The sequence below is a fragment of the Providencia sp. PROV122 genome, assembly GCF_028482365.1.
Taxonomy (GTDB): Bacteria; Pseudomonadota; Gammaproteobacteria; order Enterobacterales; family Enterobacteriaceae; genus Providencia; species Providencia stuartii.
The window spans coordinates 115,343-173,013 of record NZ_JAMPQI010000010.1 but is presented as its reverse complement, the minus strand read 5'-3'; the positions used below and the strand labels follow the sequence as shown (position 1 = coordinate 173,013).

Here is a 57,671-nt window from a genome sequence, read left to right as displayed (position 1 = left end):
AAAAAGGACTAGACAGGGAGTGATTAAATCCGTACTATCCACACCCGCAACGGCGTTAAGCGCCCGTAGCTCAGCTGGATAGAGCGCTGCCCTCCGGAGGCAGAGGTCTCAGGTTCGAATCCTGTCGGGCGCGCCATTAAATTAGCGTGCGGCTACGGTTGGCAAGACAATGTTGTATGTAGTATAATAGCAACACTTTGAATAAAGTGAAGTTATGGTGGCTATAGCTCAGTTGGTAGAGCCCTGGATTGTGATTCCAGTTGTCGTGGGTTCGAGTCCCATTAGCCACCCCATTCTTTTGTGACATTGCGAGGGTGGCGGAATTGGTAGACGCGCTAGCTTCAGGTGTTAGTGTCCTCAGGACGTGGGGGTTCAAGTCCCCCCTTTCGCACCACGAAAAGAGTGAAGAAAATTCAAATAGTATCGGCGAGTAGCGCAGCTTGGTAGCGCAACTGGTTTGGGACCAGTGGGTCGGAGGTTCGAATCCTCTCTCGCCGACCAAATTTAGAAAACCCCGCTTTGAATAAGCGGGGTTTTTGCTTTTTAGCGCATACCCATTATCGGCGGAATCAATCCTTTTCCTCTCCTAGCTTATCTAATCTTTCGCACTTGATTGTTGTGTGGTCATTATCCCTCGACCTGAAATGTTGTTTACTTCCCTATGTTTTTCACTGTTTTTAAATGCAGACTGGACGTGCTATTTGGGGGGAATAAACTATCTCTAATTAATTGCTTTTATTGGTTATTTTTCATTGATAATAGTTGATGTCGTAAAATAGATACAAAGCTATATTTTGCTGTCTCCAAATGGAGACATATAACATCATGATTTATATTAATAAATAACTAATAGTTATTTGGTGTCTCTGAATTGAGACAGCGAAGTCGGGCTGTCGTCATGATGGATAGCGAGTATCGCTGGCTAAAATAGTGGATATTTGAAAAAAACGATGTCATCTCGCAGGCTTGCTAAAAAAACGGGATAAAAAATAGCCATATTTCTGTTTTGGAAAAGTTGGCACGCATCCTGCATTACTTATTATGTAGATGCTCATTCCACTCATTATGATAGCAATGCTTCATAAATCTAGGAATGATGCAAAGCCGATTATCGGTGCCTATTGTCCAATATAGATGAACAAGAGCTCATCCTCTTCTCATCAACCCATGGACGAAACGTTGAGTGAGGCACCATCCGTCTGTAGACCTGATTGTATATTTACACCTGTCATTGTTGGCAGGTGTTTTTTTTTTGCATGCGAACTCATCAGCCAAAACTGATCCCCTCTTGAACCGTATTTTGTTGCTTGAGGAAATCAGTTCACATCATACATTAGATTAATTTTTTCTGTTACAGAACCATTTGCTAAACCAACGAGTAATGTAGGTATAGCAAAGAATAATGAATGTAATGATGAAGATGTCTTTGTTTAAATCAACGGTATTGAAACCGATAATCGTGATAAAAACAAAGGGTGACAAAATGAGAAGTAAAAGATCAAAAAATATTTGCAGTCGATTTGGGGTTGCAATAATCCAGCACCAAATAGTTTTAATTACATTCATGTAGATATCCTGAGTCCGGTTAAATCAAAGGCAATGTATTATTTATACACTATGTAAATGATATATTACAGAACAACAGTTGCTTTGTTTGATGTTATGCGAAAATCAATTATTTTTCAGCTTTATTTGTGCGCTTTTAATTTCATAATGCACAGTTAAGTTCTTTTTTAGATGGGTTTAATAAGTAGGTTGGCTATTAATCATAAGATGGTTAATAAAAAATATTCAATTAACTATGATTCTTTTTAGAAGGAATAATAACAAATAAAAAGCTCCGCATATGAACGGAGCTTTTTTATTATAAATATTTATTGCTACGGTTATTAACTTCGATCTTTCTTCAGTGAATGTAGCAACGCTTCTTGGCGAATTTTTGCAGCTTCTTCGGCTTTATGTAGCTTATCTAGCGCATCGGCTAGCCAAGCGGCGTCGTGTGCATCGAAACGCTGTGCTAATGCTGCTTTGAAATAAGACTCCGCGTGTTCCCATTGCGCATGCTGCAAGGCGATTTGCCCCATTGTGCTATTGAGTAATGGCGTTGCTCCAGATTGTTTAACCAACTGTTTTAACACTTTTTCCAGTTGCTCTGGTTTATCACTACGTAGCCTTGGGGCTAACAGTAATAAGCGCTCATCATATTGTTGCTTTAAGCCATCAATAATAATTTTCTCAGCGCTTTCCATGTCATTACATTCAATTAAATGTTCAGCTAAGAAAGATTGTAATGCGATTTCATGGCGAATTTTACGCGGCTGTGCTTTCCACCAATCTTTAAGACCTTCGCTACCGTTTTCTGCCATACACTGGTTCATTAACCCCTTATAAGCTTTGAGCTTTAAGGCTTCTAACTCATCTTCACTGTGCAGCTGGACTTTTGCCATGACAGGCAGTAGCTCAATCAGTGCTTGATAAGCGCCAGAACGTAGATAGGCTTGCTCGGCAAGGCGTAAAATCTCAGGGTGTCTTGGGGCTTGATCAAGAAGTTTGTCGATGCCAGTTCGAGCCGCATAGACCTCATCTTCCGCTAATTGAATACGAACACGGCTGATATCTACAGGCAGTTGATCACTGCCAGCCACTTCTGCGGCTCTATTGAGATATTGGTGAGTTCGGTATTCATCACCACGCTGTTGCGCGGCTTCAGCAGCCAGTAAGTAGTTGATAACAGGCTGTTGAGAGAAGTCAGCATGCTTACTCATCAACTTTTCGACTTGATCGAAATCCCCTTCAGCTAGCTTTAAGAGGGCTTTTTGGGTTTGCGAGTGCGCTTTATGGTACTTACGACCACTCACCCAGCCTTTAGTCCGAGAGGTTGTGCTGATAAAACGACGATAGCACCAACCTAAAAAGAGCAATACGAATTGTAGTAATATAAAAGACAGAACTAAACTGGTGATACTGGTCGTAATGTCATAATTATCTGTACGGATGAAGACATAGCCTTGGTGACCGGCTAATAGCGGCCCTAAGATAATGCCTGCGATCAGAACAATAAAGAGGATGAATACTTTAATCATAATTACCCCTTCTGCTCATTAGTTGGTGCTGTAACGACCGAACTTTCTGATTTTTCGGGTTTAGCCTCAGTTTCAGAAGGTTGTTTTTCCTCCTTTACTGCGGGGGTTGCTGACGCTTTTGCACTTTCCTCTGATTGGGCAAGTAGGTTACGAACACGTGCCTGCATAACTTTTTCAAGTTTTGGCTGACTTTCTAATGTATCAGGCATTTCAGTGTCGATTGATTGATTAAGTAACTCATCAACTTCAGCAAGGAAAGCTTTGGTTGCCGGTGCATTCACATCAAAATAGGCACGTACCCAAGTAGAGACTTGCTCTAAAGATTGCTTATAGGTCTCTTCTTGATAGCGAGGAACCGCTTGTGCAGCAATGAGTAATTGAGAACGAATGTTTTCACGTAAATAGATGTCCTGATTTGGCGCAAGCAGTGGCGCTTCAGAGCCATCACGAGCACGTACAGTAATAAAATCACTGGTAAAGCTTTTCCAACTGCGTGATAAGTTCTGTTTCCAGTCGGCAATATCACCGGAGACCTGTTCGTCATCATCAACTTTGGCATCACCGCTATTGATATCGTTTAGGCGCAAGTTGTCAACTTCATTACTTAACTGGTTCAAACGTAGAATAATACCGTCGTAATCGACTTGGTTGATAGCCGCTAAGCTAGCAATATCATTTTTAATCGCTTTACGAATATCCAAAAGGCTAGGATCATTCATCTCTGCAAGGCTGGAATCGGCGCTTTTCAAAAGTACGGCGGCAGTAACTGGGTCGTGATCATTCCACAATTTTCTGCCTGCCATTTTGACCATAAAGTCAGCTTGCGCCAGTAACCAGCTTTTTACGTCTGAACTGGATAATGCATTGACGTGCGCTTGTAGCTCTTGCATACGGCGGTTTAGTTGATCTTCATACTCGCGAGCTTGTGAGCTTAGTGCTGACTGTGAAGCGACCAGAGAATCTAAACGTTGCCTATCCGCTTTTTGTTGTTCAATTAATTCACTCAACTGTTTTTTTAACTCACTATTTTCATTAGCGAGTTGTGTATTACTTTGTTGAGTAAAATAATAAATACCACCGCCGATAGCGATGATAATAGCGATAGCGATGGCACTACCGATGAGACCAGAACGTTTTTGCTCCGAAGACGGCTTAGTTTGGCGGTTGTTTGGGGTATCCGCGACAGTATCGTTGTTGACCGTTTCGGTAGATTTATTGTGTTCCGTCATAAATTAGCATCCCATGTCGGTTGAGAGTAATGCTTCTAATAAAGCATTATTATCTGCGCTATTTGCCACACAGACCTGTTGCCAGCCAATTTGGCGAGCTTGGTCTGCAATCCGTTCGCTGACAACCAATAAACGGCGATTAAACCACCATGCTTTTGTATTTTCAGCGATCAATTCATTTAATAAGGCTAACATTTGACCACTACTGATAACAATATCTGTAATGCCCTTATTAACCCATTGTTGATTAAACTCTGCTTTATCATACAAAACAGGGTGTCTTGTATAACATTCGCAATATTCCACCTGCGCTCCCCTAGACCGTAACGTAGAGGCGAGGAGTTCCCTACCACCATTGCCCCGTAAGAGCAGCGCACGTTTCCCTTCAAGAAACTGTAATTCAGGAAGGCTTAGCAATGCTTCGCTGGTTTCGCCATGCTCAGGCCAGCGGATCATTTTGCTTGTTAGCGCCTCAAAATACTGACCAGTTGAACGACCGATCCCATAATAGGATAACTTATCTGACCAGTTGCGTCCCGCTTGTTTAAGGGTTAAATCTGCATACCAGACCGCATTTTTAGATAAAAGAAAAACTAAATCATTTTGAGTGAGCTGTTGAAGACGTGATCCGAGTAAGTCTAATTCAGCCCCCGGCCCCACCTGAATAAGTGGCAAAGCGAATGCTTCTGCCCCTTTTGCTTTGATGGCAGCAACAAGCTCAGAGCCAGCAGGCTCCGGCCGAGTGACTAATACCTTCATGCTGGCGGATTTCCTTGGTAAACTTCCGCCAGTATTTCACGAGCACCTTTATCAAGCAGCTCCTCAGCGAGGGAGATACCTGCTTGAGTGGCTTGCTCTGGTGTGGTTAAACGTTCCCCACGGATAACTTGACTGCCATCAGGCGCGCCAACTAGTGCACGTAGCCAAATTTGTCCATCTTGCCAAATTGCATAGCTACCGATAGGCACTTGGCAGCCGCCTTCAAGGCGCATGTTCATTGCACGTTCAGCAAGCACACAGACAGAAGTATTATCATCATTAAGCTTTTCAAGTAGTTGGCGAGTGCGTTCATCATCTAGGCGGCATTCGATGCCCACCGCACCTTGCCCAACTGCGGGCAGAGATTGCTCTGGTGCTAATGCTGTACGAATTCGCGCTTCTAGACCTAACCGTTTCAGCCCAGCGACAGCCAAAATGATGGCATCATATTCCCCGTTATCCAGCTTTGAGAGACGCGTACCAACATTACCTCGTAGGTCACGGATAACAAGGTCAGGGCGTAGTTCCCTTAATTGGCATTGGCGGCGTAGGCTGGATGTACCAACGACACTGCCCGCAGGTAGTGCATCAAGACTATCATATTGATTAGACACGAAAGCATCGCGGGGATCTTCACGTTCACAAATTGTCACCAGCCCTAGGCCCTCAGGGAATTCAACGGGAACATCTTTCATTGAGTGAACGGCAATATCGGCCCGTTTTTCCAGCAGGGCAAGCTCCAGCTCTTTAACAAAGAGGCCTTTACCGCCGACTTTGGCGAGTGGCGTATCTAGAATGATATCGCCTTTAGTGACCATGGGAACTAGCTCAACTTGTAAGCCTGGATGAAATTGCTCTAGCTTCTCTTTAACAAAGTAAGCTTGCCACAGAGCTAAAGGGCTTTTACGTGTTGCAATACGGACAATATTCGTTGATGTCATTTCGCTGCTTTCTCAGGCATAAACTGCCATAGATTAACCATACAATTATCCCTAGTTTTAACATTTTAGCGATGGGTTTTCCAGTTAGGGCCTCCTAAACCCTCCGTTTATAGAGCGCATTATTCATAAAAATCTTCTCTTTATGATTGAGATAAATAAGAGGGAGCCATCGTAAACAGAGAGTGCCATCCCTATTTTTTTAGCTATTTGTGCTGTGCAGGGAGTAAAAAAGTTTCAATTTACGTCAATCTAGTGGTGAAGCGTTCAAGCATAGGCGCAATGCGAATTAGATTTGAAATAGGCGCTGGATGTATGTTTTTTGAACGAACGAACAATTTGTTATTATTCCATTGATAAACAAGGGATATTCGGGGGTTATAAAAAATAAAAAGCCTTTTTATACAATATGTTGAAAATTAATTTGTATCAAAAATACACAGATAAAATTATGTGATCTACTTTACCCTTTTGCTGCAAGGTGTTAAATTGATCACGTTTCCGACAATTCATTTGAAAAAAATTTTAAATATATTTCTATCTGTTGGGTGCTGGGTTTTACCCAGATTTGTTGTTAAGTTCATTCAGCCAGGCGTATCCCTTGTATCTCTATATTGAAACTTTAAAGCAGAGACTTGATGCGATAAACCAACTTCGGTTAGATCGCGCGACAGCGTCAATGGATGAAACCTTTTGTAAGGTTTACAGCCTGCTGCCTGTCTTGTTTCATTATCATCACCCTATGATACCGGGTTATATCGAAGGGAATGTCCCTTATGGCGTTTGCTTCTTCACCCCCGACAATGACCAAAAACTTTGGTTATCCCAATTTGGCAAGTATCTTCCCAACGCAGAAAAAGCGAATGGTGAATTACCGATAACGGGAATTTACTCGATGGGTAGCACCTCCTCAGTTGGCCAAAGCCAATGCTCCGATATTGATATCTGGGTCTGCCATCCCTCATGGTTAGATAACGAAGAGAAACGCCTGCTACAAAAAAAATGTACCTTAATCGAGCAGTGGGCAGCTTCTTTAGGCATTGATGTGACAGTCTTCTTAATTGATGAAAACCGTTTTCGCCATCATGCTAGCGGGCATATCGGTGGGGAAGATTGTGGTTCAACACAACATATTTTATTGCTGGATGAATTTTACCGCACCGCAGTACGTATGGCAGGTAAAAGATTGTTATGGACTATGGTGCCAGTTGAAGAAGAGCATCATTACGATGAATATGTTATGGCGCTTTATGCACAAGGTGTATTGACGCCAAATGAATGGCTCGATCTCGGTGGGTTAGGGGAGTTGTCAGCGGCCGAATATTTCGGGGCTAGCTTATGGCAATTATATAAGAGTGTCGATTCCCCTTATAAAGCCGTCTTAAAAAGTTTACTTCTCGAGTCTTATTCGTGGGATTACCCAAAAGGTAAGTTATTGGCATTAGAATTTAAACGTCATCTTCATGCGGGTGAGATAGTTTGTTACGGTCTAGACTCGTATTGTTTGATGTTAGAACGTGTCACCCGTTATTTAATTGAAATAAATGATACCACCCGTCTTGATTTAATCCGCCGCTGTTTCTACCTCAAAGTCTGTGAAAAATTATCTAAAGATACAGAAAATGAATGCTCTGGCTGGCGACGCGATGTGCTATCTCAGTTAGTTGAATCATGGGGATGGGGTGCTGAACGCTTAGCGATGTTAGATTCGCGTAGTCAATGGAAAATTGAACGAGTTCGTGAAGCACACAATGAATTGCTCGATACGATGATGCAAAGCTATCGTAATTTAATCCGTTTTGCGCGTCGTAATAATTTAAGCGTCAGTGCTAGCCCACAAGATATTGGCGTATTGACGCGTAAGTTATACGCAGCGTTTGAAGCGCTACCGGGTAAAGTGACGTTAGTGAACCCACAAATATCACCGGATCTTAGTGAGCAACACCTCACATTTATTTATGTTCCGCCGGGTCGTGCGAATCGTAGTGGTTGGTACTTATATAACCAAGCTCCGTATATTGAAACCATTATTGGTCATCAGCCGCTCGAATATAACCGTTATTTAAATAAACTCGTCGCATGGGCTTATTTTAATGGGTTATTGACCGAAAATACTCAGGTGTATATGCATCATGGGCAATCTCAGTGTGATGAGAAGAAATTATTGGAATTGATGCATGACGTATCAGGGCACTTCCCGATACGCCTACCAGCACCGACGCCCAAAGCATTATATAGCCCCTGTGAGATTCGCCATTTGGCTATCATTGTCAATTTAGAGCAAGACCCCACCCAAGTTTATTCGAATCAAGTTGTGCATTTTGATTTTAGAAAATTAGATGTCTTTAGCTTTGGTCAAGAGCAGCGTTGTCTTATCGGCAGTATTGATTTGCTGTATCGTAACTCATGGAATGAGGTGAGAACGCTTCACTTTAGTGGCGAGCAGTGCATGTTAGAAGCACTTAAAACCATTTTAGGTAAGATGCACCAAGATGCCGCGCCACCAGACGCTGTAGAGGTGTTCTGCTACAGTGAGCATTTGCGTGGGCTAGTCAGAACGCGTGTGCAGCAATTGGTGTCAGAGTGTATTGATTTGCGTTTATCAAGTAACCGTAATGATCCGGGGCGTTTCAAAGCCCTGCGCATTGCCGGACAGACATGGGGCTTGTTCTTTGAACGCTTAAACGTCTCTGTTCAGAAGCTCGAAAATGCGGTGGAGTTTTATGGTGCTATTTCGCATAACAAACTCCATGGTTGGCCAGTAAAACTCAATGCGAAAGAGAACAACTATTTACCAGCGGTTGTCGATGGTTATGCAAGTGAAGGGATCGTACAGTTTTTCTTTGAGAATACAGCGGATAACACAGGGTTTAATATTTATGTGTTGGATGAAGTCAACCGTGTTGAGATCTACTCACATTGTGAAGGCTCTAAAGAAGAGTTGGTGCGTGATGTGAGCCGCTTCTACTCCTCATCTCATGATCGCTTCACATACGGTGCAAGCTTTATTAATTTTAACCTGCCACAGTTTTATCAAATCGTAAACCATCAAGGCAAAAGCCAAGTTATCCCCTTTTCGGGAGGCTCTTGGCCCTTCGATATCGAAAAAGATGAGATGACACACTCAGAGCATTTTGAGTCATCACCTCATCATCGCGCACACTACTATTAATGAGCCTTTAAAATGCGAAAGGTTCACCACTTTGTGTAGCAATCGCCTGTGCAAGCATATCTGTAAAACGTTGGCCTGAACGGTCGCATACCCAGTCGTTATCTTTATAATCGTAGTGATAGCCCCCCTGTTTCGTGGCGAGCCAAATTTGGTGGAAAGGTTCTTGTCGGTTGATGATGATTTTGCTGCCATCTTCAAAACTGAGCGTCATTACGCCACCATTCGTTTCACAATCGATATCCGCATCGCCGTCATAATTATCCAAATGCTCTTCGATTGAAGCCATCATTTGGTCGGCAAGTTGGTGAAATTCACTATCATTCACGGTTAGTTCCCTATTTGTTTAAATCATTCGCTAGTGGAAATTATAGGTGTGAACATCAATGGGGGTCAATTGACGGTAGAAATGTACCGGTACCCTCTGATTTTCCATGATGGCAGTTAAAAACATTTGTTGGTGGCTCCCCTTTTAAGCATTATGCTATTGTGGATGGGGAACAAAATCACGACTCAATTGATGAACAATAGTGATTTGCAAAGGCAGCCCTGTTAATCTGTTACCTTATTCAGACGTCACAAGTTAGTTTTACAGGCGAAATATAATGAAAAAAAGTTTAGTTGGACTCTCTGCGCTTATTATTTTGTTCACTCTTTCTGGTTGTGGCTTAAAAGGCCCTCTTTATTTCCCACCAGAAGATAAGGCGACATCATCACAATCATCTGATGAAACACAAAATAGCACAGCGGCAGATTCGCGAGTGTCGACCTCAAACCAACAATAAGCTGCTGCGATGGAGCGGAATATGCAATTTTCTAAAATGCATGGCTTAGGTAATGACTTCATGGTTGTTGATGGTGTCACTCAGAATGTTTACTTTTCTCCTGAGTTGATTAGCCGTCTTGCTGATAGACATACTGGGGTTGGTTTTGACCAATTACTGTTAGTTGAGGCGCCTTATGATCCTGATTTAGACTTCCATTACCGCATTTTTAATGCAGATGGCAGTGAAGTCGCACAATGTGGGAATGGCGCCCGCTGTTTTGCTCGTTTTGTGCGTTTGAAAGGGCTAACAAATAAACAAAAGATTAAGGTCAGTACCCAATCTGGACGTATGGTATTGACAATCAATGAAAATGACGATGTTTGCGTGAACATGGGAGAGCCGGAGTTTGAGCCTCAGAAAGTACCGTTTCGCGCCATCAAAGCGGAAAAGACCTATATTATTCGCGCTTTAGAACGTACAGTGTTATGTGGTGTTGTTTCAATGGGCAATCCCCATTGTGTGATCCAAGTTGAAAGCGTCAAAACGGCGGAAGTGGAAATTTTAGGCCCTGTATTGGAGAGCCATGAACGTTTCCCTGAGCGAACCAATGTTGGTTTTATGGAAATCGTCAGTGCTCACCATATCCGTTTGCGGGTGTTTGAACGTGGTGCCGGCGAAACACAAGCCTGTGGCAGTGGTGCATGTGCGGCGGTCGCGATTGGCATTCAGCAAGGGTTACTGGCTAATCAGGTAAAAGTTGATTTACCGGGTGGCTCACTCGACATAAGTTGGAATGGTCCAGGCACTCCGTTATATATGACAGGCCCTGCCAGTCATGTTTATGATGGTGTGATCCAGCTCTAAGCTTTATTCAATTATCAAGAGGTTATAATGGATAAACCGGAAGTAGCACTAGACAGCCCTTATCAAATTGATGATAGCCAAGTGGTGCGTTACTTACAGGAACAGCCAGATTTCTTTATCCGTAATGCCTCGCTTATTGAACAGCTTACAATCCCACATGCTATTCAGGGAGCCATTTCGCTCCCTGAAGCCGTCATGAACCGTCAACGTTTGAAAATCAAACAACTCGAACAAGATATCTGTTTCATGGTTGAACAGGCTCATGAAAACGGTCAACTATTTGATGAATTGCTGTATTTAGTGATTGAGATGTCAATGGCGCAGAGCCTGAGTGACATGTTAAACAGCTTGAATCGTTGGGCGAAAAAATTAGGTCTATCCGGGGCGTCTGTGCGTCTATTTAGTGATTGCTGGCGGCTATCTGCTCCGCTTGATGCCCAAGCACTTGTCGTGTCTCGACGTGCATTTGAGTCGATTCGTATTCAGCGTTTCGGTGATAAGACCCACTATTTAGGCCATTTAAACGGCCCTGAAATACAACTTTTACTGCCTGATGCCATGAATGTGGCGTCAGTGGCTATCTCACTATTTGGTCATCATGGGGAGTCTGGCATGGTGATATTTACGAGTCGCGACCGAGATCACTATCAACAGGGTATGGGAACGGTTATGTTAGAGAAAGTGGCTCAAATTCTACCGAGGTTACTTTGCCGATGGATAGAGCGCCTATAACCCCCCAGCCACAAGGGCTGATGATCCAAGTCGAAGCATTTTTACGTTATTTACAAATTGAGCGTAGGCTCAGCCCTGTCACTATCACCAATTATCGCCGTCAACTCACGGTGGTCGTAGAGATGCTGAATGAAATGAACGTCAGCGAATGGCGGCAATTAGATGCCACGAAAGCGCGCAACGTGGCAGCAAAAAGTCGTCGTAAAGGCTTACAAGCTGCCAGTATGGCATTACGTTTATCGGCATTGCGGAGTTTCTGTGATTGGATGGTGCAACAAGATAAGCTTTCTGCAAATCCAGTGACTGCCGTCCATGCACCAAAGGCCAAAAAACGTTTACCCAAAAATATGGATGTGGATGAAGTTTCAAAGTTGCTGAGCATGGAAAGCGGCGACCCGCTGGTGGTCCGTGATAGGACAATGTTAGAAGTGATGTATGGTGCGGGGTTACGTTTATCTGAATTGGTTGGGTTAGATGTTCGTCATTTAGACCTCGCGATGGGTGAGGTCAGAGTGATGGGGAAAGGGAGTAAAGAGCGTAAGATCCCATTAGGCAAAACCGCAGTGAGCTGGTTAAAGCGTTGGTTAGAAATGCGAGAGCTGTACGAGCCGGAAGATGGTGCCGTTTTTATCTCCACAAAGAGTGGTAAACGCATATCTAACCGTAATGTTCAAAAACGCTTTGAGCAATGGGGGATCAAACAAGGGGTTAATAGCCACATTAACCCTCATAAATTGCGTCACTCATTTGCAACACATATCCTTGAATCAAGTGGTAATTTACGCGGTGTGCAAGAGTTGCTCGGTCATGCAAATTTATCGACGACACAAATCTACACACACCTAGATTTCCAGCATCTGGCTAATGTTTATGATGTGGCTCATCCCAGAGCAAAAAGGGAGAAACCTTAATGCATTTTTACCGTCCGTTATCACCTATTCAGGCCATTACGTTTGACTTAGATGATACATTGTATGACAACCATCCGGTCATTGATAAAACGGAAGAAGAAGTGTTACGTTTTGTCCGTGAATATGATGCGCAGTTTAATCATTTTACCCATGATGACTTATACACTTTTCGCAATATTGTGGCGAAGCAAGAGCCTGATATTTGCCATGACATCACGCGTTGGCGTTGGTTATCATCGAAAATGATGTTTTGCCACTATGGGTACAGCCGTGAAGACGCGCAAAAAGGGGCGGATGACCTCATGGCTCATTTTACTTATTGGCGTAATCAAATCGATGTTCCTGAATCCACTCACCAAACACTCACTCAGTTAGCCAAAAAATTGCCATTGGTAGCAATTACTAACGGTAATGCAGAGCCTGATGCGTGTGGATTAGGGCAATATTTTCAGTTTGTATTAAAAGCTGGCCCGGATGGGCGCTCGAAACCCTATTGTGATATGTATCGGTTAGCCGCTCAAAAGTTAGCACTGGAGCCTCATGCCATTTTGCATGTTGGCGATAATTTGCTGACTGATGTCGAAGGTGCGATCCGCAGTGGTATGCAAGCTTGTTGGATCAATGTCGACAATAAGACGCTGATGGAAGAAAAAGATGTCCGCTTATTGCCGCATGTTGAAATTTCTCAGTTGGCTTCTCTATTGTCACTGGTATAATCATTTTTCTGTATAAAAATACAGTGGTCATCGCCACTGTTCTGCTTTGATGGTAATTATGGACGTTTCTTATCTGCTCGAAGGCCTTAACGACAAACAGCGTGAAGCGGTTGCTGCACCACGCACTAACTTATTAGTACTTGCGGGAGCGGGTAGTGGTAAAACGCGTGTGTTAGTACATCGGATTGCTTGGTTAATGGCGGTTGAGCATGCATCGCCATTTTCGATTATGGCGGTGACCTTTACCAACAAAGCGGCGGCAGAAATGCGCCACCGTATTAATCAATTGATTGGCTCAAGTGAAGGTGGCATGTGGATAGGAACGTTCCATGGTTTAGCACATCGCCTTCTACGCCAACATTATCTGGATGCTGGCCTACCACAAGATTTTCAAATTTTAGATAGTGATGACCAGTATCGGTTAATTCGCCGTTTGCTAAAAGCGATGAACCTTGATGAAAAGCAGTGGCCACCCCGTCAGGGCATGTGGTATATCAACGGCAAAAAAGATGAGGGGCTACGGCCTCAACATATTGAGTGCTATGGTAATCCGGTTGAAAGCACTTGGCTGAAAGTATATCAAGCCTATCAAGAAGCTTGTGATCGTGCGGGGCTAGTGGATTTTGCTGAGCTCCTGTTACGCGCCCATGAACTGTGGCTGAACAAACCTCATGTGCTACAACATTATCGCGAACGCTTCACCAATATTTTAGTCGACGAATTCCAAGATACTAACAGTATCCAATATGCGTGGATCCGAGTGTTAGCGGGTGACACGGGTAAAGTGATGATCGTCGGCGATGATGATCAGTCCATTTATGGCTGGCGTGGTGCACAAGTGGAGAATATTCAGCGTTTTTTGAATGATTTTCCCGGTGCCGAAACTATCCGTCTTGAGCAAAATTATCGTTCGACGAATAATATTCTGAAAGCCGCTAACGCATTGATCGCACATAATAGTGATCGATTAGGGAAAAATTTATGGACGGAAGGCGGTGATGGCGAGCCAATCTCTCTCTATTGTGCTTTCAATGAATTAGATGAAGCACGTTATATTGTCAGTCGTATTAAACAGTGGCAAGAAAATGGGGGAGCTTTGCAAGATTGTGCCATGCAATACCGTAGTAATGCTCAGTCGCGTGTACTGGAAGAAGCCCTTATTCAAAGCGCGATGCCATATCGTATATATGGTGGTCAGCGTTTCTTCGAACGCCAAGAAATCAAAGATGCCCTCTCTTATTTAAGGCTTATTGCTAACCGCAATGATGATGCGTCGTTTGAACGAGTCGTGAATACACCGACGCGGGGCATTGGTGAGCGGACGCTGGATACGGTACGGCAAACCGCGCGTGATCAACAACTGACACTCTGGGAAAGTTGTGAATATTTATTGCGTGAGCAAGTCCTCGGTGGGCGAGCGGCGGCAGCGATTGAACGTTTCTTAGAATTAGTGGATGCACTTGCGAAAGAAACGCAAGAGATGCCACTGCATGTACAAACGGATAGAGTGATCAATGACTCTGGCTTACGTGCAATGTATGAGCAAGAAAAAGGGGAAAAAGCACAAGCGCGTATCGAAAACTTGGAAGAGTTAGTCAACGCAACGCGCGACTTTAGCTATCAAGATGAAGATCAGGATCTGATGCCATTGCAGGCTTTCTTATCTCACGCAGCGCTCGAATCGGGAGATGGGCAAGCGGATATTCATCAAGATGCAGTCCAACTGATGACGCTTCACTCGGCTAAAGGTTTGGAATTCCCGAATGTATTTATCGTGGGCATGGAAGAAGGAATGTTCCCAAGCCAAATGTCGATGGATGAAAGTGGGCGTTTGGAAGAAGAGCGGCGTTTGGCTTATGTGGGGATCACTCGAGCTATGCAAAAGTTGACGATAACTTATGCAGAAAGCCGCCGTTTATATGGGAAAGAGGTCTATCACCGCCCGTCACGTTTTATTGCGGAATTACCGACGGAATGTGTTGAAGAAGTGCGTTTACGTGCAACCGTATCACGCCCTGTTAATCACCAACGCCTTGGCACACCCGTTACTCGAAATGATTCAGGGTATGCGTTGGGGCAACGTGTTCGCCATCCGAAATTTGGTGAAGGCACAATTATTAACTTGGAAGGCAGTGGTGAGCATTGTCGACTGCAAATTGCTTTTCAAGGGCAAGGGATCAAATGGCTGGTTGCATCGTATGCTCGGTTAGAAAATTTATAGTTTATTGATAAATGCCAATTCTAATTTCGCTATTAGAATTGGCATTTTTATAGTTTTCGCTTTTATTATAAACGAATTAATTAATAGCTTTATGTGGTTTTAATTAACGTATATAAAATTAAAATTTGTTTTGTTCTCCTCTCAGTTATATATTTTTAACGCTCCGCATTGCTATCAGTTAGCACGTTTATTTAAAACTAAGGGAAAATAAAATGGATTTTGTAAATAGAGATGATATAACTAATTATAAAAATAAGTTTAATGCAATAAAAAAGGATTATGATCAATTTATCGGTGATAATCAATCTGTGTTAAGAGTATTAAAAACAGAAATAAATCACCTAACTACGAGCCCATATGTAGCGCAATATAAAAGAAACCAACAACTAATACAATGGATTAATAGCGCTATTTATCATATTGAAAAAGCCAATAAAATAATATTAAAACAGTTATCCAATCACCGCTCATCACTACGTGCTTTTGAACGGGGTAAACAGCCTTTCCCTGGGGCCTTTAGTCATGGCGTGATCAAATTTGATCTCGAGTTTCCTGAGTCGGTAATGAGTGAATTGCGCTTTACGGCACGTCATGCAATCGGGCAAACAATGGATAGATTCACTGAATTGGATAAACGCGTTTCCTCGTTAAGCAGCAACAGTCCATCATCATTAGAGAAGACGCCAGTAAATAGCCCGTTCTTAGAGAGCGTACAGGTTGCACTAAAGGTGACGACGTTGGATTACCTTGATGCTTATAGAAGGCAAACCAAATTGTGTGATAAGGCGCTTTCAGATATTAAACATGCTTTTAAGGGGGTGAATTCAAAAATTAACAAAATAGAAGCGCTATCGCGTAAATTAACAGCATGGTCTACGAGAGGCGCATCAAAACAGACGGGTTTAAATAAAGAGTTACTTCTCTCTGTAGGTAATGCAACGAAAATTGCGATTCAGACACAGAAAAATAATATCGAAATACTCAATAATCACTACAGTAACGTTATAAATACGCTTAATATAAGCCGTGATGACAATGCGTATTTAACAATGGGTTCTGCCGAGCTACAAAACTATATTGATAGTTTAAATGAGTTAAAAAATAATAATTATATTTCGAATAAATTAAATGAACTCAAAGAGACTAACGTTGCCATCCATGATTTTATGGATAATGCAACTAAGGCTTATATTAAGAAGTTTCATCGAGAAGTGAATTCGGTGTACTCGTTATTAAAAGCTCAGCAAGAGCAGTTAGCAAATATTAGCGAACAATATTTATCTTCCCGTATTGCACTGCTTACCGCCTATCGCGATGACCAGAAAATGGTGGAGTCAAAACTTATTTCATCGTCCTCTCAACTATTGAGTGAGCAAATCTCAAGTTTTGAAAAAGCCCCAGAAGCTGTGAGTTGTTTTACGTATGCGACGAAGGACAATAGAGAGGGTGCATCAGCCGCACTAAAATTTTGTATGGGGAAAACCGCATTTTGTGGGCATGGAACGTGTTGATGGTTGAGGCCTTAGCGTTCGACTAGGGCGTAAAATAGATTAATTGTCATTGGTTTCATTAGGGCGTGCTCATCCTAGTGGTGAGCACTCTTGGGGTTTGTTTGTAATATCGTTGTTTTTCAAATGGTTCACTAATTTAAAATCGTTATCTTGTGGTAGGTTACTTTGATTCGAGAGTTTAATCTTTAAGATTTAAGTTTTTAATTTTAAATTTTCCACACAGTGAAGTATAAAATCATACCGAATAACCTTTCTAATATTTATCATGTCATTGAATAATCTAATTGATTCTCTTTCTACACAGGGTTGGTATGTGTGGGATGATTTTTTGAACCTGTCAGAAATAGAGGCTATTAAGGGCTGTATTCCTGATAATCTGCATGATGCGCGCATAGGTAACGGTGAGTCACTGCATGGCAATAAAGCCATTCGCGGTGATCAGACAATTTGGCTAGAGTCTGAAATGGGCGAGCCTATCGCCAGTTATATGGCGAAGATGGATGAAATCCGCCAAGCGCTAAATCGCTCGTGCTATATGGGATTGCGTGATTTTGAAACCCATTTTTGCCGTTATCCTAATGGGGCATTTTATAAAAAGCATGTGGATAATTTCCAAGGGCAAGGGCGGCGTAAGGTGACGACTGTGCTTTATATGAACGAAGCATGGAAATCTGGGGATGGGGGTGAATTGGTCGTGTATGATCAGCAGGATAATAAGCTATTTCAGCTTGACCCTTTAGCCGGTCGGATGATTGTATTTATGTCTGAAGAGTTCCCTCATGAAGTGTTACCTACCCAACAAAAGCGTGAAAGTATTGCCGGATGGTTTTTGACGGAAAAAATACTTTAAGCTTTATCTATCCAATGAATGCCACCTCCTTACGGAGGTGGGCTGTAAATGAATTAATTAATTCGTTTAAATGCTTGTCCAGAAAAGATAATGTTCGCATTTCCTCTTTCTATTTGATAATGCGCATTATGTCGTTGTTTATTTAATGCCGATGCTTGCTGATCTTGGTATTCATTTAAGCGCCAATAAATAAGCTGCTTAGCTAATTTTTTATTGGCATGCTGACTACGCTCAGATTGCACTTTGACACTGATCCCTGTTGCAAGATGTTTTGCTCTTACCGCGGAGCAGGTTTTATTAACATGCTGCCCGCCAGGACCTTGAGCTTTTATAAATTCAAACTCGATATCACTCTCTTCAATGGTTTGAATCGGCGAAAAGCGGATCACATTAATAAACCAATTTTTCCGTTTATGTTTTGGCCTTAAGGGGCTTTGACACTGCCACTGTATTGTCCCAGACCATAACTGAGCTAGCTCCTCAGCACCATGCCCTTCTAAAGCGACCAAAGCAGATTTTAAGCCATGTTTTGATGCAACCGTTTCGAGCGTATTGACCATGACTTCACGTTTTTTAGCCTCAATAAAAAAGCAAGCCAGTGCTTTTTCAACAGCGATACAGCACTCCTCGGGGCCTTGTGCAGAAGAAAATTGTAATAACATTATGCACACTCCCCACTGGTTTTGTAGGTGAGTAAGGGGCGTAAACGTGCGATAACCTCAATTAACCCTGCTCCCACCATACTTTCAATCACGGTTTCAATCGACTTATAGGATTGTGGAGCTTCCTCATAGATCAATTGTTTATTAGCACAGATGACTCGGCTACCTAATGCAGTACGCGATAGCTGTAATGGAGTATAGCGGTGAGACAACCGCCCCTTACACTCAGTACGCATCCATTTGCGGCCAGCACCGTGAGCGAGTGAATTTAAGCTCACCTCACTTGCATGAGGCAGAACTAAGTAACTGAAATCGCCACGTGACCCAGGAATAATGACCATGCCTTTGTCAGAAGGGGTTGCTCCCTTGCGATGGAGCCAACCTTGTATGCCGTTAATCGTGCAAGGTTCAACCAAGTTATGATTAACATCAAGGGCCATTTCCCCCTTTGCCTTGACCTGCTGCAACATGCGTAAGCCAATTAATTGGCGGTTTAGTTCGGCAAAAGATAATGCATGTTGGTGAGCTTCTAAATAGGCTTTCGCGTCATTTGAATGCTCTTCAAGGCCATTATGGCTATGATTTTCAACATGTTGACGTAATATGGATTGCCCTAATCCTCGGGATCCACTGTGCACAAGCAGTAATGCACACTTTTTATTTAAACCGCTTTGTGCAATCGACTCATCGTTAAATATTTTGTCGATGATTTGAAATTCAGCAAAGTGATTACCGCCGCCAATCGAGCCGAGTGAGGACATAAAATGATGGGATTTCATTTCATGAGGAACATGCTCATCGAGCCATTCTAAGGGGGCGCTATCCGGCATTGTGGATAACTGTTTTTCAAACTTATCCAAGTTTAACTTCGTGGTCTTGATATCGGTCTGAAATAAACTCATTCCACAGCCAATATCATTACCGACCAATGCAGGATAGAAACGTTGTGTTGAGAAAAATGCCGCACCAATTGGGTAACCACGACCAGGATGTAGATCTGGCATGCCTACCACGGAAACCATATTAGGGAGCGCTGCGGTTGTTTGTAACTGTTGGATTGCTTTACTTTCAATCCAAGTATTTTCTGTCGCGATATAACTGACGTGTTCGCTGACAGAATGAATAATATTGCCCATAAGTCATTAACTCATTTTTAAGGAAAAAATAAGGTGATTTAGCAGGCAAGAACTGGAGAGATAGAGAGACTATTTCTGAGTACGCCCGCAAAGAGTGTGATGAATTGTTGTCATGATGTTCCTCCTTGCAGTGTGTGAGATGGTAAAAAACGAGCGGATAATAACGACAGGGATGGGGGATTGCAAGCGGTTTTCACAAGAGTGTTGCTGATTAAGAATTGTTTACGCTTTGTAGAACGGCTTACAGAAAGACGGTAAGCCGTTTAATTATTGAGCTTAGATATCAAGTTACTGCGCGATATGGACGGTCTTACCGCCAATAATCGTACGTAATACCTTCACATTTTCAATATCATCGGCTGGGATCTGAAATACGTTACGATCGAGCACGATCATGTCTGCAAATTTACCCACTTCAAGCGATCCAATCACATCTTCTCTGTGTTGAGCATAGGCAGAGTCAATCGTGGCTGAACGAAGGACTTCAATGACCGTCATATCACGGTCATTATCCAAGCGAGGGGCTGGTTTACCATTGATATCACGTCCACGGCGAGTGGCTGCGACTTTTAAATCATACCATTCGTCAAAATCATCAATCGGCCAGTCACTACCAAAGGCGACCACAGCACCCGCATCGATAAACTTCGCGATAGGCTCTAATTGTTCAAAACGCTCTTCACCGAGCATGTTACGCTCAAAAGCGGCTAATTCAGGGGTTGGCGCAGCCCACTGGAATGAAAGACAAGCGATCGTTTTGAGGCGTGCAAATCGCTCATAATCTTTTGGATGAACCAATTCATTGTGAGCAAGGCCTGGGCGAATATCTTTTTCTGGATGGGCTGCACGCATTTTTTCGATGGCATCAAGCACAATAGAAACGGCACCTTCACCGACTGTATGTAGATGTGGGTCATAACCTGCCGCCGCAATCTTTTCCATCAATTCATCAAGAATTTCAGCAGTAAAATACAAATCGCCATAGTTATCTGTTTCAACCCAGTTTGGAGCTTCATCGGTGCCGATATTGATGCGATAAGGCTGTAACAGTGAAGCCGTCATTGTTGGGAACTGCATCACACCATCGACAAACATTTTGATATTTCGCAGGCCGATCCCCGGCGCTGGCGTCCAATCAGCTTGGTGCCATTTTTTAGCGAAAGCGACAGCTTTATCGACAGCGGCTGCAACTGAGGCGACATCCGGAGTTTCATCTGGCGTGATCTCGCGGGCAGCTTGAAAGCGAACGGTCAGCTCTTCGCGACGTTGTAGTTCAGCAAAGGCTTCTAATTGCTGCTCAGAAACACGGGCATCCATTACGGTGGTTACACCTTGCTGGTTTAACACTTTTTGTACCAGTTCAGCAACTTCAATGGCTTGGTCATCGCGAATTGATGGGATGCTGTCTGCTGCACGCATCGCCGGTGCATCTTCTAAAATCCCATTTAGTTCGCCGTTAGCATGTTTACCAATTTTACCATCGGGTGGCTCAGGGGTGTCTTTGGTAATACCAAACAATGCTAAAGCACGGCTATTTGCTAGCAGTGTATGGCAGTCATTGGAAAACAGCACCACAGGGCGATTGGTTTTCAGTTTGTCCATGTCCTCGCGGTACATATCAATACCTGCCGGTAGCATACCTTGGCGTAGCCAAGCTGTGACTTTTAGCCAATCATTTTCCCCGGTACGCGGGTCTTTATCTAAATGATCTTGGACACGTTGTAGTATCTGCTCAATCGTTAGCGACTCGTAGTTGAGGTGGCAGCCAAATAGCTGGATCCCACCCCAAAATGGGTGCATATGGCCATCGATGATGCCGGGCATCATCATTTTGCCTTCTAAATCGATACTCTCAGTTTCCGGCCCAACGTATTGGTGTAATTCCTCTGAAGTACCACTTGCGATAATGTAGCCATCTTGTACGGCAATGGCATCTACAACACTGTTTTGCTTGTCTGCGGTGTAGATATAACCGTTGAAATAAATGACATCTGCAACTTTATTATTCATTTCTAACCAGTCTTTATCAGGGCCCTATCGGTATGGGCAGGAACAAAAATAATGGGGAAATTATGCATCCCCATTATTATCATACGTGTACTAAAGTATAGGTACTAATTGATGATCATATTGGTCTCATCGTCCGAAATTGCGGGTGGACGACGTCTGAAACCATGTGTGAGCAATGTGAGATAAAATGCACCAGCCGCTAGCCAGCACAGGCCCACAGTAAAGGCCTCTTTATCTAGGCTTGTCCATAACCATAGGGTGAGTATGACACCAATCGACGGCATAATCAGGCAAGTGATAAATTTTTTACCATCAAGCGCTTCTTTGCGATCGATATAGAAGTGTTTAATCACGGACAAGTTCACAAAGGTAAATGCAATCAGTGCACCGAAGCTAATCATTGAAGCTACCATGCTGAGCGAAAGCACCAGCGAAAGCAGTGATGCGATGGCAACAAAAATGATTGAATACACAGGGGTATTCAGTTTGGGATGCAGGTACGCAAAAACTGAGCGTGGCAAGACGCCATCACGCCCCATCGCATAGAAAATACGCACAATGCTGGCTTGTGATGTCATGGCTGAGGCAAAGACACCAATGACATAAGCGGTAATAAAGCTAGATGCCATCATTGCGCCGCCGACTTTTTCCATGACCGCGAGGCTAGCAATATCGGTATTTGGAATAAAGTCTTGCCATAATGGATAACTCAAATGGGCGCTGTAAGAGATGATGATAAACAGCGCACCCGCAATAAAAACGGTATAAATAATCGCTTTTGGTAATGTGCTACGCGCATCTTTTGTTTCTTCTGCCATGGTTGAAATGGCATCGAAACCTAAGAAGGCCAAACATAGCACGGCAGCACCCGCGAATAATCCAGGCATTTGATCTGCCGTTAGCGTAATCGGTGCGAGTAGTGCGTCTGTATCTAGCACAAAATTAGTCTTAAAGCTCAAGAACAAGAATACGGCGATAAAGACAATTTGCATGCTAATAATCAGCATATTCATTGAAGAGACGAGTTTGATCCCTAAAATATTCATGATGCTGACAACGGCAATCGTGGTGCAGATAATGACTGGCATTGGAATATTAGGGAAAGCTTCATGCACGAAGATCCCAATCGCAATATAGTTAATAATCGGCAAAAATAAATAATCGAGTAATTGCGCCCAACCGACTAGGAAACCCAATGTTCCGCCAAATGTTTTTTGCACATAAGAGTATGCGGAACCCGAAAGAGGTAGCGCACTCGTCATACGGCAATAGCTCATGGCAGTAAAGAGAACGGCAGCCAATGTCACAAGATAAGCGATAGGCAAATGGCCTTCACTTAATACTGTCACTTGTCCATAGGTAGTGAAAATCCCGAGTGGCACCATATAAGCCAGCCCAAAGAAAATGAGCGCAGGCGTGGTCAGTACACGTTTCATTTGAACGGTATTCTGTTGCATTTTTAAGCCCTTCCCAAAAGCCCTTAACAACTATCAACTCTTTCTGAATACACAGGCGGAGTGAACCTAAAATGCAGCCATATAAACTGACTACACTATTGTATTTAAAAAATTTTTTTAGAGCGGACCTGTATTCAATTTCAGAAAACCTCGCACCAGGACATAAATAAATTACATGTCATCGTGCGCACTTTAATGAAACGTCAGTGATGAATCGGACCATCACCATCCGCTGGGGTGAATACAAGCGGCGTACAATATAGAGTCGATGTTCCTTTAACGCAATGATTAATTATTAAAAAATAAAAAATGACTTTTTTTCAAAGAGTTGGTTTTAATTTAGAGATAAACCGGAATTTAATTTTAGATAAATTTAATAATAGCCTGTTTTAAGCGTAACGCAACCCTATTGGATTATCATTCAACACTTTGATTTTATGGGTTTTTCTTTTGTGCGTAAAAGTGGGTTCTACTGAAAGGTGAGTGTTTTATATTGTCGAGAGTTATGGCTTATTTTAATAATAAATGGGCTTTTTTTAATATATTTAGGTTGAGTTAACATTTAGATAAACGCGATGAATTAGCATATTGTCTATTATGCTTAAAATAAATTAACTCATTCAGTTCCATAAAATGAAACACTGACCTTTTATTCATAAATAAATAAAGGTCAGTGTTTTGGACTTTGCCTTTATATAGGCAATTTGCAGGAATTACTTTCTTAACCTTTGTTGTGTGTAAAGTGCATCCAAGGTAAATAAAATTAATGCGACCCAAATAAAGCCAAATGTCACGAGTAGCTCTGATGTCATTTTTTCGCCGTAGATAAATACCGCGAGTAAAAACATAATAGTTGGCCCTAAATATTGGAAAAAGCCCAGTGTCGACAAGCGAAGGTGGTTAGCTGCTTCAGTAAATAGCAACAATGGCACGGTTGTGATAACACCAGCAAGGATTAATAACACATTTAAGTGCCAATCATTCATTGCCATGTTGCTGGTTGGGCTATCGGCAAAGAACAGCAAGAAAATAACGCCCACTGGGAGTAACCACAGGGTTTCAAATGTCATTCCCGTTTGGGCATCAACTCCAAGTTTTTTCCGTAATAAACCGTAGGTTGCAAAAGTCACGGCGAGGCTAAGTCCGATAACCGGAACGGAGCCAAATTGCCATAACTGAATAAGAACACCCGTTAAGGCTAAAATAACCGCGACCCACTGCATGCGTCGAAAGCGCTCTTGCAGAAATAGCATTCCAAATAAAACGTTCACCAGAGGGTTAATAAAGTAGCCTAGGCTAGCTTGCAACATATATCCATGGTTAACGGCCCAAATATAAATTAGCCAGTTGGAAGCGATAGTCACCGCGGTGACGCCTAATATAAGGATTTTTTTAGGCTGCTTTAACACTTGGCGCATATAGCTCCAGTGTTTTGTTGCAGTTAATAAAACCAACATAAAGAAAAATGACCAGATAATACGATGAGTCAGTATCTCTTCTGCCGGCACCTCTTGGATGGTTTTAAAATAAATAGGTGCGACGCCCCAAATTAAATAAGCGCCCAAGGCACATAACACGCCTTTGATGGTATTTTGTTGGCTCATTATTGGCTCTGAATTTGAATAAACGGCTAAAAGTAAGTCGATTGAGATATCGAGCCTTAGAAAATATCGGCTCGATTTATGACCTTATTAATGTGACATTGCTCGAGTTTTTTTACAAGTTATTAGTTGAGTAAGTAACTAATTTTTTACTTTCTCGTTTCATCCAATGAGATAAGTGGCCGTGGCTGTTGCGATATGCTGATTACGTTCGTTATGTAGTTCGCAACGCGTCACTGCAATTTTATTGCCATCGCGTAATAAACTGGCGCTTGCAGTAAACACTTCACCTCGACCAGGACGTAAATAATCAACTCGTAGATCAATGGTGCCCATTTTTGACATTTTATCGACAATATCTTGATGCACTAATGGTGTGATCCGTTGGAGAATACGGTTAATACATACCATGCCACCAGCGACATCTAATATTGATGCAATGACACCACCGTGAAGAATGTTTTGTGTAAAATTACCAATCAATTCTGGACGATTCTTAATTGTTAGTTGGACAAAATCATCATTTATCTGAGCCAATTGTATTCCCAAAAGCTGATTAAAAGGCATTTTATAGATAAACGCATCACTCATGAGCTTACTTGCTTCTTCTAATGTATAAGTACGGTCATTCATCTTATTCATCCTTTAAAAAATATGTGAATAATAAGTTATCACTATGTATAAAATATGTCTCTATGAAATGAACGAATAATCTTTCAGCAGTTGTCAGATTTTGTGTGTAAAATGAGATAAACTTTTTTGGGATTTTTTCAGAATAGGAATAACAGAATGCGCGTTTTTCACAAATTAGTTGGTACTGTGCTCTGTTTTTGGTCTGTATCATTATTCGCCGCAGAAAATACAGATACATTAACTTCCGTAGATACAACAGAGAAAACGCCAATTAGAGGCAGCATTATTTCTGGGTTATTACAAAATTACGAGAGTCCTTTTGTACTTTACCCTTATGAATCCAATTACATTATTTATACCTATACCTCATCTATGAATAAAGAGGCGATAAAAAGCTATGATTGGGGTAAAGATGCATTGCGCGATGAAGTAAAGTTTCAGATTAGTCTAGGTTTCCCTTTATGGCGCGGGATTGCGGGGGAAAACTCCGTATTAGCGGCGTCATATACTCAGCGTTCTTGGTGGCAATTAAGTAATAAAAAAGAGTCTTCACCATTTCGCGAAACCAATTATGAACCTCAGCTATTTATTGGTTGGGCAACAGATTATCAATGGGGAGGTTGGACATTACGAGAGCTGGAAACAGGCTTTAACCACGAGTCGAACGGTCGCTCAGAGCCAACCTCTCGCAGCTGGAACCGCATTTATGCGCGGGCCATGGCACAAAATGGCAATTGGCAAGTTGATTTAAAACCGTGGTATCGCATTCATGAGAGTGAAGGCAGCGATGATAATAAAGATATCACCAAATACATGGGCTACTATCGACTAAAAGTGGGTTATGCTCTAGGTGATAGTGTGATTACCGCGACAGGGCGTTACAACTGGAACAGTGGTTATGGTGCCGCGGAATTGGGTTGGAGCTATCCCATTACCAAACATGTGCGATTATATACCCAGTTGTTTAGTGGCTATGGCGAATCGATGATTGATTATGATTACCGACAAACACGTTTTGGTATCGGTGTGATGCTAAATGATATGCTTTAGTCATTAGCGCTTATTTGCTAGCATATTGCAACTCTATTTCAAGTGATACCTTGAAAAACACCGAGTGCTAACCCGCTATTTAGATGCTGCTCTATTGAGCAGCTATCAGTTTGTCATTTGAGGATCCGCGTGTCTACAGCTGAAGTGATCTCCCAGTTTTCACTGGCTGAAAGTATACTCAATAATACTTTTGGTTATCAGTCTTTCCGCCCTGGGCAGGAAGCTGTTATTCGTGCCATACTCGATAACCGCGATTGTTTGGTGCTTATGCCAACTGGGGGCGGTAAATCGCTATGTTATCAAGTTCCTGCTCTGGTTAAAGAGGGGGTAACGCTGGTGGTATCGCCTTTGATCTCCCTAATGAAAGATCAGGTCGACCAATTACGCCTTCATGGTATCAAAGCAGCTTGTTTAAACTCCTCTCAAACCGCTCAAGAGCAGCGAGACGTGATGGCCTTATGCGCCCAAGGCGCCATCAAGTTGCTGTATGTTGCGCCCGAAAGGTTATTAACTGACTATTTTCTTAGCCAGCTGAGTAGTTGGAATATCAGTTTATTGGCGGTGGATGAAGCACACTGTGTTTCGCAATGGGGGCATGATTTTCGTCCTGAGTATCGCGCCATTGGTCAGTTACGGCAGCACTTCCCTGATGTTCCTATCATGGCATTAACGGCAACAGCAGATGAAACGACACGAGCCGATATCGTACGTTTATTGGCCTTACATGACCCTTTGATACAAATCAGCAGTTTTGATAGACCCAATATCCGCTATACCTTAGTCGAAAAATATAAACCGCTTGATCAGCTTTGGTTCTTTATCAAAGCACAAAAAGGTAAAGCGGGTATTGTCTATTGCAATAGCCGCAGCAAAGTGGAAGAAACGGCAGAGCGTCTGCAAAAACGTGGGTTAAGCGTTGCAGCTTATCATGCAGGGTTAGATAACCAACAACGAGAGTGGGTACAAGATGCTTTTTTAAAAGATAACCTACAAATTGTTGTGGCAACAGTGGCTTTTGGTATGGGGATCAACAAGTCCAATGTGCGCTTTGTGGCGCATTTTGATATCCCTCGCAATATCGAGGCCTATTATCAAGAAACAGGGCGAGCAGGTCGCGATGGGGTTGAAGCGGAAGCCGTACTATTTTATGACCCTGCGGATATGGCATGGCTACGCCGCTGTCTTGAAGAGAAACCCGCTGGCTTGCAGCAGGATATTGAGCGCCATAAGTTGAATGCGATAGCTGCATTTGCGGAGGCTCAAACTTGCCGCCGATTAGTGCTGCTCAATTATTTTGGTGAAAATAGGCAAGCGCCGTGTGGCAATTGTGATATCTGTTTAGACCCGCCAAAACAGTATGATGGGCTAGTGGATGCCCAAAAAGCGCTATCTTGTATTTACCGTGTTGGTCAGCGTTTTGGTATTGGTTATATTGTTGAGGTCTTGCGCGGGGCAAACAATCAGCGCATCCGCGAGCTAGGCCATGATAAATTACCGGTATATGGCATCGGTAAAGATCAATCCCATGAGCATTGGGTCAGCGTTATCCGCCAGTTGATCCATCTTGGGATGATCACACAAAATATTACGCATTTTTCAGCGTTGCAATTAACGGAAGCGGCTCGGCCGATATTACGCGGCGAATCCGCTTTGCAACTTGCTGTTCCTCGTGTTTTGGTGGCAAAAAGCCGTAATCAGCAAAGCAAAGTTTATCGAGGAAACTATGATAAGAAGTTATTTGCTAAGTTGCGCAAATTGCGTAAATCTATAGCAGACGAAGAGAATATTCCTCCATTCGTTGTGTTTAATGATGCAACCCTGATTGAGATGGCTGAGCATTGTCCGGCTTCCCCTTCAGAATTGTTGTTAATTAATGGTGTGGGGGAGAAAAAGCTTGAACGCTTTGGTGATGCTTTTATGACATTGATTAGGGACCATCTTGAAGGTTACGAATGACGAAAGGATATACATATGACCCCAGAAAAGCTGAAAGAAAATTGGTTAAACCGAGAAACTCAATTTTCTGCATTTGCTAACGGTCCACTTTTAGACTTTTGGTTGCGCAGAGAAGAAGCCGAATTTCTAGGGGTCGATGATGTTCCTATTCGCTATGTTCGTTTTACCCATTCCCTAAATAATAAAGCCGTTGTTATCTCCCCTGGTCGTAGCGAAAGCTATATGAAATACCCAGAAGTTGCCTATGACTTCTATCACCTCGGTTTCGATGTCTTTATTATTGACCATCGAGGGCAGGGGCGCTCCGGACGTATGTTGGATGATCCACAAAAAGGCCACGTTGAAAAGTTTACTGACTATATTGATGATTTTGCAAAGTTTGTTGAACTTGAAGTGCAATGTCGGCATTATCTCAAATGTTATGCATTAGCCCACTCAATGGGGAGTGCGATCCTCGGCGGCTATTTATTACGGGATAATGTCACCTTTGATGCAGCGGCGTTTTGCGCCCCTATGATTGGGATTAATTTACCGATCCCACACTGGTTAGCGAGCTTTATTGTTGATCGGGCGGAGCTACACCGCAGTGTGCGTAATGACTATGCGATTTCAACGGGGAAATGGCAGCCGTTGCCTTATTTGATCAATGTGTTGACTCACAGTCAGGAACGTTACCGGCGTTATCTCCGCTATTATGCGGATTATCCCGAATTGCGGCTAGGTGGCCCTACCTATCATTGGTTAAAAGAAAGTTTTGCAATTGGCGATGAGCTAATTGCCCGGGCGGGAGAAATTGATGTACCACTGTTGGTGTTAGAAGCAAGTGAAGATAAAGTGGTCAGCAATCGAGAGCTACAGGCTTTTTGTCAAAGTCGGCAAAAAGCACAGACAGGAAGAGAAGAAAAATTACCCCTCGTGATTGAAGGGGCACACCACGAAATCCTGTTTGAAGTGGATGCATTAAGAGCGATGGCGCTTAATGTTATCTGTGATTTTTTTGAGCAGTATTAGCTAGGAATGATTTATGAAATATCCTGTTGTTGCTTCTGATTTGGACGGTACTCTTTTATCTCCTAATCATGATTTAACCGCTTTCACCAAGGAAACACTGAAACAATTAGTAGAAACACAAGATATCCATTTTGTGTTTGCGACGGGTCGTCACCATGTGGATGTTGCACAAATTAGAGATGGTTTAGGTATTGATGCCTATATGATCACGTCGAATGGTGCACGGGTACACAATACAAAAGGTGAATTGATCTTTAAGCATAATGTTGATCCTGAAATTGCTCATGAGTTGTGCTTGATGGAGTTTGATCACCCTGATTTGGTGACCAACTATTACGGGGGGGATGACTGGTTTATTAACCGTGAAAGCCCCGAACAGAAAGAGTTCTTTAAAGAATCGGTATTTCAGTACACGCTATTTGATCGCCATAACTTTGATACTTCAGATGTTTGTAAAGTCTATTACACCAGTGAAGATCACGATATGTTGGTAGATTTACAAAATCGCATCCGTGAACGTTGGCAAGATCGTGTTAATGTGACTTTTTCACTACGTAGTTGCTTAGAGGTCATGGCTGGTGTGGTTTCTAAAGGGGAAGCCCTGCAACAAGTTGCGGCACTTCAAGGTTATCAAGTGCATGACTGTATCGCCTTTGGTGATGGTATGAACGATAAAGAAATGCTGACCTTGTCAGGGAAAGGTTGCATTATGGAAAATGCTCACCAGATGCTTAAAGATGAATTACCTCAACTTGAGGTCATTGGCTCTAATGCCGATGATGCGGTAGCGCGTTATTTAAGAAAGCTCTATTTAGCATAATGTAAAAATTAAATGTTATCCGAAAATAGAGGTCGATAAAACGACCTCTATTTTATTATCGCAAATCTATTCATTCACCTACTGCTTAGCTATTTAAATATTAAATAAAAACAGCGTTTATATGTGAAATATAAATTTTAACTCTAAATTAAGTTAGTTTAAGCTATGCTATTAATATTAAAATAATATTGTTTATCTAGGCTTGAAAATAGAGGGAATGTGTATGGATATCGACGTCAGAGTGGAAAGCTCCTAGACAAAATAAGTCTCGCCCATCGTTCAATAAAGCTGTATGAAGAGAGGATATTGCAATTAAATCAATCAGCTAAAATGAGTTTTAACTCAATAGATAATGAGGTTAACGAAGGTGATTTTCAATTTATTTTCAGTATATTAAATAATCTAAAATCTGATTTGGAAAATAACAAGGAATTATTTGGATTGATTTTAGAAAAACAAATAATATATAAAAATATACTCGATGAAATTAGCAAAATTAATGTTGGGCCAGCGTTATATCAAGCCACTCAATTTGATAATGATATTGAAATGCTAAATAGCTTTATAGTATCACAGGAATTTTTCGATAAAGTTAACGATGAATTAAGCCGCATTAGTCATTCTTATTATGGTTCATACCGTCAAATTATTGAGGAAATGCAGCAGTTAATTGAAGTGAGAGGTTATCTTCAATATGACCTACAAGGGATTAATAGTGACCTTGAGCCGATTAAAGAAACATTGAATGTATTTCGGTTAACTGGGGAGCTGCCTCGAGACATTGTGTTATACCGGAGAATACAAGAGAGAGCCGATGAGTTATTGCTATCAAGCCATATTAGTGCGCTCCCTCCAGCAGAAAGCGAAATACCAGTATTTCGAGACAACTCTCTCGATGCTTTTTTACCCAATCAATTGTGCCATGCTAAACCGTAAGCGTGTGTCTTACCATAACGAAAGTAAGGTGTTGCCGACACCTTACTTGGATCAGGAAATATCTCATTTTATACAACAAACTTAAAAAAAGATGCTGAATTTGCAATAAAGTCAATTTTCCTATTCTTTCTGTATGCAAGTGGCATTAAACTATCAACGAGTCGGCAGTGTGTTTAGGCTATAGCTTAGCAGCAGTTTGCCGATAATAATGGATCACACTGTTTTCGCAGTCGGTAATTTGCACTGTTGAGGGTTGTTTAGGATGAAAAAAATTGCGTTAGCGCTATTGTTGGGCTCTGTTTGCTATAGTTCATTATTACTGGCTACTCCCCCGATAAAATCGGCACCTTCACAACAGACAATAGAGCAAATTACGCAATTAGCACAAAAAGGTGATCCAACCGCACAATATCTTCTCGGTCAACGCTATTTTAAAGGTAATGGCGTTTCTCAAGATTCTAAAATCGCTGCCGAATGGTTTATCAAGGCGGGTGATCAAGGCAATGCAGACGCTCAATTCCAATTAGGAACAATGTATGTGAACGGCTTTGGCGTTCGTCGAGACTACGATAAAGCGATGCTTTGGTATCAACAAGCGGCTAAACAGAATGATACACGGGCAGAAACCAATATGGCGATGATGTATGCTCAAGGCCTTGGTGTCGCTCAAGATCTCGAAAAGGCAGCTTATTGGTTCAGAAAGGCCGCACAAGGGGGCAACGTGATTGCCCAATTCCATATTGGCCAAATGTATTCTATCGGCAGTGGTGTTGATCTCGATAATGAAAAAGCGGTGTTTTGGTTCCGCAAAGCTGCGAAGCAGCGCGATGCAAAAGCACAAGATCGTTTAGGGGTCATGTACTCTGAAGGGAAAGGTGTAAAGAAAAACCTTCAGCAATCTTATGCTTGGCTAACCACCGCGGTGTATAGCGGTAATAAAGAGAGCCATCGGCTGCAAAGTAAAGTCGCAGAGCAATTAAGCGAAAGCGAATTAAAGCAAGCGCAAAAATTAGCAGAGAACTATATTCAATCCTATGGATTTAAAGCAGGTTGAATGATCTGATCATTCGTGGGATATGATCCGATATCCCACCATAATGATCACGGATAATACAAGATAGGCCCAGCTCATACGGTAAAAACGGTTATATCCCCATCCCCGACGCACATCCAACTGTAGTTGCTTATTTGATACTTTACTCACCAAAATACGAAACGCCACAATATATAACAGGGTCAGCACTTGCCATAAATACAGGATGTTGACTGCAAATGATTTACCTACCACCAGTAAGATGATGAGTGGAATAAGAAAAAACAGAATGGAGCCGATCTTCTCAAGTTGAGAGACTCGCAATAAAGTCAGTTCATCTTGTGGTTCAATGGGCGCTTTCATTTTTCTACCTTAATCATCGATTGAGTATTAAGGCCAACGGCTTGATGGCCGCTAACCTTGAATATCGCCATTATAACTCCCCGGATTTACGCGGAGGGTTGCGACCAGAGAGGTTGTTTGTTGCGCTTTGCAGTGCATTCTCCCGTATGTCCACTCGAGCTTGGAATGGTGGGAATGGCAAGGTAATGCCTTGCTCTGCAAATGCTGCCAGTATGTTTTGATGGATTTCATGACGTGCAGGTAACCGATGCCCCATCTCAGCAGCATAAACACGCAATTCAAAGATTTGAATGCCTTGTTGTAAATCAACTAAATAAACCTCTGGGTTCGGGTTATCAAGTATCATCGTGGAACGCTCGGCCGCACTGAGTATGATAGAGGTCACTTGCTGGCTATCTGCATCGGCAGGAGCAGGGATCGTCATCACGATACGCGTGATCGTGTCAGATAAGGACCAGTTAATAAATTGCTCAGTAATAAAGGCCTTATTAGGCACAATAATCTCTTTTCTATCCCAATCTGTTAAGGTTGTGGCTCGAGTATTAATCTTTGTAATACTCCCTGTCAGATTACGGATCGTCACGGTATCGCCAATTCGAATTGGTTTTTCAAATAAGATCATCAACCCAGAAATAATATTGGCAAAAATCTCTTGTAAGCCGAAACCTAAACCAACCCCCATGGCGGCTATCAGCCATTGTAATTTTGACCAATCAATCCCGAGCATTGAGAAACCAACGATGGTACCAATGATGGTCAATGAGTATTTGGTTAATGTCGTGATGGCATACCCTGTACCAGGGGTTAAATCTAAGTGCTGCAATACTGCCAATTCAAGGAGTGCAGGTAAGTTACGCACCAACTGAGTCGTGACGATAATGATCAGTATGGCGATAAAGATAGACCCCATAGTGATCGGCTGAACAGTATCGACCCCATTAATTGTCGAGGTTACATCCCACAGACGAATATTTTCAAGGAACGAAAATGCAGTGTGGAGTTCAGACCAGAGCCAAATGAGAGAAACCAACGCTATCATCGTGAGGATTGAGCGGACTAACCCGACGGATTGCGCGCTGATTGCATCAAGGTCAATCACTTGCTCATCAATATCAATGTTCCCTTCGCCACTCGCATTGGGTTGGTGAATATCCTCTTCCCCTTTGGCCCTTTGCGCTAAGATTTCTGCACGACGTTGTTTGGCTCGTTCAAAGGCTAATTTACGGCGCTGTATTGACATCCAACGGCGGATAGCATGGTAGACAATCAATAATACAAACCATATCGCGACAGAGGTCTCTAAACGGCCAAGCAGGGCTTGAGACGTTGAGAAGTAGCCTAATAGTGAGAAGAATGCAGCGATAATCGGTGCAACCAGCAGCATCCACCACAGTGCTTTATTGATTAGGTTATCCCCTGAACCATGTCTATCAAGGTAGAGAGGCACATGGGTGCGGCGCAAATTGTTTGTCATTAAGCTCAATGCAAAGCACAGTAGCAAGAAGCAGAAGCGACCGATGGAGGCAGAAAATTCCCTATCACTGTAGTGCTCAAAAGTGATCAGCGCCATCATCAGAGGTACGATGACAAAAATCGCGAGCCGGTAATAACGCATCGCACGTTTTACCGCATCTTTATCCCAACCAAAGTGCGCAATAAATAAACCCGTTGGGCGTGAAAATGTTTCACTGATCATAAATAGCCATAGCACGGGAGTTGTGGCACTGACACCATAACCTATTGCCGCCGCCATCGGGTATTGCCAAGCACTTTGCAGGCCATAACCAATGGCAGACCACATCATTGGGAGTGGTAGCGCCACAATAATGGACCAAAAAATCGTGCGTATGGTGAGGTAAAAGTGGTCTTGAGTCACTTTACCAATGCGTAAGCTTGCTCTATCTAGAAAGTCTTGATAATGCTTACGCGTGCTAATACTAAAAATCACTAAAATGATCGAACCAAACAGATATAGGAAGGTGTCTTGAGTTGTTAACATCACTTTAAAGGCACCAGTGAGCTGCGATAAGGTGTCTAAAGAGAGCAACTGAGTAATATCTGTTATCAATAAAACAGGATAGTGGAGTGTTACCGGTGGAGCATCGGCAACCCAAAACAGATAACGGTGTGACGCATCTTTAACATCTTTTAATGCGTCTGTTAGTTGGCTAGTGGCGACATTTAATTTTGTCAGCTCTAACATCTCGGTATCAAAGCCAGAAATGAGCGCGGTTAGCAGCTCTTTACGCGTCTTAATTAATGATGAGTAGACTTGCGCTTGTGCTGGGCTTAAATTATTTTCGGTCTCTTGTGTGGCGGTATCCAGTTTGGATAACCGGTCTAGCATATCTTCATAATTTAGGCGTTGTACCCGTAAATCTGCCATATCACGGTTAAGCTGCTGGCTTTTAGGAATTTCCGGTAAACGTGATAATTGGGTACGAAGTGCCTCACCTAACGTACTTGAACCATCAAGCCACTGCGCTTGCTCGCGGATAGTTGTCAATGCTTGGCGTGCATCTTGTATTCCCGAGGAGATTTCTGCTTGGCTCGTACTGATAGTGTTCATACGAACCGCTTGCTCAGTCAGTTCTTGGGATAGCTTGCGGTTAATATCAATTTGATCTTTAAGGAAAGGGGTCAACTCACCTTGTTCTGCAAGCATTTCGGTGTGTTCGAGTGCTAATACCGCTTTTTGCTGGCGCAACGTATTTTGCACTTCACGTAATTTTTGTAATTCAAGCTCCAGCCGGTTATAACGCTTTTTATTCAGTTCTAAAGCGACGCGTGAAATTTCTTGGCGGTTATTCGCGGATAATTGCGCCATTTCAAGCTCATTAACCTCAGCTTTGCGAGCACTCACTTCGGCTTGAGCTAAGGTTGTTTGGGCTTCTGCTAATGGTGTAGTAGGAGAGCTTAGTGATTGTAAGCGAAATGACGCTTCAGAAAGGAGGCGGCGTGCTTCTGATAATTGTTTTGGTAATGCACTTAGCGATTCACTGATTTCCCGACCTTTATCTTGCTCCTGCTGTGTCTTTCTTCCTTGATCGAGAAGTTGACTACTCACTTGAATAATTTGTTGTTCAAGCTCAGACAAGCTGATATTGGTTGGAATATTGGTTGGCTCATCGCTTTCATTGAGTAGTTCTTGTCTTAGCCCCTTGATAATTTTAGGGAAATTATCGATGGCGTCTTGATAAGACTTGGCTTTAGCTTCCGACTGATTGGCTTCACTGATCCAGTTAAGTGCGCCTTGAAATGCTTGCGCTATTTCCGCATCTTTAGGGTTTTTACTGGGGTCGAGCTGAGCAAGCTCTTGCTTAATCAGTGCTTCATTTGGCGTACTATTGGAAGCCCCTGCCGCAGAGAAGGCGATTAGCAGGCTGAAAAAAAAACCGATAATCAAACGCACAGTCAGGAGCTCCTTCAAGCAATTAACAATATAAGGTATTACTGGGTTTCAATTTGCTCAGCGGCGGTATCCACTGAGGTATCATTTGCCACGGTTTCCGCCAGTAGCTCTCCCATACGAGTCGCATAGCCGGGGATCAGTGAGGCATTAAAACGAATAGCGTTCGGTTCAAACAGGTTAATGACGGTTGAACCTAGCTTAAAGAGACCCATTTCTTCGCCTTTTTTCAAGAATACGGCACCTTCAGTCAGTTGATCTGGGTAGGTCCAGCGCTTAATAACCCCTTCACGCTGTTGGTTAACACAACCACCCCAAACAGTTTCAATGCTACCAACGATAGTGGCACCGACTAAGATTTGCACCATCAGACCCACATCGGTTTTAAACACACAAATTAGGCGCTCATTACGGGCAAAGAGGTTGGGAACATTGGCGGCGGTCAATGGGTTGACAGAGAATAAATCACCCGGTACATAAATCATCTCGGTTAATAACCCATCGCATGGCATATGTACACGATGATAGTCGCTAGGGGATAAATAGGTTGTGATAAACTCACCGCCACGGAATTTATCAGCTAGCTGATAATTACCCGCGAGCAAGGCTTCGACCGTATAATGGTGACCTTTGGCTTGAAAGATTTGGTCATCTTGAATTGAACCTAATTGGCTCACCGCACCATCAGCCGGTTGCGCTAATTGGTGTTTTCCTGTCACTAATGGGCGCGCTTCTTCTTTTAGCGGCCGAATAAAGAAATCATTAAACGTTGCATAAGCGGTGAACTCGCTTTTTTGTGCTTCACTCATATCCACTTTATAGGCTTTTGCAAACAGCTTAATTGCCCATTGAGTGACAAAGCCTGCATTCTTATCGGCGAACCAGCCGGCAAGTCTTGTAAGACCCTGTTTTGGTAGCATATATTGCAAACGTATTTTAATCTTATCTAGCACGTTAACCTCAAATTCGTAAAGGCCAGTTAGCAAAAAGGCAGTCATTGTACCTTTGCTTTTTTAAATAGGCTATTTTGTTTCGATAGGCTTAAAAATCTTTACCATTGATGAATCACCTACCAAAATAAATGTAAGTACTCGCTCACTTGGTTAGTCAGTCGTTAAGCCAAAACTACTTATCTTTACCCGTAAAATTCCCACGAGGCTTAATCTGTTCCATGCTCTCCAAAATACGATGATAATTTTCAAACCGTGATTCGGCGATTTTCCCTTCTTCCGTGGCTTCACGCAGTAGACAACCGGGATCATCCAAATGCTTACAATCGCGGAACTTACAGCCACCTAAATAGTCTTTAAATTCGACAAAACCTTTTGTTACTTGTTCCGTAGAAAGGTGCCATAGGCCGAATTCACGTACTCCCGGGGAGTCAATGACATCACCACCTAACGGAAAATGATATAACCGCGCTGTCGTTGTGGTGTGTTGGCCTAGCCCTGAAGTATCTGAAACGTCATTGACTAAAATGGTTTCTTCATTATGAGGCAAAAGAGCGTTCAGTAAACTGGACTTGCCAACGCCAGATTGACCTACAAACACTGATATTTTGCCGATCAGTGCGTTAGTAAGTGCTTCCATTCCTTCGTTGGTATGGCTAGAAACTTCCAGTACTTGGTAACCAATATCACTGTAAATAGTCATTAATTCGCTGACCCATTCACGGTTTTCTTGGTCTAATAGGTCAATTTTGTTTAGGACAATAATGGGTTGGATGCCTAAAGTTTCGCAAGCCACTAAATAGCGATCGATAATATTCAGGGATAGCTCGGGTAAAATTGAGGAAACGACCACGATTTGGTCAATATTTGCAGCAATAGGCTTTAGCCCATCATAATAGTCAGGGCGTGTTAGGACGGAGTGGCGTTCGTGAACGGCTTCAACAATGCCATTAACTTTGATATCGGCTTGTGTATTCAACGCAGGGCGCCAAACTACGCGATCTCCTGTGACGAGAGATGAAATAGTTCGACGTAAGTTACAACGCTGTAATGTGCCATCGCTTGCTTCGATGTCAGCATGTTGCCCAAATCGGCTGATCACTAGCCCTTCTTGCGCTTCTCCTAATAGGCTGTCATCAATCTCAGTGACTTTTTGTTTTTTAAGTCTTTTTTGATGATTTGCCTGTACTCGGCGCTGTTGGCCTTTTGACAGTTTCTGCTTAGCCACCTGACCTCTCTTGATATTGTTGGCTGAGTTTTCTTGTTTACTAACTTGAGTGGATCGCGTCGATACCTCAAACGCGTTATCATACACGAACTCCATTGGATCAAGTTAGGGTATATGATGCAAAAGAATGAGAATAATTTAATCTGGATCGATTTAGAAATGACGGGTCTCGATCCTGAGCGTGACCGTATTATCGAAATTGCCACTATCGTTACCGACAGTCAGCTTAATATTTTAGCACAAGGTCCTGTCATTGCGGTTCATCAAACACAAGCACAATTGGATTTGATGGATGAATGGAATGTGAATACCCATACAGCAAGCGGCTTGGTTGAACGCGTTAAAAGCAGTACTTTCAGTGAGCGTGAAGCTGAATTAGCGACGATTGAGTTTCTAGAGCAGTGGGTACCAAAAGGGGCATCACCAATCTGTGGGAATAGCGTTGGTCAAGACCGTCGTTTTCTATTCCGCTACATGCCTGAGTTAGAAAGCTATTTCCACTATCGTTACCTTGATGTTAGCACCCTAAAAGAGTTAGCTCGTCGCTGGAAACCTGAAATTCTCGCGGGCTTCACTAAAAAAGGCACACACCAAGCTTTAGATGATATTCGCGAGTCTATTGCAGAATTGGCTTATTACCGTGAGACCTTTATCAAATAATCAAAGCAGAAAACTGAAATTGGCGACCAAAAGGTGGCCAATTTTTTTAGCGGTTAACTTATCACAGCGCGTTAAAAGTATAAGTAACAGGCATTCGGGTTTTCATGGCATGGACGTCATTGGGCGATGCGTTTTTAGAAAAAAGTAAAAAATGTTAACTGATTGAAATCAGAAGTTTACTTGCAACGCTGATAAAATCATCACAATGCCCAATTTATCAGCAAACAAATAAAAAAGTGAAAAAATTGAGCTAAGGGGCTTGCCTGCCGTGCAATTTCTCGTATAATGCGCTCCCCGTACCGATGAAGATTTTCATGAGTACGGTAAAGCAAAAAGAAAGTATTTTGCGGGAATAGCTCAGTTGGTAGAGCACGACCTTGCCAAGGTCGGGGTCGCGAGTTCGAGTCTCGTTTCCCGCTCCAAACTTTCTTAATGTTTTAGCTAGAACACTATTTTCGGTATGCGGGAATAGCTCAGTTGGTAGAGCACGACCTTGCCAAGGTCGGGGTCGCGAGTTCGAGTCTCGTTTCCCGCTCCAATCTCTCTTAGTGTTTTAGTTGTAGTTACCTATCCAAATGCGGGAATAGCTCAGTTGGTAGAGCACGACCTTGCCAAGGTCGGGGTCGCGAGTTCGAGTCTCGTTTCCCGCTCCAAAATCCTTAGTCTCTTACCTCTTATTGTTAAAAATCCAACTGCTTTCATTAAGAAAAGACACCTATTCGATGCACTAGGTGAATTGCGTTCGAATCTGTTTATTCATCAACAAATGCTTTTCTTTTAGTGATGATCGGTAGAGAGTGATGATCATCACACTCTTTGGGATCTTTTTCAGATCTTGCGGTTTTTTCTGCTTGCATTCATTAACTTGTCGCCATAGAATAGCCACCCCCTGACCAATAGGGGCGATCAATAAGTATCCAAATTGTTATAATTTCAGTTGTAATAATAAACAAAAAAGCCGATTTTTGCAGTTTCAGTGACTTTTTTGTACCAACCTTGTGTTTTAAGCGCTTTAATTTTGCTGAGAGTAGTAAAAAAGAGGACTTATTTAATTTCCTATCATTAATAAGTTATCCACAACCTATCATCAATGCTGTGGTGCTTTTACGCGTCTGTAATACTTTAATGCACCGAGTTATCCACAGGATAGCATGATAGGTAATCGCACATATTCCAAAAAGCTATTGCTTCGTGGTGATAGATATCTTACTGAATTTAATAGTAAATATTTTTGTTTAAAATGTGGCTAACCTAGCTTGCAAATTCTTTACCTATTGTCAGCTAAGCAATTTTTTATTTTATTCACACGGTGTTGATTTTTATTCGTTTGCAGTATAGGGGTGTATTATTTTTAAGCATCCCTAGGTAAACCTTTAGATATGGCACGTACAAGGCGTTTCTGCTGTGAAGTTTGAATAGTTACTTGGTTTTCTTCTCGGCGCTGTAATTGTTGTTGTATTGCCCATTGGATATGCTCATCCAACATCTCCCCCATGCCTAACCGTGAGCGCAATGCGTTGACAATCGTGTCCTGATAGGGGGCATTGCCTAACGCGACACTGATATTTCTGAGCCATTTTAAGTAACCAATGCGGCGAATTGCTGAACCTTCAGTCACTTTTAGGAAAGTCTCTTCATCCCAGCTAAATAGTTCAAGAAGTTCGGGCGTGTGTAATACGCGTCTTGGGCTAAAATCTTGTTCATCGGTTAATTGTGAAAAACGGTTCCAAGGGCAGATCAATTGGCAGTCATCACAGCCGTAGATCCGATTCCCCATCAGTGGGCGAAACTCTTCCGGGATCGGGCCATCAAGCTCAATGGTTAGATAAGAAATGCAGCGGCGAGCATCGACGACATAAGGTTCAACGATCGCGCCGGTAGGGCAAGTGGTCATACAGGCCACACAGCGACCACACTGCTCTTCAACAGGTTGATCGATAGGAAGAGGTAAATTAACTAAAAGTTCACCGAGAAAAAACCACGATCCAGCTTCACGATTAAGGATCAACGAATGCTTGCCTGTCCAGCCTAAGCCTGCCTTGACGGCGAGAGGGCGTTCTAAAATAGGGGCAGAGTCGACAAATGGGCGAAAATTGAGATCGTCAGAGCAGATATGTTCTCGGCAGTATGCCAAGATGCGATCACTGAGCATTTTCAAGCGCTTTTTTAATAGCTTATGGTAATCTCTACCTAGTGCATAGCGGCTAATATAACCTAATTCAGGGTTACTTAATGTGCTGGCAAAAGCTGCTTTTGCAGGCAGGTAGTTCATACGCACGCTGATCACGCGCAATGTGCCGGGATGTAATTCGTGAGGTCTTGCTCGCATCATCCCATGGCGTGCCATCCACGCCATCTCACCGTGGTATTGCTTATCGAGCCATGCCTGTAATTTTGGCTCTTCAAGGGAAAGGTCAGTGTCACAAATACCGACTTGCTGGAAGCCAACTTCACTCCCCCATTGTTTGATATTTTGTGCAAGAAGGTTGAGATCGAGATGTGTTGCCATTAGATTTTATATTGATGCTAAGCTGAGTGAAATTGCAGGGGCACTTTACCATGATCCCGTGATTTCACAAAATCATCACTGATGCCCTGTTGTGTGATGTAACAGGATTAGTCGCTTATCTGATATCCACTATCTAAATATTTCTGTAATGTTATTTAAGAAAAATGGATCGGCTTAGGTTAATATAGTCATTATATCTATATTGATCTATTTTTCCTTACTATAGCTGATTGAACTTTCCATGAAAGAACGTATTTTACAACTTGCCAACGAAGAGCAAACAGTGGCGCTAGGGCGCGCTGTCGCAAATGCCTGTCAACGAGGCGTCGTGATTAACTTGTATGGCGATTTGGGCGCTGGCAAAACGACATTTAGTCGCGGTTTCTTACAGGCACTCGGGCACCAAGGTCACGTAAAAAGCCCGACGTATACGCTTGTGGAGCCTTATGATCTTCCTGATGGGCAGGTTTTTCATTTTGATCTTTATCGTTTAGCTGATCCAGAAGAATTGGAATTTATGGGGATCCGAGACTATTTTTCCCCTGAGTCGATCTGTTTAGTGGAATGGCCTCAACAAGGCAAAGGTTTTCTGCCAGAAGCGGATCTTGAACTCCATTTGACTTATCAGGATGAAGGGCGTCAGGCTCACTTTATTGCTTTTTCTGCAAATGGGGAGTCGTTGTTAGAAGAATTACAAGCACTCTAAGGGATATATTGCTCATGACGAATGCATTGCCGAGAAAAATAACAAAAAGAAGTTTTTTCTCCTTCTTATTGCTGTTGATGATTGTTGCATTATGGTTAGTTGCACGACCTGTACAGGCGGCGACCTTATCGAACATACAGGTTGATAATAGCCCATCAAATGCACAGGTGACACTATCCTTCATGGATGGTAAGCCTGATTACAAATATTTTCCCCTGCATTCGCCAGAGCGGCTAGTTATTGATGTTAAGCAAAATGGTGAAATTATCGGCCTACCAATGAGAGTGCCTGCTGGTGATTTGGTTAAAGTGGTTCGTACCAGTCAGCCACCGGATAGCCGACACAAACGTATCGTATTGGAACTGTCAAAAGCGGCAAAAGTACAAACGTCGCTGAAACAAGTCGCTGGGCAGTATCAAGTGGTATTTACGCTTTCCTCGGGGCAAAGTCGTGCACCAACGTCTTTCAATAATACGACTCAACCGATGCAAGTGCCTAATAATGCGGTGCAAGATAAACCGTTAAAAATGAATTCGCAGGCACAGCGACCAGCTGTTGCACCTGCACCAGTTAAAACCAATAAAACAATGCCCAAGGGGGCAAAACAAGTCGTGATTGCTATTGATGCTGGGCATGGTGGCAAAGACCCCGGGGCGATTGGTAAAAACGGCTATCGAGAAAAAGACGTTACGTTAAGTGTTGCACGTAAACTGTATGCAAAACTTGAGGCTGACCCTATGTTCAAGCCAGCGATGACCCGTGATGGTGATTATTTTATTTCTGTCAGTGGGCGTTCAGATGTTGCACGTAAGAAAGGGGCTAACATGTTAGTTTCTATTCACGCTGACTCTGCACCAAATAGTAGTGCGCGAGGCGCTTCTGTTTGGGTATTGTCAAATCGACGTGCAAATAGTGAATTAGGTAACTGGTTGGAACAACGAGAAAAACAATCCGAGCTATTAGGTGGAGCAGGCGATGCATTAAGTGGTGCGGACCCTTACTTGAGCCAAGCGGTACTCGATTTACAATTCGGTCATTCACAGCGGGTTGGCTATGATGTGGCGGTACAAGTACTCCATCAATTAAGAAAAGTGGGTAATATTCATAAACGTAGCCCAGAGCATGCCAGCCTTGGGGTTTTGCGTTCACCTGATATCCCTTCAATTCTGGTAGAAACAGGGTTTATTAGTAATAGCGCTGAAGAGCAGTTGCTTAAATCCAATGACTATCAAGAGAAGGTCGCCGAAGCTATCCACCAAGGTTTGCGGCAATACTTCCTTGCAAATCCGTTGCAAGCGGCACCTAATTAAGGGGGATGGTGATGGCAATACAGATCCTCTCTCCCCAACTGGCTAACCAAATCGCTGCCGGCGAGGTTGTCGAACGCCCTGCCTCAGTGGTTAAAGAGTTGGTTGAAAACAGTCTCGATGCAGGTGCAACACGCATCGACATCGATATTGAACGTGGAGGAGAGAAGCTGATCCGTATTCGCGATAATGGTAGTGGGATCAGCAAAGATGAACTGGTCTTAGCGTTAGCGCGCCATGCGACCAGCAAAATTGCCACGTTAGATGACCTAGAAGCCATCATGAGTATGGGGTTCCGTGGTGAAGCACTGGCGAGTATTAGCTCCGTCTCTCGTTTGACGCTCACATCAAAACCGGCTGAGCAATCAGAGGCGTGGCAAGCTTATGCGGAAGGGCGAGATATGGCGGTGACCGTCAAACCCGCCGCTCACCCAAATGGCACCACCGTAGAAGTGCTTGATCTATTCTACAATACGCCAGCGCGTCGCAAATTTATGCGTACCGAAAAAACCGAGTTTGGCCATATTGATGAGGTCGTCCGGCGTATCGCGCTTTCTCGCCCTGATGTGACAATCAATTTGAACCATAATGGGAAGCTGGTGAAACAGTACCGCGCTGCAAAAGGGGAAGCCCAACAAGAGCGGCGGCTGGCAAACATCTGTGGTACAGGTTTTATGCAGGGGGCGCTAGCGATATCTTGGGAGCATGGTGACCTTGGCATTAAAGGCTGGGTGGTTTCACCGTCTTCGACGCCAGTGAGTGATATTCAGTACTGTTATGTAAATGGTCGAATGATGCGCGATAGGTTAATTAACCATGCGATCCGCCAAGCGTATGAAGGGCATCTTGATGATAATCAACAGCCAGCCTATGTCCTTTATTTGACCATTGACCCCCAACAAGTGGATGTTAACGTCCATCCTGCTAAGCATGAAGTGCGTTTTCACCAAGCTCGGCTAGTGCATGATTTTATCTATCAAGGTGTGAGAACGGCCTTATTAAATGCGCATGAGCCAGATGAGTTGCCCGGTATTGAACCTGTTACCCATGAATTAACTAATCGTTCATCCGCGGGAGACAACTACTTTTCGTCATCATCCACGCTCAATGAAAACGATGAAAATGAGACGAGTCGTACGGCGCAACAGCAACATGACAGCACGGGCAGTAGTCGTTCGCATTCAGCCCCTTCCGTAGCGGCTACATCGCCGACATCAACAAATCATTTTAGTCGAGAAAAAAGCGCGTTTACGCCTTCTAATACGCATTATGACCGAAAAGCGGGGCAACTGTACCAAGCATTGATGTCTGTTCCTGTTGCTGAAGAAGATAAAAAGCCACTATTTCCTAGTCGGCAACCATTAGATGTTCCAGCAGTTTCTTCGCAATCAGTGGAAGAAAATACCAATAACTTCACATTTGGCAAAGTATTGACAATTTACGCAAAAAACTTTGCATTAATTGAGTCTTCATTAGGGCTAATCCTGTTATCCTTATCAGAAGCAAATTATTTACTGAAGTTGGCTCAGTTATCACCTGATGGCGAAGCGTTAAAACCTCAACCGTTGTTGATCCCGCTAAAATTATCACTTAATTCTGATGAAATTGCGGTTTTTCAGCGTAACAAGGAACAATTGACATTATTTGGTATTGAAGCCACGATATCTCATGGAAAAGTAACTATTCATGCGGTATCGTTACCGTTAAGAACGCAAAATTTATCTCAGCTTTTTTCGGGTTTACTGAATTTTTTGTCGACAAAAGAGCAGGCATCTCGTCAAGATATTGCTCAATGGCTTGCAAAAACAGTTTCACAAGAAAAAACACAAGAAAGCTGGAGCTTAGCACAAGCAGTTCAGTTACTCGCTGATGTTGAGCGGCTTTGCCCGCAGTATGTTAAAAAGCCGTCACCAACATTATTACAATTAATTAATTTACAATCCGTGGTAGCTACACTAACAAATGAGTGAACTTGTAACTCAGAAAAAACCGAATGCAATATTCCTGATGGGGCCAACGGCCTCAGGCAAGACAGCGTTAGCTATTGCTCTACGCCAACACTTGCCTGTTGAGATAATCAGTGTCGATTCGGCGTTGATCTACCGTGGTATGGACATCGGCACAGCGAAGCCAAATGCAGAGGAGCTTAGTCAAGCGCCTCATCGTCTGATCGATATACTCGATCCCTCTTTACCATACTCCGCTGCTGATTTCCGGCGAGACGCATTAAATGTAATGGAGGAAATAACTTCTCAAGGTAAAATTCCATTACTTGTGGGGGGCACAATGCTTTATTTTAAGGCATTACTAGAGGGGCTTTCGCCTTTGCCTTCTGCGGATCCCGCTACTCGTGCTGAGATTGAAAAAATTGCACAGCAGCAAGGGTGGGGTGAAATCCATCGTCGTTTAGCGGAGGTCGATCCGGTTGCGGCAGCGAGGATTCATCCTAATGATCCACAAAGATTATCCCGAGCTTTAGAGGTATATCTCATTTCAGGGCAAACTTTGACTGAAATGACACAAACAGCAGGTGAAGAATTACCTTATAATGTGTTTCAATTTGCTATTGCGCCCCAAGATCGTAAAATTTTACATCAGCGCATTGAACAACGTTTTCATCAGATGTTAGACGCCGGTTTTGAAGAGGAAGTTCGTGCTCTTTATGAACGGGGTGACCTCCATGTTGATTTACCCTCTATTCGTTGTGTGGGGTATCGGCAAATGTGGTCGTACCTAGAAGGCGAAACAGATTATGATGAAATGGTTTATCGGGGAATTTGTGCAACACGCCAATTGGCAAAACGTCAAATTACCTGGTTGAGAAGCTGGGAAAATGTTCATTGGTTAGATAGTGAACAACCACAGCAAGCGCTTAAGGCTGTTATGCAGGTTGTATGTGCATAGAGCTATGGTTTGTGTACAATTAGAACGCTAAGCGCAATTTTTGAGTAGTTAATTTTTGGAATCGAAAGGTTCTCATTTAAAAACAACAAAATAAGGAAAACATAGAATGGCTAAGGGGCAATCTTTGCAAGATCCGTTCCTGAACGCATTACGTCGTGAAAGGGTTCCGGTCTCAATTTATTTGGTTAACGGCATCAAATTGCAGGGTCAGATTGAATCTTTTGACCAGTTTGTCATTTTACTAAAAAACACGGTTAGTCAGATGGTTTATAAGCATGCTATCTCTACCGTTGTCCCTGCTCGCCCTGTTTCTCACCATAGTGGCAGTGCTACTGGCGGTGCGGGTAATGGTAACTACAACTCTGGTGCTTCAACTCAACAGGATGGCGAAGCTGCTGAGTAATACCAGTTGTGCGTTAAAATTCAAGGAAAACATGGGTAGGGAGACTTTACCTGTGTTTTTCCTTTGTATTTCTAGTGATTAAGCCTAAGAGGTTATAGCCCTTGTTTGATAGGTATGAAGGCGGTGAACTGGCTGTATTGGTGCATGTCTTTTTCTCCCAAGAAAAGGACACTGAAAATCTGGCAGAATTTGAGTCACTCGTGACATCGGCGGGTGTGAAACCTGTACAGATAGTAACAGGCAGTCGTAAGTCTCCCCATCCTAAATATTATGTTGGAGAAGGGAAAGCGGAAGAAATCGCTGAAGCTGTGAAGGAAAGTGGCGCAGATGTGGTGCTATTTAACCATACGCTGAGTCCAGCACAGGAACGTAATCTCGAAAGGTTATGCCAATGTAAGGTCGTTGACCGTACAGGGGTGATTTTAGATATTTTCGCTCAAAGGGCGCGGACACATGAAGGTAAACTTCAAGTTGAATTAGCGCAGTTACGCCATTTATCGACCCGTTTGGTAAGAGGATGGACGCACCTTGAGCGGCAAAAAGGTGGGATTGGTTTACGTGGTCCTGGTGAAACTCAGTTAGAGACAGACCGTCGGTTATTAAGGGGCAAAATTAGCCAAATTTTATCCCGTCTCAGCCGAGTAGAAAAACAACGTGAGCAAGGGCGCCAAGCACGAAATAAAGCGGATATTCCGACAATTTCGCTGGTGGGTTATACCAACGCCGGTAAATCAAGTTTATTTAACCGGATGACGGCTTCCGATGTTTACGCTGCTGACCAACTATTTGCAACACTTGATCCAACATTAAGACGTATTAACGTGGAAGATGTTGGGCCAGTAGTACTTGCGGATACTGTTGGTTTTATTCGTCACTTGCCACATGATTTGGTTGCTGCCTTTAAAGCAACACTGCAGGAAACGCGTGAAGCAACGTTATTGCTCCATGTTATTGATGCAGCAGATAGCCGTTTGGATGAAAATATTCACGCGGTCGAAAGTGTATTGGAAGAAATTGAAGCAGATGAGATCCCAACACTTTTAGTCATGAACAAAGTGGATATGCTGGAAGACTTCATCCCGCGTATCGACAGAAATGAGGATAACAAGCCTGTTCGTGTCTGGGTATCAGCACAAACGGGTGACGGTATCCCCTTGTTGCTACAAGCATTGACGGAACGCCTTTCAGGTGAAATCGCACACGTTGAAATGCGTTTGCCACCGAGTGAAGGCCGCTTACGTAGCCGTTTTTATCAACTCCAAGCCATTGAACGCGAGTGGCAGGAAGAAGATGGTTCAATTGGCCTTGAGGTGCGTATGCCGATGGTTGATTGGCAGCGTTTGTGCAAACAGGAACAACAATTGCCTAGCTATGTGATTTAACATATCGCTAGGAAATGGAATTGATATTAAGAGTTATTTGTTGCTCTTAACCCGAAAAATCAATCATAAAGATATGGAGCTAAAACATGGCGTGGAATCAGCCCGGTAATGACGGACAAGACCGCGATCCGTGGGGAAGCGGCAATAAAGGCGGCAACTCTGGCGGGAATAAAGGTGGTCGAAAACGTGGGGCTTCTGATCTCGACGATCTCTTTCGTAAGCTGAGCAACAAGCTTGGCGGTAAAAAAGGCGGCAGCGGTGGTGGTGATGGTGATAATAAACAGCCATTCCAAATCAGCGGTCGCTTTGGTGTATTGGCTCTCGCGGCAGTCGTCGTTGTATGGGCGGGTTCAGGTTTTTATACCATCAAGGAAAGTGACCGAGGTGTGATACTACGCTTTGGTGAATACAGTGGTATTGTCGGACCTGGTTTGAACTGGAAACCAACTTTTATTGATAAAGTGATTCCAGTTAACGTTGAAACCGTTCGTGAACAAGCGACGAATGGTATGATGTTAACCTCAGACGAAAACGTGATCCGCGTTGAGATGAACGTGCAGTATCGTGTGACTAATCCTAAAGAATATCTATTCAGCGTCACTAACCCTGATAACAGCTTACGTCAGGCACTTGATAGTGCAGTCCGTGGCGTAATCGGTCAGTCAGCGATGGAACAAGTGCTTACAACGAATCGAGCATTTATTCGTGATGTAACACAAAGGGATCTGGAAGCGACGATAGAGCCATACAAAATGGGGATTACGGTACTCGATGTTAACTTCCAAGCTGCTCGTCCGCCTGAAGATGTTAAGGCTGCCTTTGATGACGTAATTGCAGCACGGGAAGAAGAGCAAAAAACGATTCGTGAAGCACATGCTTATCGGAACGAAGTGCTACCAATGGCAAAAGGTAATGCGCAAAAACTGATCGAAGAAGCTGAAGCTTATAAGGCGAGTGTGGTCTTTAAAGCAGAGGGTGAGGTTGCAAGTTTTGCAAAAATGTTGCCTGAATATCGTGCAGCACCTGAAATTACCCGTGAACGACTCTACATTGATACCATGGAGCGTGTTTTAAGTAATACACGTAAAGTTATCGCTAATGATAAGAGTAACAGCATGTTAGTACTGCCATTAGAGCAATTAATGCGTGGTAATAACAACAATACAGCAGCACCAAAAACGGGCTTAGAACCAAAAGTGATGAATCCAAATACGACTAACAATTCATCATCTTCGGGTACTCAGCCTGCACAGCAAAGCAGTAATGTGCGCGGTGATACTGTTCGAGTAGGGAGACAATAATCATGCGTAATTCGCTAATTGTTATTATTATTGCTATTTTGGCGGTCGCTTACGCATCCATTTTTATTGTCCCTCAAGCCGATCGCGGTATTGTGCTGCGTTTTGGTAAGGTTGTGCGTGACGCTGACAATAAACCTATCATTTATGAGCCAGGTTTGCATTTTAAAGTGCCTTTCATCGAAACGGTGAAAATGCTTGATGCGCGTATTCAGACATTGGAAATCCAAGCTGACCGCTATTTGACAAGTGAAAACAAAGACTTGATGGTAGACTCCTACCTGAAATGGCGCATTACTGACTTTAGCCGTTATTATGTGGCAACGGGTGGTGGTAGCTCAGATCAAGCTGAAACATTCTTAAAACGTAAGTTTAGTGACCGTTTGCGCTCTGAGTTTGGTCGTCTGAGTGTTAAAGATATTATTACAGACTCACGTGGTCGTTTGACTGTTGATGTGCGCGAAGCTCTGAACGTAGGTTCAGCATCTGATGAATCGACTAAGGAAGTCGATGCAGAGATTGCTTCTGCGGCAGCGCGCGTTGAAGAAGAGACTAACTTAACGCCGTTAGTCGCTAACGCAAACAGTATGGCTGCTTTAGGGATTGAAGTTGTTGACGTTCGTATCAAACGTATTGAGTTACCGAACGAAGTTTCTGAGGCTATCTATGCGCGTATGCGTGCAGAGCGTGAAGCGGTTGCACGTCAGCATCGTTCACAAGGCCAAGAAGAAGCCACGAAGATCCGTGCGGTGGCTGATAAAACTGTGACTGAAACGTTAGCAGAAGCTGAACGTACAGCATTGACTCTACGCGGTGAAGGGGATGCGATGGCAACAAAACTGTTTGCTGACGCATTCAACCAAGACCCAGAGTTTTATGCCTTTATCCGTAGCTTACGTGCCTATGAGCACAGCTTTAATAGCGGTGAGGACGTGATGGTATTAAGCCCAGACACAGACTTCTTCCGCTTTATGAAAGCACCAACCAAGTTGCGTGCAACGGATTAAAATAACTGTTAAGCTAATAAAGAAAAGCCCGCTTCGCGGGCTTTTTTTACGTCTGTCTCTTTAAGTATTAGATTTTTCAGGGAAAACTAATACTGTCTAATCTGGTCGCTATCAGTTGGATTGATGACAGAAATAAAAAAGGCCATTTTTTCTTGCTTTCCAGAAAAAAATTTTTTGCTGTGCAAAAAATCACTGGAACAGATTATTTTAGATGGTAGAATTCATTTTTAAGCAACCGAGTGTATTTTGAAATGGGTAAGAACGTTGTCGTACTGGGCACCCAATGGGGTGACGAAGGAAAGGGCAAGATCGTCGACTTGCTGACAGAGCGTGCTAAATATGTAGTTCGCTATCAGGGCGGCCATAATGCTGGCCATACTCTTGTTGTAAACGGTGAAAAAACCGTTCTCCACTTAATTCCATCCGGTATTCTTCGTGAAAATGTCATCAGCATTATTGCTAATGGTGTCGTACTCGCGCCTGACGCATTGATGAAAGAGATGAAGCAATTAGAAGATCGCGGTGTTCCTGTTCGCGAACGCTTACGTATTTCTGAAGCATGCCCACTGATCCTGCCTTATCATATCGCATTAGACAATGCGCGCGAAAAAGCGCGTGGCGCGAAAGCGATTGGTACTACGGGTCGTGGTATTGGTCCTGCTTATGAAGACAAAGTTGCTCGCCGTGGCCTGCGCGTTGGCGATCTGTTTGACAAAGCAACCTTTGCTGAAAAACTAAAAGAAATTGTTGAATACCACAACTTCCAGTTGGTGAACTACTATAAAGAACCCGCTGTTGATTATCAGAAAACCCTTGATGATATCATGGCAGTCGCTGATATTCTGACTGGCATGGTAGTTGATGTTTCTGATCTGCTCTATAAAGCACATCAGAAGAATGAATTAGTCATGTTCGAAGGTGCACAAGGCACTTTATTGGATATTGACCACGGTACTTATCCGTACGTGACCTCTTCCAACACAACCGCGGGTGGTGTTGCGACAGGTTCAGGCTTAGGCCCACGTTATGTAAGCTATGTTTTGGGTATCATTAAAGCTTACTCTACTCGTGTAGGGGCTGGTCCATTCCCAACTGAGTTATTTGACGAAACGGGTGATTTCCTACGTGAAAAAGGCCAAGAGTTCGGTGCAACAACAGGTCGTAAGCGCCGCACGGGTTGGTTAGATATCGTGGCGATTAACCGTGCTGTTCAGATCAACTCACTGTCTGGCTTCTGTATGACGAAACTAGACGTTTTAGATGGCCTGAAAGAAGTAAAAATTTGTGTAGGCTATCGTCGTCCAGATGGTACTGTTCTTGAAACAACACCATTAGCTGCTGATGAGTGGGAAGGTTTAGAGCCTGTCTATGAAGTATTACCAGGCTGGAGCGAAACAACGTTCGGTGTGAAAGACAGAGCGCTGTTACCACAAGCTGCGTTAGACTATATCAAGCGTGTTGAAGAGTTGACTGGTGTTCCGGTTGATATCATCTCAACAGGTCCTGATCGTTCTGAAACGATGATCTTACGCGACCCGTTTGATGTTGAATAATATCGAGCCTAATTTTTAGGTTTAGAGAAAAAACACCGAATATTTCGGTGTTTTTTTTATCAATTAATCACGTTTTAAATGGGCTAAATCGCTACCGGATGGGTGTTGATAGATCCGTAATTTGAAATATTTAGCGGATGCGTTGACGTACTCGAATATTTCCGACTGCACTTCTTCATAATCCACCCAAGTTGTGGAACGAGTAAAACAGTATATTTCGACAGGAAGACCATTAGGTGTTGGTGGCATGGTTCTGATCACTAAATACATATCAGCTCTGACATCCCCGCGCATTTTTATCCAATTTAAAATATATTTTCTAAACAATTGAAGATTGGTCACGCCATTGTCAATCATCCATTCATTGATATTACCGAGTTCGCCTTTCTCTTCGAGCATCGTTTCTAGGCTTTTACGCAGTGGTGCCGTATTCTTTAATTCATTCAATAACGCTTCGGTTGCAAATTCAATTGATGATTGGTCGATATAAAAACTACGCTTAATCCTACGGCCACCCGAAGAGAACATGGGTTGCCAGTTTGTGTATTTCTCCGTGAGGAAATCTTTAGTCGGAATACGTGAAATCGTGTTATCCCAATTACGAATGGTGATGGTGTGCAGTGCGATATCGATGACTTCACCGCTAATATTACTACTTGGTAGCTCTATCCAATCATAAAGTTTTAAGACTTTCCCATTAGAAACTAAAATATTTGCTACAAACGACAGTAAGGTATGTTGGAATACAAACATTAATACCGCTGCGATTGCACCAAAACTGGAAATAATAATGACAGGTGACTGGTCCGTCATTAATGCGATAATAAGGATAAATGAAATAATCCAAACAATAATTTTGGCGATTTCAATATACCCTTTGATGGAGTTATTTCGATGCAAAGTTCGGGTCGTTTGCCGTAAAATAAAGACATCAAGGCCATCATTGACTAGCCCTGCACCATTGATCACAATGAGCGACCAACAAATGGTTTTGAAGGTTATATTGACTTCATCGGAGAATGAGGGCAGCAACTGATTAAGGTAAAGTACCAAGGTTACAGCGACAATTGAGGCTATTTTCTTCGCAACACCATCAATCAAGTCATCATCGGTTAAGTTAGTCAGTAACGGTAGCAACCGTCGGGCAAACCGCAAAAAAATCACTTTTCCCACAAACCAAGTGAGCAGCAGGATCACGACTAAAAGCGAGGTCATTAATAGGGTGTTGTTCGAGATAACATTATAAATTTCAGCAAGTTGTTCCATAGTATCCTACATCATATCCTCAATGTGCTGATGACTTATTATAAAATGAGCAAACTAAAAAGAATTGATGATAAAAGTGATATATAGGTTTTCGGTTCACTCTAATATCCTTTTAGATAGTGCAAATCCACGAGTGGCCTTAGCAATCTATGTTATTATAGGTATGATTAGCGTTATGGCATTACTCGCTATTGACATATTATTAGTCAAATTATGTCAATAAAACACCGCATAATGGCAAATAATCATAGATATGTATTGTTATTGAGGGGATATTACCTCTTTGTGGTAAGCTAAACTAGAATGAAAAGGTCGCTTATGGTTGCAAATTAAAGCGTTATTCGTCGTAGTTATTGGGTATAAAACAGTAACGGGGTGTGATGTCGCTACAATTTGAAATTAATAAGTCGGTAAGGTCAGATAACCATTGGCAAAGCCGAAATTTTGAGGTGATTGTGCAACTAACGAGTTTTACAGATTATGGGTTACGTGCTCTGATTTACTTGGCATCCCTTCCTGAAGGGAAAATGACCAGTATCACAGAAGTTACTGAAGTTTATGGAGTCTCCCGCAATCATATGGTTAAGATTATTAATCAGCTCAGTCATCTTGGTTATGTTAAAGCAACGCGAGGTAAAAATGGCGGGATCACCCTAGGCCAACCCGCGGAAACGATCCGTGTTGGGGATGTAGTAAGAGCTCTGGAACCTCTGACACTGGTGAACTGTAGTGGTGAATTTTGTCATATTACGCCAGCCTGCCGTTTGAAGGGTGTGCTTCATCAGGCAATACAACAATTTTTAAAAGAACTCGATAAACATACGCTGGCTGATATGGTGAAAGACAACAGCCCGCTTTATCAATTACTGCTTGATTAAATGATGCGGTAATTACAAATTCTGATGACAACGGAGGTAACGATGTCACGCGATCCTTTTCAGGAAAGAGAAGCAGAAAAATACGACTCCCCAATTCCTAGCAGAGAATTCATTCTCGAACTCCTCACTAAGCGCTCGGCTCCAGCAAAACGTGAAGAAATTGCACAATTATTAAACCTCTCTTCTGAAGAAGAGTTAGAAGCATTACGCCGTCGCCTGCGTGCAATGGAGCGTGATGGGCAATTGGTGTTTACCCGCCGCCAATGTTACGCACTACCTGAGCGTTTAGACCTCCTCAAAGGAAAAGTAATAGGTCACCGTGATGGTTATGGCTTCTTGCGAGTTGAAGGTAAAAAAGAAGATTACTATTTGTCACAAGACGAAATGAAACGTGCATTGCACGGTGATGTTATTTTAGCACAAGCTTATGGTCAGGACCGTAAAGGGCGTACAGAAGTACGTGTGGTCCGTGTCCTTGAGCCTCGTAATAACCAAATTGTTGGTCGCTATTTTATTGAGTCAGGTATGGGGTTTGTTGTGCCTGATGATAGCCGCTTAAGCTTCGATATTTTGATCCCTAAAGACCAAATTAATGGCGCGCGAATGGGGAACGTGGTGGTGGTTGAATTAATCACGAGACCACAGCGTCGCTCTCAGGCGGTAGGTCATATTATTGAAGTATTAGGGGAAAGTATGGGAACGGGAATGGCAGTCGAAATTGCCTTGCGTACCCATGAAATCCCACATACATGGCCCCCTCAAGTGGAAAAGCAGGTCGCTGACTTAAATGAACAAGTACCAGAGTCTGCTAAAAAAGGCCGCGTCGATTTACGTGATTTGCCACTCGTGACTATCGATGGTGAAGATGCTCGTGACTTTGATGATGCAGTACACTGTGCGCCGAAAAAAGGCGGTGGCTGGCGCTTGTGGGTTGCGATAGCTGATGTTAGCTATTATGTTCGTCAACAAACCGCCCTTGATGATGAGGCGCGTAGCCGCGGTAACTCGGTCTATTTCCCATCACAAGTTGTTCCGATGTTACCGGAAGTGTTATCGAACGGCCTGTGTTCACTGAATCCAGGTGTCGATCGCTTGTGTATGGTATGCGAAATGACCGTGTCGGCATCTGGTCGCTTATCATCATATAAATTCTATGAAGCGGTGATGAACTCTCACGCAAGATTAACCTACACTAAAGTATGGAAAATCTTGCAAGGTGATGAAGAGTTACGCGAACACTACAAAGCATTAGTGCCTCATATTGAACAGCTTCATGCTCTGTATAAAACGTTAGATAATGCACGTATTGACCGCGGGGCCATCTCTTTTGAATCTGAAGAAGCGAAGTTTATCTTTAATGCTGAACGTCGTATTGAGCGTATTGAGCCTGTAGAGCGTAATGATGCTCATAAACTGATTGAAGAGTGTATGATCTTAGCCAACATTGCGGCGGCTCGTTTTGTTGAAAAACATGAAGAGCCTGCATTGTATCGTGTGCATGATCGCCCGAAAGAAGAGAGCGTGATGAATTTACGTTCTGTATTTAGTGAGTTAGGGTTAACCTTGCCGGGGGGAATGAAACCGGAGCCGAAAGATTATGCACAGGTCATGAATGAAGTGGCTGACCGTCCTGACCATGAGTTGCTGCAAACCATGATCTTGCGGTCAATGAAGCAAGCCATTTATGATCCAGAAAACCGAGGTCACTTTGGGCTTGCTTTAAAATCCTACGCTCACTTTACATCGCCAATTCGTCGTTATCCCGATCTAACGTTGCATAGAGGTATCAAGTACTTATTGGCTAAAGAGCAGGGGCATACCGATCATCGTTGGACGCCAACAGGTGGCTGGCACTACGATATGGATAGTATGTTGCAGTTAGGTGAACATTGCTCAATGACTGAGCGCCGTGCCGATGAGGCGACTCGCGATGTGGCGGATTGGTTAAAATGTGACTTTATGCAAGACCAAGTTGGTCAAGTGTTTACTGGGTTGATTACCAGTGTGACAGGCTTTGGCTTCTTTGTACGCCTTAATGATTTGTTCATTGATGGCTTAGTGCATGTTTCGACGCTGGATAACGATTACTATCGCTATGATGCGGTGGGCCAACGTTTAATTGGTGAATCATCGGGAACCACATATCGACTTGGTGATGAAGTTGAAATTCGTGTTGAAGCTGTGCATATGGATGAGCGTACGATAGATTTCGCGTTGATTTCAACGACACGTAAAGCTAAAAATCCGGGTAAAACAGCCCGTGATAAAATGAAAAAAGAAGTCAAAAATGCCACTAAATCCGCGCGTGGTAAACGCGATGTAAGCCGAGATAAAAACTTCGAGCCTGATTCAGCATTCCGTCGCTCAGACAAAAATGGCAAGAAAACGGATAAAAAAGCGGGTAAGAAGGCAGAGACAAAGGCGAAAGGTAAAAAAGCCTCTGACAAAACGAAGAAAATCAGTGCAAAATTAAAAGCAAAACGTGCAGCGAAAAAAGCCCAGAAGCAAGAAGGGTAATTGACCCTGCTGAATCAAATAAGGTGGCGTAATGCCACCTTGAATTCTATCAACAAAAAAGATATTTATGAGCGAAATTATTTACGGCATTCATGCGGTGAAAGCCTTGCTTGATCGTGACGCATCACGGTTCAAAGAAGTCTATATTTTAAAAGGGCGTGAAGATCGCCGTCTAATGCCGATTATCCAGGAAATCGAGTCACTGGGTATTGTTGTACAAGTGGCGAATCGTCAATGGATGGATGCACAAACAGAAGGCGCGGTTCATCAAGGGATCATTGCGAAAGTGTTGCCGGGTAAACAGTACCAAGAGGGTGATTTACCTGATTTTCTTGAAAGTACAGACACGCCTTTTTTATTAGTTTTAGATGGTGTTACTGATCCTCATAACTTAGGGGCATGCTTGCGTAGTGCTGATGCCGCCGGTGTTCATGCGGTGATTGTGCCAAAAGATAAGTCTGCACAGTTAAATGCGACAGCAAAAAAAGTGGCATGCGGTGCGGCTGAAAGTGTTCCGCTATTCCGTGTGACAAACTTAGCCAGAACATTGCGTCTGTTAAAAGAGTACAATGTGTGGATTGTTGGTACTGCTGGTGAAGCCGATCATACGCTTTATCAAAGTAAGCTCACAGGGCCAATGGCATTGGTGATGGGAGCGGAAGGTGAAGGTATGCGCCGTTTGACTCGTGAACATTGTGATGAGTTGATCAGCATTCCTATGGCGGGTACGGTTTCGTCACTGAATGTCTCTGTTGCAACAGGGATTTGTTTGTTTGAAGCGGTTCGTCAACGTGCCGAGAAGTCAGCCGTAGAATAAATATTCTCTGATATTTGTCTCCATCCCTTGAGTTTTTTCTCAGGGATGGGTATAGTTACGCGTCAATTTTTTAGCCGCACTCAACAAGTTCCTTGCCTCCGCGGGCCGCGGTTAACCCTGACAGGAGGCTGAATAATCCGTAAGGAGCAACTACTAATGCGTCATTACGAAATCGTTTTTATGGTCCATCCTGACCAAAGCGAACAGGTTCCGGGCATGATCGAGCGTTACAGTGCGACAATCACTAACGCACAAGGTCAGATCCACCGTCTGGAAGACTGGGGCCGTCGTCAACTGGCTTACCCAATCAATAAACTGCACAAAGCTCACTATGTTCTGATGAACGTAGAAGCTCCACAGGAAGCGATTGATGAGCTGGAAACTAACTTCCGCTTCAACGATGCCGTTATCCGCAGCATGGTTATGCGCGTTAAACACGCGGTGACAGAAGCTTCTCCA

The 57,671-nt window shown here is 43.1% G+C and carries 46 protein-coding genes and 7 tRNA genes (1 of these 53 cut by a window edge); 36 read left to right on the top strand and 17 right to left on the bottom strand.

The window, feature by feature from the left end; translation table 11 throughout:
• Positions 1–59: 59 nt before the first annotated feature.
• The 4 genes from PSE69_RS09245 to PSE69_RS09230 all read left to right on the top strand — a co-directional run bounded on the left by PSE69_RS09245 (position 60) and on the right by PSE69_RS09230 (position 501).
• Positions 60–136, top strand: a tRNA-Arg gene (locus PSE69_RS09245).
• 81 nt (positions 137–217) lie between these two features.
• Positions 218–293, top strand: a tRNA-His gene (locus PSE69_RS09240).
• Between the two features lie 15 nt (positions 294–308).
• Positions 309–394, top strand: a tRNA-Leu gene (locus tag PSE69_RS09235).
• A 30-nt stretch (positions 395–424) separates the two neighbouring features.
• Positions 425–501, top strand: a tRNA-Pro gene (locus PSE69_RS09230).
• A 1,388-nt stretch (positions 502–1,889) separates the two neighbouring features.
• On the opposite strand, the gene hemY is transcribed toward PSE69_RS09230, so the two are convergent.
• Genes hemY through hemC form a run of 4 tightly spaced genes read right to left on the bottom strand, consistent with a single transcriptional unit; the run spans position 1,890 to position 6,012 of the window.
• Positions 1,890–3,083 carry a protoheme IX biogenesis protein HemY gene (gene hemY, locus PSE69_RS09225; protein ID WP_121874732.1) on the bottom strand — a complete coding sequence of 398 codons (1,194 nt, stop codon included), beginning with the start codon at positions 3,081–3,083 and terminating at the stop codon, positions 1,890–1,892.
• A 2-nt stretch (positions 3,084–3,085) separates the two neighbouring features.
• Entirely contained in the window at positions 3,086–4,312 is a 1,227-nt protein-coding gene (gene hemX, locus PSE69_RS09220) for a uroporphyrinogen-III C-methyltransferase (protein WP_004915527.1), read from the bottom strand.
• 3 nt (positions 4,313–4,315) lie between these two features.
• Positions 4,316–5,071, bottom strand: coding sequence for a uroporphyrinogen-III synthase (locus tag PSE69_RS09215; protein ID WP_004915530.1), 756 nt, complete (start codon positions 5,069–5,071; stop codon positions 4,316–4,318).
• Positions 5,068–6,012 carry a hydroxymethylbilane synthase gene (gene hemC, locus PSE69_RS09210; RefSeq protein WP_004915533.1) on the bottom strand — a complete coding sequence of 315 codons (945 nt, stop codon included), beginning with the start codon at positions 6,010–6,012 and terminating at the stop codon, positions 5,068–5,070. The genes PSE69_RS09215 and hemC overlap by 4 nt, the downstream gene beginning before the upstream one ends.
• A 598-nt stretch (positions 6,013–6,610) precedes the next feature.
• On the opposite strand from hemC, the gene PSE69_RS09205 reads away from it, so the two are divergent.
• Positions 6,611–9,181, top strand: a complete 2,571-nt coding sequence (locus tag PSE69_RS09205; protein ID WP_121874731.1) for a class I adenylate cyclase — start codon at positions 6,611–6,613, stop codon at positions 9,179–9,181.
• A 7-nt stretch (positions 9,182–9,188) separates the two neighbouring features.
• Here PSE69_RS09205 and cyaY read toward each other — a convergent pair whose 3' ends face one another.
• Entirely contained in the window at positions 9,189–9,506 is a 318-nt protein-coding gene (cyaY, locus tag PSE69_RS09200) for an iron donor protein CyaY (protein ID WP_004915539.1), read from the bottom strand.
• A gap of 277 nt (positions 9,507–9,783) precedes the next feature.
• On the opposite strand from cyaY, the gene lptM reads away from it, so the two are divergent.
• The 8 genes from lptM (at position 9,784) to PSE69_RS09160 (ending at position 17,750) form a co-directional block, all read left to right on the top strand.
• Positions 9,784–9,963: an LPS translocon maturation chaperone LptM gene (gene lptM, locus PSE69_RS09195; protein WP_004915541.1), complete on the top strand. Its 180-nt coding sequence runs from the start codon at positions 9,784–9,786 to the stop codon at positions 9,961–9,963.
• Between the two features lie 21 nt (positions 9,964–9,984).
• The gene (gene dapF, locus PSE69_RS09190) at positions 9,985–10,809 is read left to right on the top strand and encodes a diaminopimelate epimerase (protein WP_014657285.1); all 825 of its coding nucleotides are present in this window, start codon (positions 9,985–9,987) and stop codon (positions 10,807–10,809) included.
• Between the two features lie 27 nt (positions 10,810–10,836).
• Positions 10,837–11,541, top strand: coding sequence for a DUF484 domain-containing protein (locus PSE69_RS09185; RefSeq protein ID WP_004915546.1), 705 nt, complete (start codon positions 10,837–10,839; stop codon positions 11,539–11,541).
• A complete protein-coding gene (xerC, locus tag PSE69_RS09180) occupies positions 11,523–12,452 on the top strand; it encodes a tyrosine recombinase XerC (protein ID WP_004915548.1) in 930 nt (309 codons plus the stop codon). The genes PSE69_RS09185 and xerC overlap by 19 nt, the downstream gene beginning before the upstream one ends.
• The gene (gene yigB / locus PSE69_RS09175) at positions 12,452–13,168 is read left to right on the top strand and encodes a 5-amino-6-(5-phospho-D-ribitylamino)uracil phosphatase YigB (protein WP_004915551.1); all 717 of its coding nucleotides are present in this window, start codon (positions 12,452–12,454) and stop codon (positions 13,166–13,168) included. The genes xerC and yigB overlap by 1 nt, the downstream gene beginning before the upstream one ends.
• A 49-nt stretch (positions 13,169–13,217) precedes the next feature.
• The gene (gene uvrD, locus PSE69_RS09170) at positions 13,218–15,389 is read left to right on the top strand and encodes a DNA helicase II (RefSeq protein ID WP_272675207.1); all 2,172 of its coding nucleotides are present in this window, start codon (positions 13,218–13,220) and stop codon (positions 15,387–15,389) included.
• A gap of 212 nt (positions 15,390–15,601) precedes the next feature.
• On the top strand, positions 15,602–16,900 hold the full coding sequence (locus PSE69_RS09165; protein WP_121874730.1) for a hypothetical protein: 1,299 nt from the start codon (positions 15,602–15,604) through the stop codon (positions 16,898–16,900).
• A gap of 265 nt (positions 16,901–17,165) precedes the next feature.
• Complete coding sequence (locus PSE69_RS09160; RefSeq protein WP_004915561.1) at positions 17,166–17,750, top strand: 2OG-Fe(II) oxygenase; 585 nt, start codon at positions 17,166–17,168, stop codon at positions 17,748–17,750.
• Between the two features lie 53 nt (positions 17,751–17,803).
• Here PSE69_RS09160 and prfH read toward each other — a convergent pair whose 3' ends face one another.
• The 6 genes from prfH to PSE69_RS09130 form a co-directional block, all read right to left on the bottom strand.
• Positions 17,804–18,415 (bottom strand): peptide chain release factor H, encoded by a 612-nt coding sequence (prfH, locus tag PSE69_RS09155; protein ID WP_225829670.1) that lies wholly within the window; start codon positions 18,413–18,415, stop codon positions 17,804–17,806.
• The gene (locus PSE69_RS09150) at positions 18,412–19,548 is read right to left on the bottom strand and encodes an RNA ligase RtcB family protein (RefSeq protein WP_072502700.1); all 1,137 of its coding nucleotides are present in this window, start codon (positions 19,546–19,548) and stop codon (positions 18,412–18,414) included. The genes prfH and PSE69_RS09150 overlap by 4 nt, the downstream gene beginning before the upstream one ends.
• A 288-nt stretch (positions 19,549–19,836) precedes the next feature.
• Positions 19,837–21,558: an amidohydrolase gene (locus PSE69_RS09145; protein WP_060561490.1), complete on the bottom strand. Its 1,722-nt coding sequence runs from the start codon at positions 21,556–21,558 to the stop codon at positions 19,837–19,839.
• Between the two features lie 104 nt (positions 21,559–21,662).
• Positions 21,663–23,015 (bottom strand): APC family permease, encoded by a 1,353-nt coding sequence (locus PSE69_RS09140; protein WP_004915576.1) that lies wholly within the window; start codon positions 23,013–23,015, stop codon positions 21,663–21,665.
• A gap of 713 nt (positions 23,016–23,728) precedes the next feature.
• Complete coding sequence (gene rarD / locus PSE69_RS09135; RefSeq protein WP_004915578.1) at positions 23,729–24,619, bottom strand: EamA family transporter RarD; 891 nt, start codon at positions 24,617–24,619, stop codon at positions 23,729–23,731.
• Between the two features lie 159 nt (positions 24,620–24,778).
• A complete protein-coding gene (locus tag PSE69_RS09130) occupies positions 24,779–25,249 on the bottom strand; it encodes a thioesterase family protein (RefSeq protein ID WP_014657293.1) in 471 nt (156 codons plus the stop codon).
• A 186-nt stretch (positions 25,250–25,435) separates the two neighbouring features.
• Between PSE69_RS09130 and pldA the strand changes: the two genes are divergently transcribed.
• The 6 genes from pldA to PSE69_RS09100 all read left to right on the top strand — a co-directional run bounded on the left by pldA (position 25,436) and on the right by PSE69_RS09100 (position 32,076).
• Positions 25,436–26,299, top strand: a complete 864-nt coding sequence (gene pldA, locus PSE69_RS09125; protein WP_376738356.1) for a phospholipase A — start codon at positions 25,436–25,438, stop codon at positions 26,297–26,299.
• A 129-nt stretch (positions 26,300–26,428) separates the two neighbouring features.
• The gene (gene recQ, locus PSE69_RS09120; RefSeq protein ID WP_004915592.1) at positions 26,429–28,255 is read left to right on the top strand and encodes an ATP-dependent DNA helicase RecQ; all 1,827 of its coding nucleotides are present in this window, start codon (positions 26,429–26,431) and stop codon (positions 28,253–28,255) included.
• Positions 28,256–28,270: 15 nt separating this feature from the next.
• Positions 28,271–29,266 carry a lysophospholipase L2 gene (gene pldB, locus PSE69_RS09115; protein ID WP_040132546.1) on the top strand — a complete coding sequence of 332 codons (996 nt, stop codon included), beginning with the start codon at positions 28,271–28,273 and terminating at the stop codon, positions 29,264–29,266.
• A gap of 13 nt (positions 29,267–29,279) precedes the next feature.
• A complete protein-coding gene (gene yigL, locus PSE69_RS09110; protein ID WP_004915597.1) occupies positions 29,280–30,086 on the top strand; it encodes a sugar/pyridoxal phosphate phosphatase YigL in 807 nt (268 codons plus the stop codon).
• Positions 30,087–30,392: 306 nt separating this feature from the next.
• Positions 30,393–31,022: a hypothetical protein gene (locus PSE69_RS09105; RefSeq protein ID WP_230088953.1), complete on the top strand. Its 630-nt coding sequence runs from the start codon at positions 30,393–30,395 to the stop codon at positions 31,020–31,022.
• 262 nt (positions 31,023–31,284) lie between these two features.
• On the top strand, positions 31,285–32,076 hold the full coding sequence (locus tag PSE69_RS09100) for a tetratricopeptide repeat protein (RefSeq protein WP_040132545.1): 792 nt from the start codon (positions 31,285–31,287) through the stop codon (positions 32,074–32,076).
• Between the two features lie 9 nt (positions 32,077–32,085).
• Here the strand turns inward: PSE69_RS09100 and PSE69_RS09095 are convergent, their stop codons facing one another.
• The 4 genes from PSE69_RS09095 to rsgA form a co-directional block, all read right to left on the bottom strand.
• A complete protein-coding gene (locus PSE69_RS09095; RefSeq protein ID WP_004915603.1) occupies positions 32,086–32,418 on the bottom strand; it encodes a hypothetical protein in 333 nt (110 codons plus the stop codon).
• Between the two features lie 70 nt (positions 32,419–32,488).
• A complete protein-coding gene (mscM, locus tag PSE69_RS09090; protein WP_040132544.1) occupies positions 32,489–35,830 on the bottom strand; it encodes a miniconductance mechanosensitive channel MscM in 3,342 nt (1,113 codons plus the stop codon).
• Positions 35,831–35,868: 38 nt separating this feature from the next.
• On the bottom strand, positions 35,869–36,825 hold the full coding sequence (gene asd / locus PSE69_RS09085) for an archaetidylserine decarboxylase (RefSeq protein ID WP_004915608.1): 957 nt from the start codon (positions 36,823–36,825) through the stop codon (positions 35,869–35,871).
• Positions 36,826–36,952: 127 nt separating this feature from the next.
• Positions 36,953–38,005, bottom strand: a complete 1,053-nt coding sequence (rsgA, locus tag PSE69_RS09080; RefSeq protein ID WP_040133385.1) for a small ribosomal subunit biogenesis GTPase RsgA — start codon at positions 38,003–38,005, stop codon at positions 36,953–36,955.
• A 117-nt stretch (positions 38,006–38,122) separates the two neighbouring features.
• Here rsgA and orn point away from each other — a divergent pair, with 117 nt between their 5' ends.
• The 4 genes from orn (at position 38,123) to PSE69_RS09060 (ending at position 39,318) form a co-directional block, all read left to right on the top strand.
• Positions 38,123–38,665 (top strand): oligoribonuclease, encoded by a 543-nt coding sequence (orn, locus tag PSE69_RS09075; protein WP_014657301.1) that lies wholly within the window; start codon positions 38,123–38,125, stop codon positions 38,663–38,665.
• A 346-nt stretch (positions 38,666–39,011) separates the two neighbouring features.
• A tRNA-Gly gene (locus PSE69_RS09070) sits at positions 39,012–39,087 on the top strand.
• A 40-nt stretch (positions 39,088–39,127) separates the two neighbouring features.
• Positions 39,128–39,203: transfer RNA gene (locus PSE69_RS09065), tRNA-Gly, on the top strand.
• A 39-nt stretch (positions 39,204–39,242) separates the two neighbouring features.
• Positions 39,243–39,318, top strand: a tRNA-Gly gene (locus PSE69_RS09060).
• A 698-nt stretch (positions 39,319–40,016) separates the two neighbouring features.
• Here the strand turns inward: PSE69_RS09060 and queG are convergent.
• Entirely contained in the window at positions 40,017–41,174 is a 1,158-nt protein-coding gene (gene queG, locus PSE69_RS09055; RefSeq protein ID WP_004915624.1) for a tRNA epoxyqueuosine(34) reductase QueG, read from the bottom strand.
• Between the two features lie 241 nt (positions 41,175–41,415).
• On the opposite strand from queG, the gene tsaE reads away from it, so the two are divergent.
• The 9 genes from tsaE to PSE69_RS09010 all read left to right on the top strand — a co-directional run bounded on the left by tsaE (position 41,416) and on the right by PSE69_RS09010 (position 51,734).
• Complete coding sequence (gene tsaE / locus PSE69_RS09050) at positions 41,416–41,880, top strand: tRNA (adenosine(37)-N6)-threonylcarbamoyltransferase complex ATPase subunit type 1 TsaE (protein ID WP_004915627.1); 465 nt, start codon at positions 41,416–41,418, stop codon at positions 41,878–41,880.
• A gap of 14 nt (positions 41,881–41,894) precedes the next feature.
• Positions 41,895–43,190, top strand: coding sequence for an N-acetylmuramoyl-L-alanine amidase AmiB (gene amiB, locus PSE69_RS09045; RefSeq protein ID WP_036942650.1), 1,296 nt, complete (start codon positions 41,895–41,897; stop codon positions 43,188–43,190).
• An 11-nt stretch (positions 43,191–43,201) separates the two neighbouring features.
• On the top strand, positions 43,202–45,157 hold the full coding sequence (gene mutL / locus PSE69_RS09040; protein WP_014657304.1) for a DNA mismatch repair endonuclease MutL: 1,956 nt from the start codon (positions 43,202–43,204) through the stop codon (positions 45,155–45,157).
• Positions 45,150–46,091 carry a tRNA (adenosine(37)-N6)-dimethylallyltransferase MiaA gene (gene miaA / locus PSE69_RS09035; RefSeq protein WP_004915633.1) on the top strand — a complete coding sequence of 314 codons (942 nt, stop codon included), beginning with the start codon at positions 45,150–45,152 and terminating at the stop codon, positions 46,089–46,091. Before mutL ends, miaA begins: the two co-directional genes overlap by 8 nt.
• A 106-nt stretch (positions 46,092–46,197) precedes the next feature.
• Complete coding sequence (gene hfq / locus PSE69_RS09030) at positions 46,198–46,494, top strand: RNA chaperone Hfq (RefSeq protein ID WP_004915637.1); 297 nt, start codon at positions 46,198–46,200, stop codon at positions 46,492–46,494.
• A 101-nt stretch (positions 46,495–46,595) separates the two neighbouring features.
• A complete protein-coding gene (gene hflX, locus PSE69_RS09025; protein WP_004915641.1) occupies positions 46,596–47,876 on the top strand; it encodes a ribosome rescue GTPase HflX in 1,281 nt (426 codons plus the stop codon).
• An 86-nt stretch (positions 47,877–47,962) separates the two neighbouring features.
• On the top strand, positions 47,963–49,177 hold the full coding sequence (hflK, locus tag PSE69_RS09020; RefSeq protein WP_004915644.1) for an FtsH protease activity modulator HflK: 1,215 nt from the start codon (positions 47,963–47,965) through the stop codon (positions 49,175–49,177).
• A 2-nt stretch (positions 49,178–49,179) separates the two neighbouring features.
• Positions 49,180–50,181 carry a protease modulator HflC gene (gene hflC, locus PSE69_RS09015; RefSeq protein WP_004915648.1) on the top strand — a complete coding sequence of 334 codons (1,002 nt, stop codon included), beginning with the start codon at positions 49,180–49,182 and terminating at the stop codon, positions 50,179–50,181.
• 251 nt (positions 50,182–50,432) lie between these two features.
• Positions 50,433–51,734 carry an adenylosuccinate synthase gene (locus PSE69_RS09010; protein ID WP_004915654.1) on the top strand — a complete coding sequence of 434 codons (1,302 nt, stop codon included), beginning with the start codon at positions 50,433–50,435 and terminating at the stop codon, positions 51,732–51,734.
• 63 nt (positions 51,735–51,797) lie between these two features.
• Here PSE69_RS09010 and PSE69_RS09005 read toward each other — a convergent pair whose 3' ends face one another.
• Complete coding sequence (locus tag PSE69_RS09005; RefSeq protein ID WP_004915659.1) at positions 51,798–53,000, bottom strand: mechanosensitive ion channel family protein; 1,203 nt, start codon at positions 52,998–53,000, stop codon at positions 51,798–51,800.
• 455 nt (positions 53,001–53,455) lie between these two features.
• Here PSE69_RS09005 and nsrR point away from each other — a divergent pair, with 455 nt between their 5' ends.
• The 4 genes from nsrR to rpsF all read left to right on the top strand — a co-directional run.
• Positions 53,456–53,878 (top strand): nitric oxide-sensing transcriptional repressor NsrR, encoded by a 423-nt coding sequence (nsrR, locus tag PSE69_RS09000; RefSeq protein ID WP_014657306.1) that lies wholly within the window; start codon positions 53,456–53,458, stop codon positions 53,876–53,878.
• 42 nt (positions 53,879–53,920) lie between these two features.
• A complete protein-coding gene (gene rnr, locus PSE69_RS08995) occupies positions 53,921–56,395 on the top strand; it encodes a ribonuclease R (protein WP_040132542.1) in 2,475 nt (824 codons plus the stop codon).
• A 67-nt stretch (positions 56,396–56,462) separates the two neighbouring features.
• Complete coding sequence (rlmB, locus tag PSE69_RS08990) at positions 56,463–57,212, top strand: 23S rRNA (guanosine(2251)-2'-O)-methyltransferase RlmB (protein WP_060561485.1); 750 nt, start codon at positions 56,463–56,465, stop codon at positions 57,210–57,212.
• A 156-nt stretch (positions 57,213–57,368) separates the two neighbouring features.
• Positions 57,369–57,671 carry the 5' portion of a 30S ribosomal protein S6 gene (rpsF, locus tag PSE69_RS08985; RefSeq protein WP_004915670.1) on the top strand. 93 nt of this gene lie beyond the right edge of the window, so 303 of the gene's 396 nt are visible here — the first part of the coding sequence; it begins with the start codon at positions 57,369–57,371; the stop codon falls past the right edge of the window.

Bases quoted from the DNA above. Each gene is read 5' to 3' on its own strand.
- hflK (WP_004915644.1), top strand. From the start codon at position 47,963: ATGGCGTGGAATCAGCCCGGTAATGACGGACAAGACCGCGATCCGTGG.
- PSE69_RS09215 (WP_004915530.1), bottom strand. From the start codon at position 5,071: ATGAAGGTATTAGTCACTCGGCCGGAGCCTGCTGGCTCTGAGCTTGTT.
- orn (WP_014657301.1), top strand. From the start codon at position 38,123: ATGCAAAAGAATGAGAATAATTTAATCTGGATCGATTTAGAAATGACG.
- PSE69_RS09185 (WP_004915546.1), top strand. From the start codon at position 10,837: ATGGATAAACCGGAAGTAGCACTAGACAGCCCTTATCAAATTGATGAT.
- yigB (WP_004915551.1), top strand. From the start codon at position 12,452: ATGCATTTTTACCGTCCGTTATCACCTATTCAGGCCATTACGTTTGAC.
- miaA (WP_004915633.1), top strand. From the start codon at position 45,150: ATGAGTGAACTTGTAACTCAGAAAAAACCGAATGCAATATTCCTGATG.
- PSE69_RS09100 (WP_040132545.1), top strand. From the start codon at position 31,285: ATGAAAAAAATTGCGTTAGCGCTATTGTTGGGCTCTGTTTGCTATAGT.
- amiB (WP_036942650.1), top strand. From the start codon at position 41,895: ATGACGAATGCATTGCCGAGAAAAATAACAAAAAGAAGTTTTTTCTCC.
- hfq (WP_004915637.1), top strand. From the start codon at position 46,198: ATGGCTAAGGGGCAATCTTTGCAAGATCCGTTCCTGAACGCATTACGT.
- PSE69_RS09150 (WP_072502700.1), bottom strand. From the start codon at position 19,548: ATGGGCAATATTATTCATTCTGTCAGCGAACACGTCAGTTATATCGCG.
- rlmB (WP_060561485.1), top strand. From the start codon at position 56,463: ATGAGCGAAATTATTTACGGCATTCATGCGGTGAAAGCCTTGCTTGAT.
- rnr (WP_040132542.1), top strand. From the start codon at position 53,921: ATGTCACGCGATCCTTTTCAGGAAAGAGAAGCAGAAAAATACGACTCC.
- PSE69_RS09165 (WP_121874730.1), top strand. From the start codon at position 15,602: ATGGATTTTGTAAATAGAGATGATATAACTAATTATAAAAATAAGTTT.
- PSE69_RS09145 (WP_060561490.1), bottom strand. From the start codon at position 21,558: ATGAATAATAAAGTTGCAGATGTCATTTATTTCAACGGTTATATCTAC.
- PSE69_RS09140 (WP_004915576.1), bottom strand. From the start codon at position 23,015: ATGCAACAGAATACCGTTCAAATGAAACGTGTACTGACCACGCCTGCG.
- mutL (WP_014657304.1), top strand. From the start codon at position 43,202: ATGGCAATACAGATCCTCTCTCCCCAACTGGCTAACCAAATCGCTGCC.
- dapF (WP_014657285.1), top strand. From the start codon at position 9,985: ATGCAATTTTCTAAAATGCATGGCTTAGGTAATGACTTCATGGTTGTT.
- PSE69_RS09095 (WP_004915603.1), bottom strand. From the start codon at position 32,418: ATGAAAGCGCCCATTGAACCACAAGATGAACTGACTTTATTGCGAGTC.
- lptM (WP_004915541.1), top strand. From the start codon at position 9,784: ATGAAAAAAAGTTTAGTTGGACTCTCTGCGCTTATTATTTTGTTCACT.
- asd (WP_004915608.1), bottom strand. From the start codon at position 36,825: ATGACTGCCTTTTTGCTAACTGGCCTTTACGAATTTGAGGTTAACGTG.
- PSE69_RS09005 (WP_004915659.1), bottom strand. From the start codon at position 53,000: ATGGAACAACTTGCTGAAATTTATAATGTTATCTCGAACAACACCCTA.
- pldB (WP_040132546.1), top strand. From the start codon at position 28,271: ATGACCCCAGAAAAGCTGAAAGAAAATTGGTTAAACCGAGAAACTCAA.
- xerC (WP_004915548.1), top strand. From the start codon at position 11,523: ATGGATAGAGCGCCTATAACCCCCCAGCCACAAGGGCTGATGATCCAA.
- tsaE (WP_004915627.1), top strand. From the start codon at position 41,416: ATGAAAGAACGTATTTTACAACTTGCCAACGAAGAGCAAACAGTGGCG.
- rarD (WP_004915578.1), bottom strand. From the start codon at position 24,619: ATGAGCCAACAAAATACCATCAAAGGCGTGTTATGTGCCTTGGGCGCT.
- hemX (WP_004915527.1), bottom strand. From the start codon at position 4,312: ATGACGGAACACAATAAATCTACCGAAACGGTCAACAACGATACTGTC.
- queG (WP_004915624.1), bottom strand. From the start codon at position 41,174: ATGGCAACACATCTCGATCTCAACCTTCTTGCACAAAATATCAAACAA.
- hflC (WP_004915648.1), top strand. From the start codon at position 49,180: ATGCGTAATTCGCTAATTGTTATTATTATTGCTATTTTGGCGGTCGCT.
- uvrD (WP_272675207.1), top strand. From the start codon at position 13,218: ATGGTAATTATGGACGTTTCTTATCTGCTCGAAGGCCTTAACGACAAA.
- hemC (WP_004915533.1), bottom strand. From the start codon at position 6,012: ATGACATCAACGAATATTGTCCGTATTGCAACACGTAAAAGCCCTTTA.
- PSE69_RS09130 (WP_014657293.1), bottom strand. From the start codon at position 25,249: ATGAATGACCGTACTTATACATTAGAAGAAGCAAGTAAGCTCATGAGT.
- PSE69_RS09160 (WP_004915561.1), top strand. From the start codon at position 17,166: ATGTCATTGAATAATCTAATTGATTCTCTTTCTACACAGGGTTGGTAT.
- PSE69_RS09010 (WP_004915654.1), top strand. From the start codon at position 50,433: ATGGGTAAGAACGTTGTCGTACTGGGCACCCAATGGGGTGACGAAGGA.
- yigL (WP_004915597.1), top strand. From the start codon at position 29,280: ATGAAATATCCTGTTGTTGCTTCTGATTTGGACGGTACTCTTTTATCT.
- hemY (WP_121874732.1), bottom strand. From the start codon at position 3,083: ATGATTAAAGTATTCATCCTCTTTATTGTTCTGATCGCAGGCATTATC.